Here is a 51800-nt window from a genome sequence, read left to right on the forward strand (position 1 = left end):
CCTGCTCGCCCCAGGCCTGGGCCGCGGCGGCCTTCTTCAGCCTGCTGCAGTCGTGCCTGGGACTGCACATCGACGCGGCGCGTGGCGAGGTGTCGCTGCGCACGCCCCGGCTGCCCGAATTCATCGATTGGGTCAGGCTGCGTTGCCTGTCGGTCGGTGACACCGGCCATGTCGACCTGTTGATGCAGCGCTATGCCCACAACGTCGGCGTCGAGGCGACCCACAAGAACGGCAAAGTCGAAGTGGTGGTGGTGATCTGAGGCCGCGGCTCCAAGCCGACAGTGTCGGCCTGGACGGCCGAAGAGGCGACGCCTCTGGCGGCGCCAAGGCCCGAAGGGATGAGGCGCCGGGGCAGCGTTGGTCAGTCCCAGCGGGCACGCGCATTGCTCCGGTGTAGCCGCCGGCTTCCCGGTCAACCGCTTAAAGGATCGACATGAACCAGATCAAGCATTACCTCGCCACCGCCGTCCTGGCCGCTTTTGCGCTCACGACGGGCGGGGCGGCCACGGCGGCGACCGACAGCGCCAAGGCGATGAAGGCCAGCGCCGATGCCGACTACAAGGCGGCCAAGAAAAAGACCGGGGCCGACTACAAGGCCGCCAAGGCACATTGCCGTCCGATGAAGGGCGATGCACAGAAAACCTGCAAGGCAGAAGCCAAGGCGACACATGAGAAGGCCGAAGCCGATGCCAAGGCGACGCATGAGAAGGCCGAAGCCGACGCCAAGATGATGAAGTGATGGCGGCTCGCTGTCCCCGCCCAGCGCGTTGACCTGGGATCGGGGCGGCGCGATCGCTGTGCGTTCAGGCGGGCAAGGTGCCTTGCTTGCGTGCCGCGTGCCGCTCAGCGCAGCAGCACGTAGACCGCGCCGAGCGCCACCACGGCGATGATCAGCCACCACACGGTATTCACCTTGCTGTCGCGCGCCGCGCCGACGGCTTCGCTGTCGCTGTCGTTGGGGTCGGTCATGGCGTGGTCAGTCCTCGGGTTCGTCGCACTCGGCCGGCAGGCCCAGTGCCTTGGCGAGGGCGGCGATGCGTGCGCGCTGGATGATCGCGCCGACGGCGGGGCCACGCTGGCCGCGGGCCATGGCCTGCGCAGCGATGTCGGCGGTGGCCACCGATTGCGCCGCCGCGAGTGCGCTGCACAGACGTGGCGCGGGCGTATAGGCGCTGTCCTCGAAGCCGAGCCGCCCGCGCGCGTCGCACTCGCACGCCAGCAGCACCTGCTCGAAGCGCCGCGGCTTCCTGATCGCGTCGCAGCGCTCCAGCAGGCGCAGCAGCGCGGCCGCGCCGAACTCGGCGCTGCGGTGCAGGTTGCCGTGCTCGCGCGCCACCACCTCGGCCAGCTCGCGGCAGTCGAGCGGCACACGCAGGCGCTCGCCGAGAGCGCGCAGCAGCGCCACGCTGCGCGCTTCGTGGCCCAGGTGGCGCGGCAGCACGTCGGCGGGTGTGGTGCCCTTGCCGAGGTCGTGGCCGAGGCAGGCAAAGCGCACCGCCAGCGGCGCCGCCAGCCGCGCGCTCATGTCGAGCACCATCATTAAATGCACGCCGGTGTCGATCTCGGGGTGGTAGTCGGCGCGCTGCGGCACGCCCCACAGGCGCTCGACCTCGGGCAGCAGTCGCGCCAGCGCACCCGAGGCGCGCAGCACCTCGAACATGCGCGAAGGCAGCGCCTCCATCAGCCCGCGCGCCAGCTCTTGCCAGACGCGCTCGGCCACCAGCGCGTCGACCTCGCCGGCCACCACCATGCCCTGCATGAGCGTCATGGTTTCGGGTGCCACCGTGAAGTCGGGCAAGCGTGCCGCGAAGCGCGCCAGCCGCAGCACGCGCACCGGGTCTTCGGCAAAGGCGGGCGACACATGGCGCAGCACGCGCGCGGCGATGTCGCGCTGGCCGCCGTGCGGGTCGATCAGCCGGCCGTCGACGCCGCGGGCGATGGCGTTGATGGTGAGGTCGCGACGCGCCAGGTCGTCTTCCAGGGTCACCTCGGGCGCGGCGTGAAAGGCGAAGCCGTGGTAGCCGGGCGCGGTCTTGCGCTCGGTGCGTGCGAGCGCCACTTCCTCGCGCGTCTGTGGATGCAGGAACACCGGGAAGTCACGGCCCACCGGCAGATAGCCGGCGTCGACCAGCTGTTGCGGCGTGGCGCCGACGGCGACCCAGTCGCGGTCATGTACCGCGCGCCCGAGCAGCGCATCACGCACCGCGCCGCCGACCTCGTAAAGCTCCATGCGGCGCAGTGTAGGGCGCGCGCTTCTTGCAGTTCAGCGGTTCAGCGGTGGGTACGATAGGGCTCGTCGAACGCCACGAAATCCTGCTCCGCCAGCGCGTCCTTGACCCAGGCCTGCATGGCCGGCAGGGCATGAACCGCATCGACATAGGCGGCGATGTGCGTCGCCACCGGCAGGCCGTAGGTGCGCACCCGGCTGCACACCGGCGCGAAGTAAGCATCGGCGATGGTGAAGCGGCCAAACAGCAACGGCCCGCCGTGCTCGACGAGCAGCTCGCTCCACAACGTGACGATGCGCTCGAGGTCGGCCTTCACCGCCGGCTGTTCGCGCAGCAGCCGCTCGCCGACCTCAGGCAGCGACGCTTCGATGTTCATCGGGCAATGCGTGCGCAGCGCGCTAAAGCCCGCATGCATCTCCGCGCACACGCTGCGCGCGCGGGCGCGGGCCCGGGCGCCTTCGGGCCACAGCCGCAGCGCCGGGAATTTCTCGGCCAGATATTCCGCAATCGCCAGCGTGTCCCACACGGCGAAGGTGTCAGCGCCCGAGTCGCTGTCAAGTTTGTCGATCAGCACCGGCACGCGTCCGGCCGGCGAGTGCCGCGCCAGCGCGCGCTTGAAGGCGGAATCCGGCGCGAAGCCCTCGTCGAAGCGCAACAGCACTTCATCGAACGCGATGTCGGCCTGGCGCATCAACAGCCAGGGCCGCAGCGACCATGACGAGTAGTTCTTGTTGCCGATGACGAGTTGCATGTACGGGCCTCGATGCACCGAGGGGGGAGGCAAGCTACCCGCGCCCGGCGCGGGCCCGCCAGCCGTTGAGCCGCGCCGGGCCTTGACCGGCGCTCAGGTAGCTCGGGCCGATCGCCTCCAGTGCCGTCGGCACGATGCCGAGCGCGTCCAGGCCGGGCAGCGCGCCGCTGGCCACGTTGGCAACGCGCAGCGAGTCGAGGTTGTCGGCCGACAAGAGCGGCTCGCCCGGCGCCAGGCGCATGAGCGCGGCCTGGGCACGGGCGAGGGCCGGCGAGAGCGGCACGATGGGGCGTTCGTGGCCGCTCCAGCGGCCGGCCAGGCGTGCCAGGTCGGCCAGGGTGTAGATGCTCGGGCCGGCGCACTCGAAGGTCTTGCCAATCGTGCGGTCGTCCAGCAGGCAGCGCACGATGGCCTCGGCCACGTCGTCCACCCAGACCGGCTGCATGCGGGCGTGCGCGCCGGCCAGCGGCAGCACCGGCAAGACGCGTTGCAGCCGCGCAAACAGATTGAGGAAACGGTCGCCCGCACCGAACATCACCGAAGGGCGAAGCACGCTTAACGCCAGCGGTGAGGCCTTGAGCACCGCCTCGCCACGCGCCTTGGAGCGCAGGTAATGCGAAGGCGCATTGGCACTCGCGCCGAGCGCGCTCACGTGGACCACGCGTTGCACACCGGTGCCCGCGCAGGCGCTGGCCAGGCGACGCGGCAGCGCGACGTGGACGCGCTCGAAGTCGGCGGCGCTGCCGTGCAGGATTGCCACCAGGTTGACCACCGCGTCGCGCTTGGCGAGCAGCCGGTCGAGCTGCGCATCGTCGTGGATGTCGGCTTCGATCAGCTCCACCGTCGGTAAGGTGAGCAGATGTCGCGCGCGCTGCGGCCGGCGGCTCGGCACGGCAATGCGCACGCCCGCGCCGCCGAAATGCTGCACCAGACGCTCGCACAGGACGCTGCCGACGAAGCCGGTGCCGCCCAGTATCAACACGCTCTTCATGCCGACTCTCCGGTTGCCGAACGCCTCATCGAAGCCACTTCGCGCCCCGTCCGTCGAGCGGGGGCCATGGCCCCGAGCGCTCCAGGCAGATCCCGCTCGACGGGTGGCGGCACGCTGTCGCGCGGCCCGATGGCGCTGCCCAGCCGCGCGCGCAGCGACTGCGGCTCACCGCTCATGATCGCGGCGTAGTCGGTGGCGTTGGACAGCACCTTCTTCACGTAATCGCGCGTCTCGTTGAACGGGATGTTCTCTGCCCAGGCCGCGGCGTCGAGCGCGGGGCCTTCGCGCCAGCGGCGCGGGCGGCTCGGGCCGGCGTTGTAGCCGGCGGCGGCCATGGCTTGCGAGCCCTCGAAGCTGTCGAGCACGAGCTTGAGGTAGCCGGTGCCGATCCGCAGGTTGGTTTCGCTGTCGTTGATGCGCCCCGGCTTGTAGTCCAGGCCGAGCTTCTTGGCCGTCCAGGTGGCCGTGGCCGGCATGATCTGCATCAACCCCGAAGCGCCCGCGCCCGAGCGGGCGTCGGTGATGAAGCGCGACTCCTGGCGGATGAGGCCGTAGACGTAGGCCGGGTCCAGGCCGGCCTCGCGCGAACGCGCCACCACGCTGGCGCGAAACGGCGTGGGAAAGCGCTGCGCCATGTCGACCTGCTCGCGGGTGCGCTCGCTGGTGTTGATGCAGCGGTCCCACACCTGGCGCTCGCAGGCCAGTTGCGCGGCGGCGAGCAGTGCGCGCTCGCCCATGCCGTGCAGCGAGAAGTTCCACTCGCGCACGCCCTCGGCGCGCAAGCCCAGCGCCATGAGTTGCAGCGCGCGCTCGAGCCCGGGGTGCGCGGCCGCGGCGGCGCGTTCATCAGCGGTGAGCTCGGGCGGCGCGGGCGGCAACACCAGCGGCTGGCCGAGGTCTTCGCTGGCGAGCTTGCCGTAGAAGTGCAGCGGGTTCGCGATCGATGCGAGCAGCTCGCGCGACTCTGCGATCAGCGCCGCGCCGTCCTGGCTGTCTTCGGCCAGGGCGCGCAAGGCGCGCGCCTTCCAGTACACCCAGGCCGGCTCGCGCTGCTCGACCGCGCTCATGGCATTGACGGCCTGCATCACCTGCTGCCAGCGCCCGGCGCCGTTGTTGGCGCGCAGCGCGGCGCGCAGCTTCCAGGCCAGCGTCTCGTCGGGCAGATCCAGTTCGAGCGGCGCGCGACCGCGCAGCTCGGCGCGTTGGAAGTGATCGGGCGCGGTGTCGGCGAGCTTGAGGGCGGCCTGCTTGCCCAGGCTCGCCCACACCCAGGCGGCGGCCTCGGCCGGTAGTTGCTCGCTCCAGCGCTCGCGCAGCTGGGTGGCGGTGGCGTCGGCGTCGTGGGTGCCGCTCTTGATAAGCGCCAGTGCGGTCAGCTCGGCGCCAGGGCGTTCGCGCACCGAGCCCTTGCGCGCGAGAAAGCGTTGTGGGTTCTCGCTCAGCTCGCCGACCGCGCCTGCCACGTCGTCGCCCAGCAGCGCCGCGGCCTGGCGCGCCATGCGCGTGCGGCCGGCTTCGACCGCCAGGCGCGTCTTGCGCCACACGTCGGCGTTGCCGAGCAGCTTGGCCTCGAACAGCGTGGTGGCGAGCAGCGCGCAGCCCTCGTCGGCGTCGCGTTGCGCCAGCCAGGCGGCGCGCGCCTCGGTCTTGACGTCAGCGCCGTCGAGGTGGTGCGCCAGCAGCGCATAGCAGCTCACTTCGCGGTCGTCGTTGAGCTTGAAGCGCGGGTGCTCGGCGCGAAAGTTGACCCAGTCGCGGCGGTGGCCGAGTTCGAGCAGCCAGTCGTTGCGCAGCCGGTCCTCGAGGTAGCTGGCGGGCCAGCGCGCATAGAACGCATCGAGCTCCTCCTGCCGGGCTTCGCTCAGCCGGTTGCTCAGTTCCCAGTAATCGGCCCACACGGCCAATGGGTGGTTGGCGGCGAGTGCGGCGGCGCGCGTCGAAGCCAGCTGCGCGCGGTCGCGCTTGCGCAGCGCTTCGCGCGCTTGCAGGACGGGATCGTTCATGACCTGCGCCTGCACGGGCGCCAAGGGCAGAGCGCACGCCAACGCGGCGGCGGCAAACAACAGACGGGCGAGACGTCGGGGAAGTGGAGCGACAGCGGAAAGACGGGTGGTCATGCGGTAAGGCTTTGAAGCGAGCCTTCAATTTAACGCAGCTCCCCCGGCCCGGAGCGGGGCGTGGGCATCGCGGCGTGCATTCATCGGCGGTGATGGCGATTCATCGCGGGCTCGCGTGCGCTCTCATCGCAAGGCGCTGGTGATGTGCAGCCGCCCGACCCTCGCCGTGATCTGCGCTGCGATCGTCGCCTGCGCGGCGACCCTGCTGCTGGCGCTGGCCCCGGCCATCGGCGAACTTCGTCGGTGCCCGTGCCCGGCAGCGACCGTCACGGCATGCGCGTGGTGCCATTGCCGCGGGGGTGGCGAGCGGCGTGCGCGCGCCGCGCTTCGTCGAACTGCCCAGGGTGGTGGAGCGAGGCCAGCGCCTTCGCAGCGACGCGCTGGCGGGCGGGCTCGGCAGCACTCCGCCGGGTATGGCGTGCGCGAGCAGTGAGCCGCGGGCGTCGCCGCATGCCACCCAGGCGCCCGCCATCGCCTCGGGCGCCGATGATCAGGGGCATGCATCGGCCGTCTGCACGGCCGGCGTTCGGGGGCACTGCACTCAGGCACGCGGATGCTCCGTCTTTCGGTGACCGGTGCGCCGGAAACTGCCCGGCGGTGCCTGCACTCAGGCGCGCTTGCGCTTGATCGCCGCGGGGCGCCTGGGTCCACGCTGCGCCTTCGCCCTGAGCGCGGCTTCGAGTGCCAGTCGGGCCCAAGGTTGCATGAGCGCCGGCGACTCGATCGCCTCGGCAGGCGGCGTCCAGTAGCTCAGGGTGGTCTGCTTCGCTGCGCCGCCCTGCGTGCGGGTGTAGACAAAGGGCTGGCCGCCGGCCGCTTGCCACCGCGCCAAGGTCAGCGCGTCGGTCTTGAGATACAGCTGCTCCGCAGCGACCAGGCCGATCATCAGTCCGTCGAGGTAAAGGCCGTGCCCGCCGAACAGGCGCCGCGCCTGGGCCGCACCGAGCGGCGCGAGCAACCAGACGCAGTGCGCCGCAAACGGGTCGGGCGACTCGGGCCGGGCAAGCATGCCGGCAGTGTAGGCAGGCACGAACGGCCATTGCGGCCGGCGCGACCTTTGCCCGACACTCGCTCACCCACCCTGCGACTCGACACCTCCGATGACCCCCGGCCTGCCCCTGCCGTCTTTCGAGCCACCCCGCGACAAGGCCCGGTTGCGTCGCCTGCTGCAGGCCGAGCGGCAAAGCCTGCCCGACCGCGCGGAACGCTCCGCGCAGCTGCAGCAGGTGCTGCGCGTGTGGCTGACGCAGCGCGAGGACGTGACGGTGGGCGCCTACTGGCCCATCAAGGGCGAGTTCGACCCGCTGCCCGCGCTGCACCGCTGGACCGAAGGCCGCGGCCACGGCACCGGCGAAGGGCCACCGCGGCGCATCGGCCTGCCGGTGATGATTCGCCAGACCAAACAACTGCGCTTTCTGCAGTGGTTCCCCGGCTGCGAGATGGAGCCCGACGCCTTTGACATTCCCAAGCCGCGCGGCACCGACCTGCTGCTGCCCACTTTGCTGATCGTGCCCTGCGTCGGCCATGGCCCCGGCGGCCTGCGCCTGGGCTACGGCGGCGGCTTCTACGACCGCACCTTGGCGGCCCTGAGCCCGCGGCCCTACACCGTGGGCATCGGCTACCGGCACGGCTACATCCCCTGGCTCGAAGCCGAGCCGCACGACATACCGCTCGATACCCTGCTCACCGAAGACGGGGTGGCGTGGTCGCGCGAAGCGCCCTGAAAAACCTCGAAGGAGCGACCATGGCCCGCCGCAGCAGTGACGCCTTCAAAGCCTTTCGCGCCGGCCGCAAGCTGCGCCTGAAGGACATCGACCCGGGCAGTCGGCCGTTTGCCAGCAGCAGCCGCGAGGCCGACGACGCGCGGCTCACCGCGCTGGCCATCGAGATCGACCGCCTGCAAGACCTGCTCTACGCCAACAGCGCCGCGCCCGCCGCGCCCAAGCTGTTGCTGGTGCTGCAGGGCCTGGACACCTCCGGCAAGGACGGCACCGCCCGCTCGGTGTTCACCCACTGCAGCCCGCTGGGCGTGCGCGTGGTCGCGTTCAAGGCGCCCTCGGAGCTGGAGCGCGCGCACGACTTTCTGTGGCGCGTGCATGCGGTGGCGCCGCGGGCCGGCGAAATCGTGGTGTTCAACCGCAGCCACTACGAAGACGTGCTGGTGCCCGTGGTCGAAGGCTGGATCGACGCGGCTGAGCGCGACCGGCGGCTGGCGCACATCAACGCCTTCGAGCGGCTGCTGCACGAGAACGGCACGGCGATCGTGAAGTGCTACCTGCACATCTCGCGCCAAGAGCAAAAAGAGCGTCTTCAGGCGCGCCTGGACGACCCGGCCAAGCAATGGAAATTCAACCCCGGCGACTTGGCTGTGCGCGCCAAGTGGAAGCAGTACCAGGCGGCCTACGAAGCCGCACTCACCGCGACCTCGACCGCCGAAGCATCCTGGTACGTGATCCCGGCCGACAGCAAGACCAACCGCAACCTCATGATCGCCAGCTTGGTGGCGCGCACGTTGGCGGCCATGAAGCTCGAGCCGCCGAAGCCCGATTACGACCCGCGGGCGGTGAAGATCGTCTGACGCCCGGCCGGCGAACGGCGCACGGGGCGAGCCCATGCGACACACCCAAGTGCTCATCGTCGGGGCCGGCCCCACCGGCCTGATGCTGGCCTGCCAGCTGGCGCGCCACGGCGTCGACTTTCGCATCGTCGATCCTAAGGTCGGCCCGACGCGCGAATCGCGCGCGCTCGGCGTGCAGGCGCGCACGCTGGAGCTGTTCGAGGCGATGGGCATCGCCGACGCGGCAGTGGCCGAGGGACGGCCCGTCCTGGCCGGCAACCTGTATGTCGGCCGCAAGCGCGTGCAGCGCATCCCGCTCGGTGAGCTCGGCCGCGGCATGACGCCGTTTCCGTTCCTGCTGATCCTCGAGCAGAGCCGCAACGAGGCGCTGCTCGATGCCACCCTGCGTGCCGCGGGTCACCAGGTGCAGTGGCGTTGCGGGCTCGAGGAACTGCGCAACGAGGCCGAGGGCGTTACTGCCACCCTGCGCCACGAAGACGGGCGCGAAGAGTCGCTGAGCTGCGACTGGCTGGTCGGCTGCGACGGCGCGCGCAGCCCGGTGCGCGAGAGCCTCGGTATGCCTTTCACAGGGGGCACCTACGAGAACGCCTTCTACGTGGCCGACACGCGCGTCGCCTGGGAGCTGCCGCACGGCGAACTCACGGTCTGCCTGTCGCGCGAGACCTTCGTGCTGTTCTTTCCGATGCCGGGCGAGCAACGCTACCGTGTCATCGGCACCTTGCCCGGCGACGGCGCGCAGGAGCCCAAGCTGCGCTTCGAGGACATCGAGGCCGCGGTGCGCGAGCAGATGGACATCCCCGTGCAATTCTCCGAGACGGCCTGGTTCTCGGCCTACCGTGTGCATCACCGCTGCGTGCGGCAGTTTCGCGCCGGGCGTTGCTTCCTGGCCGGCGACGCCGCGCATGTGCACAGCCCGGTCGGGGCGCAGGGTATGAACACCGGCCTGCAGGACGCCTGCAATCTCGGCTGGAAGCTCGCGCTGGTCACGCAAGGCCTGGCTCGCGCCCAATTGCTCGACAGCTACCACGCCGAACGTTGGCCGCTGGCGCAGCGGCTGCTCCAGACCACCGACACCGCGTTTCGCCTGGTCGTCAGCCGCAACGCGCTGATCCGCGGCTTTCGGCTGCATGTGTTCCCCTGGCTGGCGGCGCGCCTGATGAGCCGGCAGGCGGTGCGGCGACGACTGTTCCCCGTGCTTTCGCAGACCGGCATCCATTACCGCGCGAGCGCGCTATCGCGCACCGCCTCGCCGAGGCTGGCAGCGCGCGCCGGCGATCGCCTGCCCTATGCCGAGATAGGCGCACCGCTCGCCGCGACGCCGTGCTCGGTCTACGCTTGGCTGGCAGCGCCGGGCTTTCATCTGTTGCTGATGCAGCGTCGTGGGCGGCGCGATGCCGACGCGCTCGCGTCGCTCGCCGCGACATGGCGCGATCGTCTGGCGAGCACTTGGCCAAGCTGCTTGCATGTGCATGCCCTCACGCTGGGCAGCGGAGCGGACGCGCTGTTCCAAGCGCTCGGCGTCGGCGAGCGCGCACTGCTGCTGGTGCGACCGGACCAGTACCTCGCCTATGTGGACGATCGTTTCGACCTGGCGGCGCTGCAGGTCTACCTAGCATCGACGCTGGGCCTCATGTGCGTCGCCGCGACCAGCCAGTCGGGCTTGAACCAGCGGTCGGCCGGGCCGTCGTAGGGCAGGCGGGTCACGTCCCAGTGGCGGATGAAGGGCGCGTACACATCCCACACCGGTGGCCCGCCACCGATGAACACCACGCGCCCGGGAAAGCGCGCAATCACGTCCTCGGGCCGCTCACCCGAGCGGATGACTTCTATGGTGCGGTCGTCGTAGGCAAAGCGCGGCACCGAGGCAATGGTCTTGGGCCCGGCCACCAGCACATGGCCGCGCGTGATGTGGAAGAAACGTTGCACGTCGGCCACGTACTCCTCGCCGCGGTTGCCTTCCCAGGGTAGGTGGCCGCCCAGGCCGAGCTGGCCGCGCTGGCCGATGGCGCAAATGGAGCGAACGTCGGTCATGGTTTGTAATCCTGCCGGCCGCTAGCGCGGCGCGACGGTGGCGTAGCCGCGCTGCTGCCACTCCTTCATGCCGCCGTCGACATAGCTCACGTGGGCGTAGCCCTGTGCGCGCAGCATCTTGGCAAGGCTGCCCGAGCGGTTTTGCGTGCGGCAGATCAGCAGCACGGGCTTGTTGCTGTCCTTGGGAATCTCGCCGAGGCGGCTTTGGATCTGGCTGAGCGGCAGGCGCTGCGCCTCGGGCGCGATGCCTTGCGCGTGCTCGTCGGGCTCGCGGATGTCGATGAGGATCGCTTCGCCCTTGGCCAGTGCGTCGCGCGCCGCGTCCACGCTCACGTGCGGCGCCGCCGCCGCCGGCTCCTGGGCACCGGCGGCGGCCGCGAGCCAGCTCAGGGATAGGGCGGTGAAGAGGCTGCGTCGCACGCGATTCATTGGGGACGTCTCTTGAAGGGTTCGATAAACCTCAATGCTAGTTCACCGAGTCACTGAAATCGAGATCAGGGCCTCCGGCGATCGCCTGGCTTGGAAACGACCGCCCGCGCCATTCTTAACTTGGATCCGCACCCTGTAAAAACTGGAAGAGTGCACACACGCCCGGTTCTGCGACCCTGACTGCAAGCCGATTTGCCACAGAGCGAAACGAACAGACAGCGTTCGCTGCCAGTCGCTTGACCTTGCGCGGCTGCGTCATGCCCAGCAGCACATCCGCCCCGCGCCCAGCACCTGGGCCATCTGCGGCAGCAGATGCGCTGGTGGCTGCGCGTTCGGTGCCTCGTAGTAGGGCACCACGCGCTGCGTGATGCCTACCTCGGCGGCGAACTCAAGCTGCGTGTAGTCGGCGGCCTTGCGCTTTGCGCCAGCCGCTCACCAAAGTTCTCGATCACATCCGTCTTTCGCTTGGACATGGGTGTCTCTCCACGTGCCCATGGAGCGGCCGCTGATCGAGGCCAATCCGCAAGTCGAGGTGTTCGGCGCCTATTACCGCGAGCACGTCATGCTTGCCCGCGACCGCGACCGCGGGCCAGTGCCGGAGTCGCTCGCCGCGCTCAAGGGCAAGCCGGTGGCCGTGTCGGGACCGTCACTGGCCGGCTGGTGCTGGCTGGCGCCGAGGGCGGCATGCTGCGCGAAAGCCTGTCGACCCAGCATGCCGACGGCGTGGCCGCGGCCCGGGCGCTCGTCGCGCGACGGCTGGGTTGTCGGCTGCGCGGTCAAGCGCGGGTCCACCGACCTGGCGCAGGCCATTCAGCCGAGCCTCACTGAAATGACAACCGGCCCCGCGCTGCGCGAGATGTTCGGGCGGCATGGCGTGACTTGGCGCAGCTAGCACCGCTGCGGCTCCGTCGGCGCGGCCTGCTCCACCGCACCCGCGCCCCAGCCCGCTGGCTAGCGCAGGCGTCAAAGGGGTGTTCCACAGCGCCCGCTCTGCGCGCATGGGCGAGCGGCTCGAGTCGAGGGGCAAATGGCGCAAGAGCGAGCCGCAGCGGCCCACTCGCCAGTGCTAGTAGCTGCGCCCCTTGCGGTACTGCGCATGCGCACGTCGCGCCAGCGGCGTCACCGCCGCGAGCGCGGCCAGCGACGCCCCGGCATGCGCATGGCACACCGCGATGCCGAGCGCATCGGCGGCGTCGCGGCCCGGCTCGCCGGGCAGCGCCAGCAGCCGCGCGACCATCGCCTGCACCTGCTCCTTGCGCGCATGCCCGTGGCCGACCACGGCCTTCTTCATCTGCAGTGCGGTGTACTCGGCCACCGCGAGGCCGCCGCACACCAGGCCGGCGAGCACGGCGCCGCGTGCTTGGCCGAGCAGCAAGGTCGATTGCGGATTGACATTGACGAATACGATTTCGACCGCTGCGCACTGCGGCTCGTAGCGCGCCACGATCTCGCGCATGCCGTCAAACAGGATCTTCAGCCGCCCGGGCAAATCGCCGTTGGGCAGGGCCTCGGTCTTGACGGTGCCGCTGGCGATGTAGCGCAGTCGCGGGCCGTCGGCTTCGATGACGCCAAAACCCGTGCAGCGCAGGCCCGGGTCGATGCCGAGGATTCTCATCGCGTGCCGCTCCGCCGTCGTTCGATGCCGAGGATGCGCAGGGCCATCACCAGCTCAGTTTGAAGTACCGACGCACCGAATGGAAGAACACCGGTGCCGCGAAACACAACGGTGCGCTCAATGGAGCCCCTCGCCCAACGGGTACGTTGGTCGATCCCCCGAGGGGAGTGAGTGGCGCGGCTCCGAGCCGGCCTGCGCCGGCTTGGACGCAACGAACGCCAGCCGCGTCTCGCGGCTGGCACGGGCCGGCTCGGGAGCGGCCCGGCGCTCGGCCCGCCAGTGGAGCCCCTCGCCCAACGGGTATGTTGGTCGATCTCCCGAGGGGAAGCGGGCCGGCTCGGGAGCGGCCCGGCGCTCGGCCCACACCGTGGCAAACGTGCGCTGCCTCAAGCCGCGACCGCCTTGAGCGCCATCACCGCGGCGCGCGCCCGTTCGAGGAAGGCGCGCTTGTCTTCGCCCCCCGCCAGCGGCGCGCCGAAGGTGACCGAGCACAGGCTCGGCACCGGCACGACCTCGCCCTTGGGCACGACGCGTTGCACGTTGTCGATCCAGGCAGGGATCAGCGAGACCGCCGGGAACGGCTCGGCCAGGTGGTAGAGGCCGGACTTGAACGGCTGCGGCGCGCGCTTGTTGTTGCGCATGCCCTCGGGAAAGATCACCAGCGAGTCGCCGCCCTGCAGCGCGGCGACGACGAGCCGGTCCTGGTCGTCGCTGCGCTGCCGCGACACGTAGACCGCGTTGAACACCTCGCGCGTGAGCCAATGCTTGAAGCGCCCCGCGGTCCCGTAGTCGCGTGCGGCGATCGGCCGGGTTTGCGAGCGCAAATCGCGCGGCAGAGCGGCCCAGATCAGCACTCAATCGAGGTGGCTCTGGTGGTTGGCGAAGTAGATGCGCTGCTCGGCCTTGGGCGGGCAGCCGTACCAGTGGCCCTGGGCGCCGGTGACGAGGCGGGCGACGAATGACAACGCCAGGCCCATCGCGTCAGCGGCGAGGGACATGCGCGCTCAGTGCCTGAAGTGCCGCACGCCGGTGAGCATCATCGCGATGCCGCGCTCGTCGGCCGCGGCGATCACCTCGTCATCGCGAAGGCTGCCACCGGGTTGGATCACGCATTCGGCGCCGGCATCGGCCAGCACGTCCAGGCCGTCGCGAAACGGGAAGAAGGCGTCGCTCGCGACCACCGAGCCGACCAGGTCGAAGCCGGCGTTACCGGCCTTGATGCTGGCGATGCGTGCGCTGTCAAGGCGGCTCATCTGGCCGGCGCCGACGCCCAAGGTCATGCCGCCGCCGCAGAACACGATCGCATTGCTCTTGACGAACCTGGCGACCTTCCAGGCGAACAGCAGGTCGGCGAGCTGGACCTCGGTCGGCGCGCGCTGCGTCACCAGTTTCAGGTCGGCCGCGACGAGCACGTGGTTGTCGGCGCTCTGGATCAGCAGGCCGGAGCCGACGCGCTTGATGTCGTGCGCGTTGAGGCCACGCGAGAACGCATCGGGCGCGTCGCGTTGCACGCCGTCGAGCGCGATCTGCAGCACGCGCGTGTTGGCCTTGACGGCGAACACGGCCAGCGCCTCGTCGGTGTAGGCAGGCGCGATCAGCACCTCGATGAACTGCTTGGAGACGTGTTCGGCGGTGGCGCCGTCGACCGACGTGTTGAAGGCGATGATGCCGCCGAAGGCCGAGGTCGGGTCGGTCTTGAAGGCCTTGGCATAGGCTTCGGCAGCGCTCGCACCGATGGCCACGCCGCAGGGGTTGGCGTGCTTGACGATCACGCAGGCGGCGCCGTCGGCAGCGGCGTCGAAGCACTTCACGCACTCCCACGCCGCGTCGGCGTCGGCGATGTTGTTGTAGGAAAGTGCCTTGCCCTGCAACTGCTTTGCCGTGACCAGCGATCCGGGCGCGGGATGCAGGTCGCGGTAGAAGGCCGCCGACTGGTGCGGGTTCTCACCGTAGCGCAGGTCTTGCAGCTTCACGAAGCGACCGTTGCTCTGGGCCGGGAAGGCGGCCCGCGAGCCGTCGGGCTGCAGCGCCGAGAGGTAGTCGCTGATGGCGGCGTCATAGTTGCTGATGCGGTTGAAGGCGGCCACCGCGAGTGCAAAGCGCGTTGCCTTGCTCACCGTGCCGCCCTGTTGCAGCTCGGCGATGACGCCCGCGTACTGCGAGGCGTCGGTGAGCACGGCGACGTCGTGCCAGTTCTTGGCGGCCGAGCGCACCATCGCCGGCCCGCCGATGTCGATGTTCTCGATCGCCTCTTCCAGCGTGCAGCCAGGTTGGGCGACCGTCGCCTCGAAGGGGTAGAGATTCACCACCAGCAGGTCGATGGTGGCGATGCCGTGCGCGGCGAGCGCGGCCATGTGCGCCGGGAAGCCGCGGCGCGCCAGCAGGCCGCCGTGAATGCTGGGGTGCAGCGTCTTCACGCGGCCGTCGAGCATCTCGGGAAACCCGGTGTGCGCGGCGACTTCGGTCACCGGCAGGCCGGCTTCGGCGAGCAGCCGGGCGGTGCCGCCGGTGGACAGCAGCGCCACGCCGAGCGCATGCAGCGCGCGCGCCAGCTCGACGACGCCGGTCTTGTCGGAAACGGACAGCAGGGCAGTGGTCATCACGACTTGACGAGTTTGTGTTCGAGCAGCTTGCGCCGCAAGGTGTTGCGGTTGATGCCCAGCCATTCGGCGGCGCGCGACTGGTTGCCATCGGCCTGCTGCATCACCACGTCGAGCAGCGGTTTTTCAACCACCTGCAGCACCATCGCATAGACGGCGTGCGGCTCGGCGCCGCGCAGGTCCTTGAAGTAGGTGTCGAGACTCTCGCGGATGCAGACGTCGATGTGCTTCTTGCTCATGCTGCTTCCTGTTCCAGCACGTCGTGTGCCGGTTCCGGCAGCCACTCGTGGTCGACCGCGAGGGCGCCGAAAAAATCGCTCACCGCCGCGAGCTGCGCGTCGCATGTTTGCAGCGTGTTCATGCGCGCGCGAAACAGCGCGCCGCCGGGCAGCGCATGCACGTACCAGCCGATGTGCTTGCGCGCGGTGCGCACGCCGGTGCCGGCGTCGTCGGCACCGTAGAGGCCGTAGTGGTCGAGCAGGTGACCCAGCAGCCACGCCCGAACCTCGCTCGTGCGCGGTGGTGGCAAGGTGTTGCCGGTGGACAGATAGTGGGCGATCTCGCGAAAGATCCACGGCCGGCCCTGCGCGGCGCGGCCAATCATCACCGCGTCGCAGCCGGTCGCGGCGAACACTGCGCGCGCCTTCTGCGGCGAGTCGATGTCACCGTTGGCCACCACCGGGATTCGCACCGTCGCCTTCACCGCCGCGACGGTGTCGTATTCGGCGGCGCCGCCGTAGCCTTGCTCGCGCGTGCGGCCGTGGACGGTGAGCATCGCGACACCCGCCGCCTCGGCGCCGCGCGCCAGCACCAGCGCATTGCGATGGCCCGCACTCCAGCCGCTGCGCATCTTCAGCGTCACCGGCACGCCGCGCGGCGCGCACGCCGTGACGACGGCCTGGACGATGCGCAGCGCCAGCGGCTCGTCCTTCATGAGCGCCGAGCCGGCCCACACATTGCACACCTTCTTGGCGGGGCAGCCCATGTTGATGTCGATCACCTGGGCGCCGCGGTCGATGTTGTAGGCCGCGGCCTCGGCCATCATGAGCGGCTCGGTGCCGGCAATCTGCACCGCGATCGGTGCGGCCTCGCCGTCATGGTTGGCGCGTCGCGAAGTCTTCAGGCTTGCCCACAGATCCTTGCGCGACGTGACCATTTCGCTGACCGCGTAGCCGGCGCCGAGGCGCTTGCACAACTGGCGAAACGGTCGGTCGGTCACGCCCGCCATCGGCGCGGCGAACAGCCGGTTCGGGAGCTCGATCGAGCCGATGCGCAACGTCGTCACGGGATTGAGGCTGCTTAAAAAGAGGGCAGAGTATAACGGCGCGTTTTGGCGTGTTTTTCACCGTTCCTCGCTTGTCGCCTAAGCGTGGTGGGGCCACTGGCAGGCGAGCGGGAGCGCCGCGTGCTCGGGTGCCGCCACAATCATTTGTCATGGAAGCCTGGACCGAATCCCTGCTCGCGTTGCTGGCCCTGCCGAAGTTCGGCTTGAGCACGCTGTTCGTCGTCGCCTTCGTGTCCGCCACCTTGCTGCCGCTCGGCTCCGAGCCGGTGCTGTTCGGGCTGGTCAAGCTCAACCCCGACCTGTTCTGGGCGGCGCTGCTGGTGGCAACCGCAGGCAACACGCTCGGCGGCACGCTCAGTTGGTGGATGGGCTACGGCGTCGAGCGCGCGGTCGAGCACGTGCGCCACAAGCCGCTCGAGCACCGCGCGCTGCGCTGGCTCGAGCGCTTTGGCGCCAAGGCCTGCCTGCTGTCGTGGCTGCCGGTGGTGGGCGATCCGCTGTGCGCCGTGGCCGGCTGGCTGCGTTTGCCGTTCTGGCCGTGCGTGGGCTACATGGCGATCGGCAAGTTCGCGCGCTACCTCACGCTGACGGCGGCCTTGATGTGGGCGATGCCGGGGCAGTTGCAGCCCTGAGCGTGGCGCTGCGTAGGGCGCGGCGGTCCCAGGCGGTGCGCGCCCGCGCGAGTCGGGTTTCGATGGCGCGGCGCAAGCCGCGTGGCCACGGTGGAATCAAGCCGCCTTGCGCACGACACGCTTTGCAGCGGTCTTGGCGGCCGGGCGCTTGGCAGCGGTCCTGGTTGGCGCGGTCTTCATCATCTTGGCACCGGCAGTTGCCGCTGTCGACTTGCCCGGTTTCGCCACGCTGGCGGCGAGCGCGTCGACACGCGCGGCGAGCATGTCCATGTCCGCGCTCGACGGCACGCCGAGCTTGCCCAGCGCCTTGGCCACGCGATCCATCGAAGATGGCTTCGAGCTTGTCCCACCGCTGGCCGGCCCGGCTCTGCGCCTGCTCGGACAGTTTGGTCATCGTGCTGCTCATGCCGCTGATCTTGTCTTCGGTGGCCGCCTGATCTACGACCTCGGCGCCGATGAAGCGTCGCAGGTGCAGGTCAACATCCAAGGCACGCGCAATGCGGTGAGCTGCTGCATGCGGTCCTGCTGCGCGTGCCGCAGATCGTCATGAACGCGAGCTTTCGCAGGTTCCCCGACAGCCCCGCCGCCAAGGGTGACGGCTCACGCAAGGGCGGGGGCCGTCCGCAGCTTTTCGCCGAGGCAATGGCGCTGCGGCAGATGATGCGCGGCATTCCCCTACTGAGGCGCCGCGCTCAGTGGCGGTGCCGCCAGGGGCTCGAGTCGTGGCTGTGCATCGGCGGGCTCAGCCCTTGGCCGGGCCGCCCCAAAAGGGGCTGGACGCCCCAAGGGCCACGAAGTGGACCTCGCGAGGCCAGGGGGGCAGCATCGCAGGCGCGTGGGGTGTCATCTCAGCGCGTGTTGATCGAGGTGATGGTGTAGGCGCCGTTGATCTTCTCCGCGGTGAACGAGACCTTGTCGCCGACCTTCACGCGATCGAGCATGGCGGCGTCCTTGACCTGGAACGCCAGGTTCATTGGCGGCAGGTCGAGGCTCTTGATCTCGCCATGCTTGAGCGTGATCTTGCCGCCCGGCTTGTCGACCTTGCGGACCTCGCCTTCGATCGGTGCGGCCTGGGCAAATGCGCCCAGCGACAACGCGGTGAACATTGAAGCCATCCAGCGGTTCATCGAGAGTCCTTCATCGCTCGGCGTCGAGCGTATCGAGGGGCGTTGGAGCCGCGCGCCGTCCCGTGAGTTCCGGTGCGGCGATGCGCCCCGGCCACCCTAGAATGCCACGCGAATCACAGTTTCGCCCGGAGATCACAGCATGGCCAGTCCCGCTCCCGTCGCGCCCGACCTGAGCCATATCGCGCCGCGCGACCAGGCCGAGATCCTGGCGCAGGCGCTGCCCTACATCCGCAAGTTCCACGGCAAGACGCTGGTCATCAAGTACGGCGGCAACGCCATGACGGACCCGGCGCTGCAGCAAGACTTCGCCGAGGACATTGTGCTGCTCAAGTTGGTCGGCATGAACCCGGTGGTGGTGCATGGCGGGGGCCCGCAGATCGACGAAGCGTTGTCGCGCCTGGGCAAGAAGGGCACCTTCATCCAGGGCATGCGCGTCACCGATGAAGAGACGATGGAGGTCGTCGAGTGGGTGCTCGGCGGCGAGGTGCAGCAAGACATTGTCGGTCTCATCAACGCCGTGGGCGGCAAGGCGGTGGGCCTGACCGGCCGTGACGGCGGCATGATCCGCGCCCGCAAGCTCAAGATGATCGACAAGGACGACCCCAGCGTCGAACACGACGTGGGCCGGGTCGGCGAGATCACCTCGATCGACCCGGCGGTGGTGAAGGCGCTGCAGGACGATCAGTTCATCCCGGTCATCAGCCCGATCGGCTTTGGCGAGCACAACGAAAGCTACAACATCAATGCCGACCTGGTGGCAAGCAAACTCGCCATCGTGCTGGGCGCCGAAAAGCTCATGCTGCTCACCAACATCCCGGGCGTGCTCGACAAGGCCGGCAAGCTGCTGACCAATCTCTCGGCGCGCGAGATCGACGAGCTGTTCGCCGACGGCACCATCAGCGGCGGCATGTTGCCCAAGATCGCCGGTGCGCTCGACGCGGCCAAGAGCGGCGTGAACGCCGTCCACATCATCGACGGCCGCGTGCCGCACGCGATGCTGCTCGAGATCCTGAGCGATCAGGCCTACGGCACGATGATCCGCTCGCACTGACCGATGGGCGCGCGGCCGGCGCGCCAGCGTGTTGTCGCCAGGCCGGCGGCGGCGCCACCAAGCGGCAAGCGCGGGGGCGCGTCGACGTGGCTGTTCGACCTCGACAACACGCTGCACGACGCCTCGCATGCCGTGTTCGGCATGATCGACGCGACGATGAACGACTACATCGGCCGCGAACTCGGGCTGCCGCCCGACGAGGCGGACGCGTTGCGGCGCCTCTACTGGCGCCGCTACGGCGCCACGCTGTTGGGCTTGGAGCGCCACCACGGCATCCGCGCGGCGCACTTCCTCGAACACACGCACCGCTGGCCTGAGTTGGAGCAGCGCTTGCGCATCGACCCGCGTGACCGCGCTGCCTTGCGGGCGCTGCCCGGGCGCAAATTCGTCCTCACCAATGCACCGGCGCGCTACGCCAAGCGCGTGCTGACGGCGCTGGGCCTTGCGGACCTGTTCGAAGGGGTGGTGAGCATCGAAGGCATGCGCCTGTTCGGGCAGCTGCGTCCCAAGCCGGACGCACGCATGTTTCGCGTGGTCCTGGCGCGCTTGAAATTGCGGCCGACGCGGTGCGTGCTGGTGGAAGACACGCTGACCCACCAGCGTGCGGCTCGTGGCCTGGGCCTGCGAACGGTATGGATGCAGCGCTATCTGTGGCGCAATGCGCATGGGCCCGAAGTAGGCGCGCGCTTGCGTCGAAAACCCGTGTACGTGTGTGCAAGAATTCATTCGCTACAGAAGTTGCGAAGCCTCCCGCATGTCCGATCTGCCCCTGCCTGAACCGCTGCAAGAAGTCGTCGCCGACGCGGGCGACGCTTCGGCGCGTAAGCGGCCCAAGCCCGGCGAGCGCCGTGTGCAGATCCTGCAGACGCTCGCGGGCATGCTCGAACAGCCGGGCGCCGAGCGCATCACCACGGCGGCGCTGGCGGCCAAGCTGAGCGTCAGCGAGGCGGCGCTCTATCGGCATTTCGCCAGCAAGGCGCAGATGTTCGAGGGGCTGATCGAATTCATCGAAGGCAGCGTCTTCACCCTCATCAATCAGATCGTGGAGCGCGACACCGATGCCGCCGTGCAGGTACGCAAGATGCTGGCGGTGCTGCTGCAGTTCGGGGAAAAGAACCCCGGCATGTCGCGCGTGATGGCCGGTGACGCGCTGGTGTTCGAGAACGAGCGGCTCATCGCGCGCATGAATCAGTTCTTCGATCGCTTCGAGTCGCAGCTGCGCCAGAGCTTTCGAGCCCTGGCCGAGGCTGGTGGCTCGCAGACACCGACGGTCGACGCACAGGCGCGCGCGTCGGTCCTTACGAGCTTTGCGTTGGGTCGTCTGCAACGCTACGCGCGGTCGGGCTTCAAGCGCCTGCCCAGCGAGCACCTCGACGCCGCGCTTTCGCAACTCGTCGGCTAAGGCCGTGGCTCGGGCGCTCGAGCTGGCATTGGCCGGCGAGCGGCTGGAGTTGATGCACGAGCGGGCGGTGTTCCTCCCCGATCACGCCACGCTGTTGGTTGCCGACGCCCACATCGGCAAGGCGGTGTCGTTTCGTCGGCTCGGTGTGCCGGTGCCGCGCGGCACGACCACCGAGACGCTGGCCACGCTTTCTGCCGCGGTCGACGCAACGGGAGCCGAGCGCCTCATCTTCCTCGGCGACTTTCTGCATTCCGCGCGTGCGCGCGCCGACGCAACGCTCGATGCGTTGACACGCTGGCGCGAGCGGCACGTCGGACTTCGCTTGACGCTGGTGCGCGGCAACCATGATCTGCACGCCGGTGATCCGCCGAAGGCTCTCGGCATCGACGCCGTCTGCGAACCGCTGCGCCTCGGGGCGCTGGCGCTGTGCCACCACCCGCAGACGGTCGAAGGCGCTTATGTGCTGGCGGGGCACGCACATCCTTGCGTTGTGCTCGGCGGGCGCGCGCAAGAGACCGGCTGCGGCTGCCTTGCTTCTGGTTTACCGACGCGGCGCGGCAGGCGGTCGGCGTGCTGCCCGCGTTTGGCAGTTTCACCGGCATGCATCTGATCGACCGGCGGCGCGAGGACCGCGTGTTCGCGGTCATGCCGCAACGGGTGATCGAGCTGCCCTGAGCCGCGCCGGACGGGCCGACACCGGCGCCTACACTGGCTTGCATGAACGAGGAATTCCAGCGCCTGCTGCACCGCGCCGAGGCGCTTTTGTCGCGGCTGGACCAACTACTACCCGGACCCGGTCGCTTGCGCGTGGCGGCGCCCGACTGGCAGGCGTCGATCGCGTTTCGCTACCGTCGCCGCGGCGCTTCGGTGTTGGGCGGCGGCTGGTTGGAGCCGGTGCGTCACGTGGCGACGATCCGGCTGGCCGAGCTGAAAGAAGTCGAGCCGCAAAAGGATCGACTGCTGCGTAACATTGCGCAGTTCATCGCCGCGCGCCCGGCCAACAACGTGTTGCTCACCGGTGCGCGTGGCACCGGAAAATCGTCGCTGGTAAAGGCTTGTCTGAATGAATTCGCCGCGCAGGGACTGCGGTTGATCGAGGTCGATAAAAACGATCTGGTCGACCTGCCCGATCTTGTGGACCTCGTGGCCGAGCGACCGGAGCGCTTCATCGTCTTTTGCGACGACCTCAGCTTCGACGAAGGCGAGCCCGGCTACAAGGCGCTCAAGTCGATGCTCGATGGTTCGGTCGCGCAGGCGAGCGACAACGTGCTGATCGTGGCCACCTCGAACCGTCGCCATCTCCTGCCGGAGTACATGAAGGACAACCTGGGCTACCGCCATACCGAGGACGGCGAGGTGCATCCTGGCGAGGTGGTCGAGGAGAAGACATCGCTGTCCGAGCGTTTCGGGCTCTGGATCAGCTTCTACCCCTTCAGCCAGGACGAATACCTGGCGATCGCCCTGCAATGGTTGAGCGCGCTTGGCGTGACTGCGCCGGCCATCGAAGCGGCCCGCCCCGAGGCCTTGGTGTGGGCGTTGGAGCGCGGCTCTCGCTCCGGACGCGTTGCCTGGCAGTTCGCGCGCGACTATGCAGGACGGCACGATGTCTGAACGCGTGCCGGTGGATGTCGCCGTGGGCGTGTTGTTCGATTCGCGGGGCAGTTTCTTGCTCACGTCGCGCCCCGACGGCAAGGTCTATGCAGGCTACTGGGAGTTTCCTGGCGGCAAGCTCGAGGCCAACGAAACAGTCGAGCAGGCGCTGCGTCGCGAGCTGTACGAAGAACTCGGCATCACCATCGGTCCTGCTGTGCCCTGGAAAACCGCGTTGGTGGATTACCCGCATGCGCTCGTGCGGCTGCACTTTTGCAAGGTACATGACTGGAGCGGCGCCCTGGAAATGCGCGAAGGTCAATCAGCCGTCTGGGAGGCGCTGCCGGTCGGGGTCAGACCGGTGCTGCCCGGCGCGGTGCCGGTGCTGGGCTGGCTGGCAGAAGAGTGCGGCTGCGAAGGCGCGACGCACGGCGCCTGAGGTGAATCACCCCACGTTCAATTCGTTTCCTGCCCCCCAAAGGGGGTGCTCAGCGTCCTTGGGGCGGCCCGGCGGTCGCTAGCGAAGCGGCGGTCAAGCCTTCGGGGCGGACGAAGGTGACGACGTCGAGACGCTCGGCCATTCAGCTGGCACCTCGTCGAGTTCGGCCACATCCAGGCCTTGGCGCAGCTCCCACGACGAATCGAACCAGCCGGGATCGCCCGGCGCTTCGGCGCCGGACTCGGCTTCGCGCGCGGGGGGCGGGAAAGACTCTGACGGCGGCTTTTGCCCCGGACCGACCATACGCGCCATATCGCTGCTCCCTACCTGTTATTACCAAGATTCGCCGGAGCCATAGTTTCGGACTCGTCGCTCATCGGCGCATCCTCGAAATTAGGGGTGGCGGCTCATCCTGACCCTTCGTGGTGTCAATGAGGCGGCGGCGGCTCGGTGTCTTCAGCAGGCGGCTCCACTCCGACGCGGTAGCTCTCGCTGGCCCAGGCGCCGAAATCCCCCATCTTGCAGCGCTCGCTGCAAAACGGTCGATCAGGGTTGGCCGCAGAAAACTCGCTCGCTCCGCCGCAACCGGGGCAGCGAACGGTGCGTGAGGAGGTGCTCGCGGGCCCGCTCATGCGCACAGCGTCAGCTCGAAGCTGGCGTCCTCTCCGCTCGGGCGCAGGCGGCCATCGCTGTCGCGGCGCATGAGGCGAATCGACGCCATGAGGCGATGACCGCTGATCTCGGGGACCAACCCGAGGCTGCTGTCGAGCCTGACACGCATCAAGCTGTAGCTGCGTCCGGCCTGGAGGCTCTGTTGGTACTGGCCGCCCTGCGCAGCCACCATGTGCGCACTGCCAGACTCGCGCAACAGCGCCAACAGCAGCGTCAACGCTTCGGCCAAGGGCAGCAGCGTCGACATCCACTGTTTCAGGTCTGTCTGGCGGCGCGCCACGCTCTCGTGTTGCCAGGCGTAGTACGCCGGCAAGTCGAATTCGCACGTACCTCCCGGAATACTGATGCGACTGCGGATCGCCATTAGCCACTCGTTGCTGTTGAGTGCGTGGCCGGCCTTGCCAGCGAGTTGGTTTAGCGAGGCAAAGGCCTCGTCGATGCGACCGATCACCTGCTCAAGCGTCGACTCGGAAATTGACGGGTTGCCGCGGTAGTGCCCGAATTGGACCTTGTGACGTTCCAAATCCTTGAGCAAATCGCTCTTCAGGTCGGCTCGCGAGGCGACATCCATGATCTCGAACAGCGTTGCGATCGCGAAATGGTGGTCGATCGCCGCCTCACGGCTGCCCAGCACTGCAAGCCGCTCGAAAAGATGCTCGAGCCGCAGCATGGTGCGGATGCTTTCGTTGAATGGGTACTCGTACAGGATCAAGGCAGCTTCCCCCGCTGCAGGCGCAACGCGACCGATTGTTCCACAGGGCCGCGAGTGATCAACCCCGCGCGCTCAAGGGCTTGGAAGCCAAAGGCGCCACAGCGCTTCGAGGTTGGCCTGGAGCTCCGCCAGATCGTCGACGCGGTTGTCGATCACGGCGTCGGCGGCTGCTCGCCGAACAGCCCGCGGTGCCTGCTGGGCGATGACGCTCTGCACTTGTTCGCGTTGCCAAAGCGAACGGCGCATGACGCGCGCGATTTGAACTTCGAGGGGACAGTCGACGACGAGCACGCGGTCCACAAACATGCGCCAGCGGTGCGATTCGACCAGCAGCGGCACGTCAAACACGATGCATGGCTGCCCGGCGGCCGCTGCGGCCAACTCGTCGCAGCGGGCCCCGATGAGCGGATGCAGCACTGCCTCGAGGTCGCGCTTGACGCCAGCATTGGCGAAGGCCCGCTCGCGCATCCAGCGACGGTCGAGCGCACCGTGGGCGTCTATCGCTGCGGCACCGAAGTGGGCTCGCAATGTATCGATCGCCGCGCCGCCGCGTGCGGTCAGCGAGCGCGAGATCGCATCGGTGTCGATAAGTTGCGCCCCGCGAGCTTGCAAGATCGCGGCAATCGTGCTTTTGCCGCTGCCTATGCCACCGGTCAAGCCAATGCGCACGCTTCGGTGGGCCGGCGCCGCCATGAGGGTGCCCGGCCGGTCAGGCCCAGCCGAGCCAGCCCATCACTCGCTCGGAACCAGCAAACAGGACGACCAAGCCGGCGCCGGCAAGAAACGGCCCAAAAGGCACGTAGCGGCCTTCGCGCAGCGCGCCGGAAAGTTTCATGGCGATGCCGACCGCTGCACCGATCAGCGATGCGCCGAGCACGATCGGCAGAAGCATCTGCCAGCCCAGCCACGCACCGAGTGCGGCGAGCAGTTTGAAGTCGCCGCCGCCCATGCCTTCCTTGCCGGTCGTCAGCTTGAAGAGCCAGTAAACCGCCCACAGCGTGAGGAAGCCGGACACCGCACCCCACACGGCGCTGTCGAGTGGAATCGTCCAGCCTATTGCAGCAGCAATCAAGCCACCCCAGAGCAGCGGCAGCGTCAGGCTGTCCGGCAGCAAAGTGGTGTCCCAGTCAATGCCCGACAACGCGAGCAAGGTCCCCACGAAAGCGCACCATGCGAGCACAGGAAGGTGAGGGCCGAAGCGCCAAGCAACCAGTGCGAACAACCCGCCGGTTGCCAGTTCGATCAGCGGATAGCGCACTGAAATCGACGTCTTGCACGCCGAGCAGTGGCCACGCAGCGCGAGCCAGCTGACGAGCGGAATGTTCTCGTACCAGTGGATTTTATTTTCGCATTTCGGGCATCGCGAACCGGGTTTGGACAGGCTGATTTCCGGCAACTCAGGAGCTGTGCTGCCCAACAACTCCGACGCTTCGAGCTTCCACGCCCGCTCCATCATTTGCGGCAGTCGATGGATCACGACATTGAGGAAGCTGCCGATGCACAACCCTAGGATGGCCAGCATCCAGGGCGATAGCAGCGCGCCCAGCCAGTCAGCCGACATGGGTGCCGCGCGTCAGACCACTTGGCCGAGTTTGAAGATCGGCAAGTACATGGAAATGACGATGCCGCCGATGATGGTACCCAGCACGACGATGATGATCGGCTCGAGCAGGCTCGACAGTCCCTTCACAGCCTCGTCAACTTCGGCCTCGTAGAACTCGGCCGCCTTGGCCAGCATGTGATCAAGAGCGCCAGACTCCTCGCCGATGGCTGACATCTGCAGCACCATCACTGGAAAAATGCCGGACGATTGCATAGCCGTCGTCAGCGCCGTGCCAGTGGAGACGTCTTTCTGGATTTGCTCCGTCGCCTCGGCGAAGACGGCATTGCCGGCGGCTCCGCCGACCGAGTCAAGCGCTTCCACCAGTGGAACGCCGGCGGCGAACATCGTGGACAGCGTGCGGGTCCAACGCGCAACCGCTGACTTGTACATGAGGCTGCCGAACACCGGCACCTTCAACAAAAGACGATCCATCGTCTTCTGCATCTTCTCGGAGCGCCTCCACGACTCCAAGAAGAAATACGTGCTCCCGCCGATCACACCGAAAATCAACCACCAATATTTGACAAAAATCTTCGACACGGCCATCACAAAGAGGGTCGGCGCCGGCAGGTCCGCTCCGAAGGACGCGAACACTTCCTCGAAGGCCGGAATTACGAAGATCATGATCACAGCAACCACGACGAACGCAACGACCAGCACGGCCACGGGGTAGATCAGTGCCGATTTGATCTTGCGTTTGATTTCGAGCGTCTTCTCCTGATAAACGGCCAGGCGCTCGAGCAGCGTCTCGAGAATGCCGGCTGCTTCGCCGGCCTCGACGAGATTGCAATACAAGGCGTCGAAGTAAAGCGGATGCTTTCTGAACGCCGAGGACAGACTGGTGCCGGTTTCAATGTCGGTGCGAATGTCGGTGAGGAGTTTCGTGACGCGGGGATTGGTGCTTCCGCGCGCGACGATGTCGAACGACTGCAGCAGCGGGACGCCGGCGCGCATCATCGTCGCAATCTGGCGCGTGAAGATCGCAATGTCTCTTTGCTTGATCGAGCTGCCGCCCCGCAAACGCCGCTTCTTGACCTTGTTGACAAGGATGCCTTGGCGGCGAAGGTTGGCACTGACGACGGCTTCGCCAACGGCTCGTATCTCGCCGCGAACGACCTTGCCATTCTTGTCCTTGCCTTCCCACTCGAAGACGAATTCCTTGACGTCGCGCGCTGAAGCGGTTGCTGCTGTGGCCATGATGTCCTGCGTCTCCCCGACGGCGGTTGGCTTGCTTATTCGTTGGTAACCGAGATCACTTCTTCAAGCGTGGTCTGACCCGCCTTGACCTTGATCAATCCCGATTGACGCAGGTCCCGTACGCCTTCGAGTGCAGCCTGTCTTGCGATGTCGACCGCGTTGCCCTGCGACAGGATGATGCGCTGAATCTCTTCGCTGATCGGCATCACCTGGTAGAGGCCGACGCGGCCGCGGTAGCCATTGCCGCAGGTCGAGCAACCGACGGCTCGATAGGGCTTCCACGTGCCGTCGAGATCGCCCTCGACGAAACCTGCCTTGAGCATTGCCTCGCGAGGGTAGTCGGCCGGGGCCTTGCAGTTCTCGCAAAGGCGCCGCGCCAGACGCTGCGCCGTGATCAGGATCACGCTCGAGGCAATGTTGAACGGCGCCACACCCATGTTCAACAGGCGCGTGAGGGTGGTCGGAGCGTCGTTGGTGTGCAAGGTGCTCATCACCAGGTGGCCGGTCTGCGCTGCCTTGAGCGCAATGTCGGCAGTATCGAGGTCGCGGATTTCACCGACCATGATGATGTCGGGATCCTGTCTGAGAAAAGCTTTCAACGCGACCGAAAAATTCATTCCAGCCTTGTCATTCACGTTGACTTGGTTCACCCCCGGCAGGTTGATTTCGGCAGGATCCTCGACAGTCGAGATGTTCACCCCTGGCTGGTTAAGAATGTTCAGGCACGTGTAGAGCGACACGGTCTTGCCCGAACCCGTCGGACCGGTGACCAACACCATTCCGTAGGGGCGCTTGATGGCTGTCATCAGTCGCTCTTTCTCGATTTTCTCGTAGCCAAGTGCTTCGATTCCCAGCTTGGCACTCGACGGATCGAGGATACGAATGACGATCTTCTCGCCAAACAGCGTGGGCAATGTGCTGACGCGAAAGTCGATCGCTTTGTTGCCGAACTTGAGCTTCATGCGACCGTCTTGCGGCACGCGTTTCTCGGAGATGTCCAGCCGGGAAATGACCTTGATGCGCGAAGCGAGCTTGTCCTTGATGGCGATCGGTGGCTGCGTGATTTCGCGAAGCTCTCCATCCACGCGAAAGCGCACCCGATAGTTGTATTCGAACGGTTCGAAGTGCAGGTCGGAGGCGCGCGCGTTAATTGCATCGATCAACATTTTTTGCAAGAAACGCACGACGGGCGCATCTTCGACATCGGTCGAGATGTCTTGCGTCTCGGGGCTTTCCTCTTCCGTGACGTCGAACTCGAAATCACCGGCTACCAGGGACTCGAGTGCTTCGCCCGTGCTGGCAGACGCCGCGTCCACGAGCGTCATGAGCTTGTCGTGTTCGACAATGACCCACTCGGGCGTCAACTGTGTCGCAAACTTGATCCTCTCGGCGGCTTCTTGGTCGGTTGGGTCTGCACCAGCGATGAACAGGCGGTTGCCGCGCTTGCCGAGCACCACGACCTGGTATTGGCTGGCCAGCTTGTTGTCGATCACGTTGCGCGGCAGCCGCTGCGGGTCGACCGCGCTCAAATCGAGCAAGGGCATGGCGAGCACGCTGGAGAGCGTGTGCGCCAGCTCCGCAGGGTTGACTGCGCCAGCACTCAAGACGGCCGAAATGAAGCTGCGCTTCTGCTCTTTCGAGGCACGGACCAAATCTTCAGCCGTCTTCGTGCTGAGCTTGCCCGCATGCACCAAGACGCGCGCGACGCCGGACAACGAACTCTGCGGGGCATCGGCAAGGGTATCCACGGGCTATCGACAGGAGATGTAGGGCGACCGGACCATGATCGTCTATTCATCAGATGCTGTAAACGAACTCGGCGCCGTCGGACGATGCCATTCGCAGACCTGCCGCGCAGACACCACAGTAAGCAAAGGCAACACGAAGAATTTGGTCGGGGTGAGAGGATTCGAACCTCCGGCCTCTACGTCCCGAACGTAGCGCTCTACCAGGCTAAGCTACACCCCGATGAGGCCGGCAGGGCGCCAGCCTACTCAACCGGAAGCTACGAAGAGCGCTCCATCAGCTGAGCGCACAAGTATAGCAGCGCCTCGCGATGCTCAGAGTCAGGCAGCAGCGCCAAGCTGGTTCGGGCCTGCTGGATTTCGGCGCCAGCGGCGGCGCGAGTGGCCTCCAGTGCCCCGGTGTCCCGAACGATCTGAATGATGTCGGGCAAGCGCTCAACCTCGCCATGTTCGATGGCGGCACGCACGAGCGAGCGCTGCGCCGACGTGCCGCGGGCCATTGCGACCAGCAGCGGCAGGGTCGGCTTGCCTTCGCGCAGATCGTCTCCCACGTTCTTTCCGAGCGCCAGGGTCGCACCTTCGTAGTCGAGCAGATCGTCGATCAATTGAAACGCGGTTCCGAGGCCGCGGCCGTAGTCAGCGCATGCAGCTTCGAGGGCAGGTGGCGCTTCCGCCAACATCGCGCCGAGGCGCGCACTTGCCTCGAACAGCTTGGCTGTTTTGAAGCGGATGACGCGCAGGTAATCCTCGACGGTGAGGTCGGGGTCGTGCATGTTCATCAACTGCAGCACCTCGCCTTCGGCGATTACGTTGGTCGCGTCGGCCAGGACTTCGAGCACGCGGATTCGATTTACCGACACCATCATCTGAAAGGCGCGCGAATACAAAAAATCGCCGACCAACACACTGGCCGCATTTCCGAAGCGCGCGTTAGCAGTGCCTCGTCCGCGGCGAAGTTGCGACTCGTCGACGACATCATCATGTAGCAAGGTTGCGGTGTGGATGAACTCGACCGTGGCGGCAAGCTCGAAGCGCTCAGAGCCGCGAAAGCCCAGCGCCTGAGAAAACAGCAGCACCAACATTGGCCGTACGCGCTTGCCACCGGCGCTGATGATGTAGTGCGAGATCTGATTGATCAGGGCGACCTGCGACGCCAGGCGACGGCGGATCAGCGCATCCACCTCGACCATCTCAGCGGCCATCAGGTCAGCAGGGGATGGGGCCGACCGAGCGGCATTAGAGACATCAGTCACTGGGGCGGGATGGGTCGCTCGATCAGGCACGAGCGAGACAATTATAGGAATGGAAGCTGTGAGCCTTGCGCAAGCCGCCGGGCAATGCAGACGTCGAGGGATTCGGTGGCCTCCGTGTGTTAGAGTCTTAGGCTTCGCGAAACTCCGCGGACCGACTGGCGAGCCCACTGCGCGGCGCGCCATTATTTTGAGTCTAGCTAGGCAAGGGGCTGATATGTACGCGGTCATAAAAACCGGCGGCAAGCAATACAAGGTTGCTGCGGGCGAAAAGATCAAGGTAGAGCAGCTTGCTGCGGACGTTGGTCAAGAGATCGTGATCGACCAAGTGCTCGCCGTCGGCAACGGCGCGGACCTGAGAGTCGGCACTCCCTTGGTGGTCGGTGCGACCGTCAAGGTAACGGTGGTGGCTCAGGGCCGTCACGACAAGGTGCGCATTTTTAAGATGCGGCGCCGTAAACACTATCAAAAGCGACAGGGTCACCGCCAAAATTTTACCGAGCTGGAAATCGGCTCGATCAACGGTTGACCCGCCGGCATTCGAGCAGGAGCGACAAAAATGGCACAGAAAAAAGGTGGTGGATCCACCCGCAACGGCCGCGATTCGCAGCCCAAGATGTTGGGCGTCAAGGTGTTTGGGGGTCAGACTATCTTGGCCGGCTCGATCATCGTGCGCCAGCGCGGAACGCAGTTTCATCCGGGCAGTAACGTCGGCTTAGGCAAGGATCACACCTTGTTTGCGTTGGTCGACGGGCAGGTCAGCTTCGCGGTGAAGGGTGAGCGCAACCGCCGCACCGTGAGCGTCAGCGCTGCCTGACGGTGCATTGCCTTGCTTAGAAGCCCCGGCATGCCGGGGCTTTTTTGTTGCGATTTTTGTCCACTAAGATTCCTCATCCCATGAAGTTTGTCGACGAAGCCTACATTGACGTCGCCGCGGGTAATGGCGGTAACGGCTGCGTGAGCTTTCGTCGCGAGAAATTCATACCTTTCGGCGGACCCAACGGCGGCAACGGCGGACGCGGAGGGCACGTGTACGCCATGGCCGACCGCAACCTGAACACGCTGGTCGACTTCCGCTTCGCGCGTCGCCACGAGGCGCGGCACGGCGAGCATGGACGAGGCTCAGACCAGTACGGCGCCGCATCGGATGACATCGTGCTGCGCATGCCCGTTGGAACCATCGTCATCGACGCCGAAACTGGCGCTCCCCTGGCTGAGCTGCTCGAACCCGACCAGAAGATCTTGCTGGTCAAGGGGGGTGACGGCGGCTTTGGCAATCTCCACTACAAGACGAGTACCAACCGAGCGCCGCGTCAAAAGACGCCCGGCTGGCCCGGCGAGCAAAAAAAACTCAAACTCGAACTCCGTGTGCTTGCCGACGTCGGACTGCTCGGCATGCCCAACGCTGGCAAGTCGACGCTGATATCGGCAATCTCGAACGCGCGCCCGAAGATCGCCGACTACCCCTTCACCACGCTGCACCCCAACCTCGGTGTCGTGCGAGTGGGGCCCGAGCAGAGTTTCGTCGTGGCCGATGTGCCGGGCCTGATCGAAGGCGCCGCAGAGGGCGCCGGTCTGGGTCACCGATTCTTGCGCCACCTTCAGCGCACGCGCTTGTTGCTGCACATGGTCGATGTGGCTCCGTTCGATGATGCAGACCCGGTCGTGCAGGCCAAGGCCATTGCCGCCGAACTTAAGAAGTACGACCCGGCGCTGTTCGATAAACCTCGCTGGCTCGTCCTCAACAAGTTGGACATGGTGCCCGTCGACGAGCGGGCTGCGCGAGTGAGGGATTTTGTGAAGCGCTGCAGGTGGAAAGGGCCGGTGTTCGAGATTTCGGCTCTCACGCGCGAGGGCTGCGAGCACTTGGTCCAGGCGATCTACCAGCACGTGGCGAGTTTCCAGACCCATCACGTCGATCCTGACGTGCGTTTTGCCGAAATCGACGCGGATGAGCCCGGCTTTGCGCCGCAGGCTGGCGATCCGCGTTTCCGCTGAGGCGCGGGGCCATGGTTGAGTTGCTGCGCAACGCCCGGCGCATCGTCGTCAAGGTGGGATCGAGTCTCGTCACCGACGAGGGGCGCGGTGTCGATGCCGCTGCAATCGGCAACTGGTGCCGCCAGCTGGCGGTGTTGGCGGGTCAGGGCCGTGAAGTCATCATGGTGTCGAGCGGCGCGATTGCTGAAGGCATGAAGCGTCTTGGCTGGCGCACGCGGCCCAAGGAGATTCACGAGCTTCAAGCCGCGGCAGCGGTCGGCCAGATGGGTCTGGCGCAGATGTACGAGAGCAAGCTGTCCGAACATTCGATCGGAAGTGCGCAGGTGCTGCTCACGCATGCGGACTTGGCCGACCGCGAGCGCTACCTCAATGCACGCTCGACCTTGCTGACCTTGCTTGCACTCAAGGTCATTCCGGTCGTCAACGAAAACGACACCGTCGTCAATGACGAAATCAAGTTTGGCGACAACGACACGCTTGCGGCGCTGGTTGCCAATCTGGTCGAGGCCGACTTGCTGATCATTCTGACGGACCAGGCTGGCCTCTACGAGGCGGATCCGCGCAGGGACCCGCAAGCGCCGTTTGTCCATGAGGCTCATGCCGGCGATATGGCGCTCGAACGCATGGCGGGCGGCACGGGGTCGAGTCTGGGTCGCGGCGGCATGATCACCAAGGTATTGGCAGCCAAGCGCGCCGCCCGCAGTGGTGCCTCGACGGTGATCGCCTCGGGCCGAGAGCCCGACGTGCTGCTTCGCTTGACGGCCGGTGAGGCGATCGGCACGCTGCTGACCGCCAGCACCGCCAAGGTCGCCGCTCGCAAGCAGTGGATGGCCGACCATCTGCAACTGCGTGGTGCCGTCGTGGTCGACGCCGGCGCCGTGGCGAAGGTTCGCGACGAAGGCAAGAGTTTGTTGCCGATCGGCATGATCGAAGTGCAGGGTGAGTTCGCGCGCGGCGACGTGATCGCGGTGCGGTCGACGGAAGGTCGCGAAGTGGCTCGCGGCCTGGCCAACTACGCCAGCAGCGAGGCGCGCCTCATAGCTCGCAAGCCGTCATCGCAGATCGAAGGTTTGCTCGGCTATACCAACGAGCCTGAGATGATTCACCGCACGAACCTCGTGTTGAGCTGAATCGCGCACGTCGAACTGACAGTCCGGTGCGCCGCGTTGCGCCACTCGAATCGACGGTGCACCACAGACCAAACGGAGCGATCTCAAACGACGCCGGGGGGCAATGGTGGTGCGAGGGCGTCGCAATCGTCGAGCCGTTGCTCCCCGTCTTCTCGGCGCAGCGCGCGCATGCCCGAGCGCAGGTAACGGTTGTGGTGATTGGCGCGCGGAAGAAAGCGCGCCAGTTCAGTCAACGCCATCTGATAGACCTCGCGCTTGAACTCGATCACCACGTCGAGTGGAACCCAGTACTCGTTCCAGCGCCAGGCGTCGAATTCCGGGTGATCGCAAGCTCGCAAGTTCATGTCGTTGTCGTGGCCGGTCAGCTGGAGTAGGAACCAGATCTGCTTTTGCCCGCGATAGTGACCGCGCGCATCGCGACGGATGTAGTGGTCAGGGACCTCGTAGCGCAGCCAATCGCGCGTGCGCGCGACGATGCGTACATGCTCGGGGTGCAGCCCGACTTCTTCGTGCAGCTCACGGAACATCGCCTGCTCGGGCGTCTCGCCGTACTTGATGCCGCCCTGCGGAAACTGCCAGGAGTGCGTGCGGATGCGCTTGCCCCAGAACACTTGGTTCCGCTGGTTGAGCAGAACGATGCCGACGTTGGGCCTGAAGCCTTCACGGTCGAGCATAATGAATCCTCGAATTCAGTCTTGAATTCATTATTGCACCGGGCTTCGGCCTTGCAACCCCGCGCCTGCCCTAGGGCGCTGGCTGGTTCGGCAGGACGCGAGTCCGGTCGCGCTCTCTTCCTTGCACCTCTCACACTGCTTGCGCACGCCATGAAAGCTTCGCAGTTCTTTGTCTCGACCCTTAAAGAAGCGCCAGCCGACGCCGAGATCACCAGCCACAAGTTGATGATGCGGGCCGGCTTGATCAAGCGCCTGGGAGCTGGCATCTACAGCTACATGCCCATGGGCTTGCGCGTGATTCGCAAGGTCGAGGCCGTCATTCGCGAGGAAATGAACCGCGTCGGCGCGGTCGAGCTGTTGATGCCGGTGGTGCAGCCTGCGGAGCTGTGGCAAGAGAGCGGCCGCTTCGACAAGATGGGACCGGAGTTGCTGCGCCTAAAGGACCGTCACGAGCGCGACTACCTTCTTCAGCCGACCAGCGAAGAGGTCATCACCGACATCGCACGCCAAGAGTTGCGCAGTTATCGGCAGCTGCCAAAGAATTTTTATCACATCCAAACCAAGTTTCGCGATGAACGGCGGCCGCGATTCGGGCTCATGCGCGCGCGTGAGTTCACGATGAAGGACGCTTACTCGTTCGATCGCGACGCGCAGGCGGCTGCCAGGAGCTACGAATCGATGTATGCCGCGTACTGCAGCATCTTTGACCGCTTCGGCCTGACCTATCGTGCCGTGGCGGCCGACAGCGGCGCCATCGGCGGGGACCGCTCCCACGAGTTCCATGTCATCGCCGACACCGGCGAGGACGTCATCGCTTACAGCCCGACCAGCAACTATGCGGCCAACATCGAGCTGGCTGAATGCGTTCCATTGCTCGGAGCGCGCGCTGCACCGACGCAGTCGATGGCCAAGATTCCGACGCCGGGGCGGGCTACCTGCGAGGATGTCGCGGCGCTGCTGGGCCTGCCGCTCGCCCAGACGGTGAAATCGCTGGTGCTCGCCACCGATGCCAGGAGCGAGCGCGGCGACATTGCCGGGACGAAGCTATGGCTCTTGCTTCTGCGCGGTGACCATGAACTCAACGAAGTTAAAGTGGGCAAGCTACCGGGCTTCGAGGCGGGTTTTCGCTTCGCGACGGTGGCGGAAATCGAATCGCACTTCAACTGCAAGCCCGGTTATCTCGGCCCTGTGAGGCCGACGCGGCCGATGACGGTGATTGCGGAGCGCACGGTTGTCAACTTGAGCGATTTCGTATGCGGTGCCAATGACGCCGACTTCCACTGCACCGGTGTCAACTGGGGTCGCGACCTCCCCGAGCCGGACCTGGTGGCCGACATCCGCAATGCCGTAGCCGGCGACCCCTCGCCCGATGGCCACGGCGTGTTGGCCGTTCAACGCGGTATCGAGGTCGGCCACGTGTTCTTTCTCGGCACCAAGTACAGCGCGGCCATGAACGCCACCTACCTCGACGAGAAGGGCAAGCCGCAGTTGATGGAGATGGGCTGCTACGGCATCGGCGTGACGCGCATCCTCGGTGCGGCCATCGAGCAGCGCCATGACATGCGCGGCATCGTGTGGCCGCGCGCCATCGCACCGTTTGAAGTCGTCATCTGTCCCATCGGCCTTGATCGTTCCCCCGACGTGAGGGCCGCGGCCGAGGCATTGCATGACGAGCTGCAGGCGCTCGGCGTCGATGTAATCCTCGACGACCGCGGCGAGCGTCCCGGTGCGATGTTCGCTGACTGGGAGCTGATCGGCATTCCGCTGCGCGTCGTTGTCTCCGAGCGAGGGCTCAAGGACGGCCGGGTCGAGCTGCAAGGGCGCCAGGAAGTCGAGCCCAGCAGGCCGGCACTGCTCGACGTGGCGGCACTGGTGCGGGCTCGTCTTCAGTCTTGATGAGCAGGGGTCGTCGTCACATGCTGGTGGCCGGCCTGGCGCTGTTCGCCGGTCTTGGGCCGGGTTCGGCGCGGGCCGGCGGGCAGCTCGAGGAGCCGCTGGCTGACGCGGTGCGCACCGCACTGTCGTCCGCGGTTTCCAACGGCCGGCCACCGCGCCCCGGCTTCAACAACATCGAGGAACGGTTGGCTTACCTTCGCTGGCTCGGCGCGATGAGCCAGCGCCTGCTAAGGCGCAACGCCGAGCACCTCACGCGCGTCGAGTTCCTCGAGACGGTCTGGTACGAGAGCCGCCGCGCAGGCCTGGACAGCTCGCTCGTGCTGGGTCTGATCGAGGTCGAAAGCGGTTTTCGCAAGTTCGCCGTTTCCGTAGCGGGTGCGCGGGGCTACATGCAGGTGATGCCGTTCTGGGCGCGCAGCATCGGCGATGGCGATGCGAGCCGCCTGTTCCACTTGCAGACAAACCTGCGCTTTGGCTGCGTGATCCTGCGTCACTACCTCGACCGTGAACGCGGCGACCTGTTCCTCGCGCTGGGCCGCTACAACGGCAGCCGCGGCCGGGCCGAGTATCCGAGCGCCGTGTTCGGCGCAAGGAAGCGCTGGGACTACCAGGAAAAAGCTTGAGCGCGCGGCGCGTCGCTCAAAGGCCGGGCCAGGCCTTCGGTGAGGCGAGGTCGAAGCCGAGCAAGGCCAGCGCACGCTCGACCGTCTCGTCGACCAACTCGTCGATTGTCGCGGGCCGGTGATAGAACGCCGGCAACGGCGGAAACACGACTGCACCCATCTCCGTTGCCGCCACCATGTTGCGCAGGTGCGCCAGGTTCAGCGGCGTCTCGCGTACCAGCAGCAGCAAGCGCCGACGCTCCTTGAGCGTCACGTCGGCGGCACGCGTGAGAAGGTTGTCGCCCAGGCCGTGGGCGATCGCAGCCAGCGACTTCATCGAGCACGGTGCGATCACCATCGCCGCCGTCGCGAAGCTGCCGCTCGCGATGCAGGCGCCTACGTCGCCCGGCGCGTGGCTATGGTCGGCCAGCCGGTCGAGCGCCCGTCGGTCCAGCCCCAGTTCATGGTGCGCGTTGAGCACGCCCGCGGGGGTGACGACCAGATGCGTTTCGGCGCCGAGTTCGCGCGCGCGACGGAGCAGGCGCGTGCCGTAGATTGCGCCGGTCGCGCCGGTGATGCCGACGACGAGGCGCCGCGCCACTCAGTGTCCGCCCGGTCGGCCGAAGCGCGCCGCGCGCTCCCCAGCAGCGCGGTCAACGCGAACGGAGAGGCGTCGATTCATTGAGGGGCGCTCAACAGCGCCTGGAGTTCACCAGCCTGGTACATCTCCATCATGATGTCCGAACCCCCGACGAACTCGCCCTTCACATAGAGCTGCGGAATGGTCGGCCAGTTGGCGTAGTCCTTGATGCCCTGACGGATGCCGTTGTCTTCGAGCACGTTAACGGTCGAGAGATCGCTCACGCCGCAGGCCTTGAGGATCTGGATCGCGCGGCCGGAAAAACCGCACATCGGGAATTGGGCGCTGCCCTTCATGAACAGCACAACGCGATGGCCCTTGACGAGCTGGTCGATGCGTTGCTGAGCGTCGGCGGTGATGGTGGTGTCGGTGTCGGTCATGATGGCGCTCGCTTAAGGCGGATGCATAAAACAGCAGCGGTTATACGGCAAACGCGGGCGCCAACGATGTCGCTGCGGCAAAACCCCAACCCCCGGCACTCAAAATGAGTAAGACACGCCAAGCTGAAGCAGCGGGCTCAGGTGCAGGTCGCGCACGACCTCATTGAGGCTCTGCTGGCCCAGGCGCACCGCCGAGCGGGGCTGCAGCGCCATCACGCCGACATCGGCGCTGAATCCCCAGCCGCCGCCGGTGGCCCGAAGCGACTTCAGGCCGGTGTAGCCAACGCCGAGGTAGGGACGCGAAGTGGCGTCCTGCTCACCCTCGCTGGGCAGAGCGCTCCAGAGGCTGAAACTGCGGCGCTGCGTGCTGAATCCGGTGCCGAGTGCCGACACGTTGTCGGCCGGGGTCGACACGGCGGTGCCGCGCGGTCCGACCAGCAGGCCGCCGGTGGCACGAAAGCCGCCGCCGTAGCGCCCCGGTGCCACTGCACCCTGCTGAAGGAAGTAGTAGTCGCCAAACAAGCTCAGGCTCGGCGCATTTGCCGCGTCAGTCTGATAGGCCAGGCCCGTGCCGCGCGGCGTTGCGACGCCCAGGCGTCCCTGCCAGCGCGACCAGCCAGCTTCGTCGGCACGCAAGCCCAGGCCGGGGTCCGGCGCGGCGCTGGTCTTCGGGCACGCCAGCAGACCGAAAGCCAGTACGAGGGCGCTAAGCGCCGTTGCGCCGTGGATGCGGGGGCGCTCGGCAGCCCTGCAAGATCGTGCGCAAAGCGTGGCATGTGGCATGGCAGGCCCCTCGACAGACCGGGCCGCTGCGGCACCAAAATCGACATCGCTCACCGCCCGGGAAACCATCGTACGCGCAGTGCGCAAATTGGGGGCACGGGTTCGTGGGGGTGGCGTGGGCACGTCAGAACGCGTGATTTCCCACACGAACGGCCGGCCTGTTTCCGCCCGCGAGGCGCGCCGCTGTTGAGCAGGCTCAGGCCGACCGGCGCCCGCCGCTGCAACGTGGCCGGCCAGCCAGGTCGCGTCGGCTGGCGACGTCGGCGAAGCCGGCCGTGTGCAGCAGTCGCGTGACATCGCCTGCTTGATTGAAGCCGTGTTCGAACAGTAGCCAGCCGCCCGGCTCAAGCAAAGGCGGCGCCTGCTGGACGATGCGGCGAATCGCGTCTAGGCCGTCGGCCCCCGCGGTGAGCGCCTGTTGCGGCTCGTGTCTCAGCATCTCGAGATGCGCATCGCCCTCGGCGATATAGGGCGGATTGCTCACGATCATGAAGAAGCGGCGCTGCGTCAGAGCGCTGCCCCAGTCGCTGGGCAGCCACTCCACCGCCACGCCGAGCCGCGCGCTGTTGTCGCGTGCGACGGCCAGTGCCGACAAGCTGGCATCGATCGCCGTGACACGAGCGGCCGGTCGATGTTGCGCAATCGCCAAGGCGATCGCGCCGCTGCCGGTGCCGAAATCGGCGACCGCAGCAGCCGTTTGTAGCGGCAGCAGGTCCAGCGCCCAATCGACCAGCGTCTCGGTGTCAGGGCGCGGCACCAGCACATCGGGCGTGACGCGCAGCATCAGGCCGAAGAACTCCTTCTCGCCGAGCAGGTAGGCCAGCGGCTCGCGCGCGGCCCGCCGGGCCAGCAGCGCGGCGTAGGAAGCCTGCGAGCCGCCGTCAAGCACCGCGTCGGTGTGGGCGAGCAACCAGCTGCGCGGCTGTCGGAGCAGCCGGGCAAGCAGCGCCTGGGCATCGAGCCGGTCGACCCCGGCGACGCGCGCGGCCTGCAGTGCGGCCGCAATGTTCATCGGTCGCCGATCGCCAGCTCGGCCAGCAGTTCGGCCTCGCGCGCGGCGATCAGCGCGTTGACCACCGGCCCCAGATCGCCGTCCATGATGTTGCCCAGCTGGTAGAGCGTTAGGTTGATGCGGTGGTCGGTGAGCCGGCCCTGCGGGAAGTTGTAGGTGCGGATGCGATCGCTGCGATCGCCGCTGCCGATCAGGCCCTTGCGGACCGCCGCCTCCGAAGCCTGGCGCTCGATGCGCTCGCGGTCGCGCAAGCGAGCCGCCAGCACCGCCAAGGCCTTGGCCTTGTTGCGGTGCTGCGAACGGTCGTCCTGGCATTCAGCGACCAGGCCGGTGGGCAGGTGGGTAACGCGGACCGCGGAGTCGGTCTTGTTCACATGCTGTCCGCCGGCCCCGCTGGCGCGGTAGGTGTCGATGCGCAAGTCGGCAGGATTGAGCGTGACCTCCTCCGCTTCGTCGGGCTGCGCCAGCACGGCGACCGTGCAGGCGCTGGTGTGGATGCGCCCTTGCGTTTCGGTGGTGGGCACGCGCTGCACCCGGTGCCCACCGGATTCGTACTTCAAATGGCCGTAGACCTCGGACCCTTCGATGCGCAACACCACTTCCTTGTAGCCGCCGAGGTCGCTCCCGCTTTCGCTCATCACCTCGACGCGCCACCCCTGGCGCTCGGCATAGCGGGTGTACATGCGCAACAGATCGGCGGCGAACAGCGCCGACTCGTCGCCGCCGGTGCCGGCGCGGATCTCGAGGAAGCTGCTGCGTGCGTCGTCGGCGTCGCGTGGCAGCAGCAAGCGTTGCAACTCGGCGGTGAGTCGCTCCAGCTCGGCTCGAGCGCCCGCAATTTCCTCGGCCGCCATTTCGGTCATGTCGGGCTCGCTCAACAGTTCCTGCGCTGCCGCCACGTCGCGCTCGCGCTGCGCAAAGCGCCGCTGGCGCTCGACGATGCCGGCCACCTCCACATGCTCGCGCCCCAGCTGGCGCATCGCTGAAGCGTTGCGCAGGGTCGCGGGGTCGCCGAGCAGCGAGTCGAGCTCGGCCAGGCGCTGGACGTAGCGGTCGAGTTGGTGGCGCAGGGCGGGATTCATGGCGAAAGCGGGTCTCGGCAGGGCAGGGCGGGGCGCGCGCCGCGTCGCGCTGGCGGCGCGATCGACGGGCGGCGCTAGAGTGCGTCGCCGGGGGCGCCGCGCAACGGTGCTGCCGCGCTGCCGCGCAGAAACAGGCGTGACACGGTCGCGGCGAGCTGCTCGCGCTGCGCCGGGTCGGCGGCGTGCAGCTCGGCCAGGGTGCCGTGCAACATCTTCTGCGCAAGCCCCTTGGAGAGCATGTCCAGCACGTCTTCGACGCGGGCGCCGCGCGCGAGCAGCTTTTGCGCACGCGCCAGTTCGTTGCCGCGCCAGGCGTCGACCTGCGCCTGCAGGGCCTGGATCAGCGGCACGCTGCCGCGCTCGCCAAGCCAATGCACGAAGCTCTGCACGCCGGTTTCGATGATCGCTTCGGCCTGGGCGACGGCGGCCTGGCGCTTCTCGCCGCCGTTTTGCACGATCGCCGCGAGATCGTCGACGGTGTAGAGGTAGATGTCGTCGAGCCGCGCGACCTCGGGCTCGATGTCGCGCGGCACCGCCAGGTCGACCATGAACATCGGCCGATGCCGCCGCAGCTTCAGCGCCCGCTCGACCGCCCCCAGCCCGATGAGCGGCAGCGAGCTCGCCGTACACGACACCACCACGTCGAACTCGTGCAAGCGCGCGGGCAGGTCGGCCAGGCGGATCGCCTCGGCGCCAAAACGCGTGGCGAGCTTTTCGCCGCGCTCGAGCGTGCGGTTGGCAACCGCCATGCGGGCCGGTGCGCGCGCCGCGAAATGCGTTGCCGCCAGTTCGATCATTTCGCCGGCACCGACGAACAGCACGCGAATCTCGCGCAAATCCTCGAACAACTGCGCGGCCAGCCGCACCGCGGCCGCTGCCATGCTGATGGAATGGGCGCCGATCTCGGTGGAGGTGCGCACCTCCTTGGCCACCGCGAAGCTGCGCTGGAACAGCTGGTGCAAGGTGCTGCCCAGCGTGCCGGCGGCGTCGGCCTCGCGCACCGCCAGCTTCATCTGGCCGAGGATCTGCGGCTCGCCGAGCACCATGGAATCGAGGCCGCTGGCGACGCGAAAGGCATGGCGGGCGGCAGCGCCATCCTCGAGCACGTAGGCGTGGTCGCTCAGCGCGTCGACGCCGATGCCGCCCACCCCCGCCAGCCATTCGAGAGCCGGGCGCACCAGTTGCGGCCCGGCGGCGCAATACAGCTCGGTGCGGTTGCAGGTCGACAGGATCGCCGCCTCCGGGCCGTGCGGTCGCTCGGGCTGCACGAGGCGCTGGCGCAGCGTCTGCAAGGTTGGGGCGAGTTGTTCGAGCGACAACGCGAACCGACCGCGCAGGTCGAGCGGCGCGGTCGTGTGGTTCAGGCCCAAGGTGAACACCGACATGCAGTGATTATAAAATTGCCTTCCATTCAACGAGTTGCGCTGCCGCAAAGTGCCACGAACGGTGTCGCGACCGCCGGATCACTTGCCCCGGTTTCCTCGCAGGCGGCTCCCCATTGCACGAGACCATGTCCGCGCTCGACGCCCTGATCCATGTCGCAGCCTTCGCCCTGCCAGCCCTGCTGCTCGGCGCCGTCGCGGCGGTGCTGACCAAGCTGTTGTGGTTGCGCCCGCTGGCGACGGTGTCCGTGCTGCGGCTGGCCGGCTGGGCCAGCGCGGCCGCGCTCTTGGCGCTGGTCGCCGGGCTGCTGTTGACCGGCCACGACGGCGCCATGCTCACCTACGTCGCCATGCTGCTCGCCTGCGCCGCAGCGCTGGGCTGGGCGGGTTGGGGTCGGCGATGAGCGGCCGAGAGGCGTTGTGCGAGCGGTCACCGAGCCGCCGCCGGGCCGCCCCAAGGCGTGCGAGCACCCCCTTGGGGGGCGGGTGCCGAGAGGCGTCGTGGGGGCAGACATGACCTACGCCGTCAAGGAAGTGTTCTACACGCTGCAAGGCGAGGGCGGCCATGCCGGGCGCGCGGCGGTGTTCTGCCGTTTCGCCGGCTGCAACCTGTGGAGCGGCCGTGAGCAAGACCGCACGGACGCCGTCTGCCGTTTCTGCGACACCGAGTTCGTCGGCACCGACGGCAGTGGCGGTGGCAAGTTCGCGAGCGCCGCCGCGTTGGCCGAGCGCATCGCCGCGCACTGGCCGCAAGCGCAAGCGCAGAGCGCGCGGCGCTTCGTCGTGCTCACTGGCGGCGAGCCGCTGTTGCAGGTCGACGCGGCGCTGCTCGAGGCCTTGCACGCGCACGGCTTCGAGATCGCGGTCGAAACCAATGGGACGCTCGAGGCGCCGGCCGGCATCGACTGGTTGTGCGTGAGCCCCAAGGCCGGCGCTCCTTTGCTGCAACGCTCGGGACAGGAACTCAAGGTCGTGGTGCCGCAAGAGGGCATCGATCTGCAGGCGCTGGAGCTGCTGGATTTCGCGCAGCGCCGCGTGCAGCCGATGGACGGCCCCGCGCTGGCCGCCAATACCGACTGGGCGGTGCGCTGGTGCCTCGCACACCCGCGCTGGCAGCTCAGCCTGCAAACCCACAAGCTGCTCGGCATTCGGTGAGTTCGCCTCGGCCCATGTTCGAACTCAGCCAATCCTTTTACTTCGAGGCGGCGCACACCTTGCGGCGCCAGGTCGAACGCAACGAAGCCGACGGCAGCCGCCGCGTCCACGGCCACACCTACAGCGCCGAGGTGTGCGTGCAGGGCGAAGTCGACCCGGCAAGCGGCATGGTCGTCGACCTGGCCGTCCTGCGCGCCGCGATCGCTGCGGTGCGCGACCGGCTCGACCATCACTTCCTCGACGAAGTGCCCGGCCTGGGCGTGCCCACGCTCGAGAATTTGTGCCGCTACATCCACGCGCAAGTCGCAGCAGCCGTGCCGGACGTGGCCAGCGTGATGGTCGAGCGCAAGAGCAGCGGCGACCGCTGCGTCTACCGCCCTGCCAGCGGTGACGGCAGCGTCTACCGCACCGCCAGCGGTGACGACGACGGCGGTGACGCCTTGCGCCTGCTCAGCGGCGGCGCTGCATGAGCGCTGCGCCGATGTCGCTGGCCGAGCGCAGCCGGCGCGCGGTCTGGCACCCCTGCACGCAGATGAAGCGCCATGAGCGCGAGCCGCTGCTGGCCATCGCGCGTGCCGAGGGGCCGTGGTTGTTCGACACCGACGGCAAACGTTACCTCGACGCCGTTAGCTCCTGGTGGGTCAACCTGTTCGGCCACGGCCATCCGCACATTCGGGCGGCGCTGGCCGATCAGCTCGAGCGGCTCGACCACGTGATGCTCGCCGGCCTCACGCACGAGCCGGTGGTTGAACTCTCCGAGCGACTCGGCGCGCTCACCGACCTGGGCCATGCCTTCTATGCCAGCGACGGCGCCTCGGCCACGGAGATCGCGCTGAAGATGAGCGCACACGCCTGGCGCAATGCCGGGCGGCCCGCCAAGTGCGAGTTCGTTGGACTCGAGGGCGGCTACCACGGCGAGACGGTCGGTGCGCTGTCGGTGACCGATATCGCGCTCTTTCGCGAGGCCTACGCGCCGCTCGTGCGCCTGAGCGCGGCATTGCCGTCGCCCGACGCGCGCCGCGCCGAGCCGGGCGAGGACGCGGTGGCCTTTGCGCGGCGTTGCGCGCTGGCCCTGGAGCGCCATCTCGAGCAGCACCACGCACGCACCGCCGCGCTGATCCTCGAGCCGTTGGTGCAATGCGCGGGCGGCTTCGGCATGCACGACCCCGAGTACCTGCGCCTGGCCCGTGCGCTGTGCGACCGCTACGGCGTCCACCTCATCTGCGACGAAATCGCGGTCGGGTTCGGCCGCACCGGCACGCTGTTCGCACACGAGCAGGCCGGCATCCGGCCCGATTTCCTGTGCCTGTCCAAGGGCCTGACGGGCGGCACCTTGCCGCTGTCGGTGGTGCTCACGACCGATGCGGTTTACGGCGCCTTCTACGACGACCGCGGCGCGCGCGGCTTCCTGCATTCGCACTCCTACAGCGGCAACCCATTGGCGTGCCGCGCGGCGCTGGCGGTGCTCGACCTGTTTCGCGACGGCCAGGGCGGCGAGCCCGTGCTCGCGCGCAACCACGCCACGGCGCAGCGGCTCGACGCGCTGTGCGCGCCGCTCGCGGCGCATCCGCGCGTGGGCGCGGCGCGCCGGCTCGGCATGCTGTGGGCCTGGGACATCGACGTTGACGGCCTGCCTGGTTTTTCGGGCGCCTACCACCTTGCCGCGCGCGACGAAGGACTGCTGCTGCGCCCGATCGGCAACACGCTGTACTTCATGCCGCCCTACGTGCTCGACGACGCGGCGCTGGCGCAGCTCGCGGGCGGTGCGCTCCGCGCGCTCGAGCGGGTGTGCGGTCCGTGACGCGGGGCTGGTTCGTCACCGGCACCGACACGGCGGTCGGCAAGACGCGCGCGAGCTGCGCGCTCCTCCATGCGCTGCGTGAGCGGCATGCGCGTTGTGTCGGCATGAAGCCCGTTGCGGCCGGCGTCGACGCGCGCGGCGACAACGAAGACGTGCTGGCGCTGCGCGCGGCGAGCAACACCAAGGTGCCCGCTGCGCTCGACAACCCGGTGTTGCTCGCCGCGGCCGTTGCGCCGCACATCGCCGCCGCACGCGAGGGCTTGACCATCGAGATCGATGCCCTCGTTCGCGCCTACGCAGCCCTGAGCGCAGAGGCCGATGCGGTGGTGGTGGAGGGTGCGGGCGGCTTCCTCGTGCCGCTGTCGGGTGCCCAGACCGGTGCCGACCTCGCCGCCGCGCTGGGCCTGCCGGTCATTCTGGTGGTCGGCCTGCGCCTGGGCTGCCTGAACCACGCGCTACTCACGCGCGACGCCATCGCCGCGCGCGGCCTGCGGCTGGCGGGCTGGATCGCCAACCGGCTCGATCCGTCAATGCAGGAGCAGACCGCGAACCTCGACTACCTGCGCGCGCATCTGCCCGCGCCGTGCCTGGCCGACTGGCCTTGGCAGCCCGCGGCCGAGGCGCGCATGCTGGCGCTGACACTGGCGTTGCCAGACTGAGCCATGAGCAAGACCGATGGCTGATCCAAGCGATGTGTTCGACGCCGCAGTGGCCGCGCTCGACACGCAGTTGCTGCGCCGCCGCCGCCGCGTCGTGGCGCCGCTGGCCGGTGCCACGCTGCAGGCCGACGGGCGACCCCTGCTGGCTTTTGCGGGCAACGATTACCTGGGCCTGGCGCAACACCCGGCACTGGTTGAAGCGGCGCAGCGTGGCGCGGCGCGCTACGGCGTGGGCGCCACCGCCTCACCGGTGATCTGCGGGCATGGCCCGGCGCATGCAGCGCTCGAGGACGAGCTGGCGCGCTTTGTCGGGCTGCCGCGCGCGCTCTATTTCTACGCCGGCTACGCGGCCAACAGCGGCGCGCTGCCGGCGTTGGTGGAACGGGGCGACGCACTGATCTCCGACGCGCTCAATCACGCCTGCCTGATCGACGGCGCGCGGCTCTCGCGCGCCGACATCACTGTTTATGCGCACAACGACATGGCAGCACTGGAGCGCGCGCTGATCGCCACGCAGGGTGCGCGGCGGCGGCTGGTGGTGGCCGATGCGGTGTTCAGCATGGACGGCGACCTGGCGCCGCTGCCCGACATGCTGGCGCTGTGCGAGCGTCACGACGCGTGGTTGTATGTCGACGACGCGCATGGCTTCGGCGTGCTCGGCCAGGGGGGTCGCGGCAGCCTTTCGCACTGGGGTTTCACGCCGGGCGCGATGCCCCCGCGGCTGATCTACATGGCCACGCTCGGCAAGGCCGCCGGCGTGGCGGGCGCCTTCGTGGCCGGCGTACCGTCGCTCGTCGAATGGCTGATGCACAAGGCCCGGACTTATTTCTTCGCCACCGGCGCCCCGCCGATGATCGCCGAGGCGCTGCGCGCGAGCCTGCTGCTCATCGAGCGCGAGGACTGGCGGCGCGAACGCCTGCAGGCCCTGCGCTTGCGCCTGCGTGCGGGGCTCGCCGGCCTGCCCTGGCCGGCCCCGGCCACGCCGAGCGCGATCCAGCCGCTGATGCTGGGGGACAGCGCCAGCGCACTGGCCCTGATGGACGCGCTCGAGATGCAGGGCATCTGGGTGCCCGCCATCCGCCCGCCCACCGTGGCCGAGGGCACGGCGCGCCTGCGCATTTCGCTCTCGGCCCTGCACAGCCTGGCCGACGTCGACCGCCTCGTCGCCGCTCTGACCGCAACGATCGCCGCTGCCGGTACAAATACCGCGCCTCCCCGCATCTGAGCACCACGCCTGCGGGGGTGCAGAGACGCCGCAGGCGCGCTGCGTGCTCATACTCGAATCATCGCGGCCCGCGCTGCGATGCGACGCACACGAGGCCCGGTCATGACACTGGTCGAACGTCCGCAGACTGCCGCCGAGGAACTGGCCAATGTGCTCAGCCACGGCCTCGGTCTGCTGCTGGCGATCGCGTCGCTGCCGGTGCTGGTGGTGTTCGCCAGTCGACACGGGACGACGAGCAACGTGATCGGGGCGAGCGTGTTCTCGGCCACGATGATCCTGCTGTACTTCGCGTCGGCGCTGTTCCACGCCCTGCCACCCGGGCGCGCCAAGCGTTTTTGCAACACGCTCGATCATGTGGCGATCTATCTCTTCATCGCCGGCAGCTACACGCCGTTCGCACTCGGCGTGTTGCCGGGCAGCTGGCGCTGGACCGTGCTCGGCTTGGTATGGACGCTGGCCTTCGTCGGCGTGGTGCTCAAGGCAACGCAGCGTCTGAACAACCTGCTGCTGTCGACCGCGCTCTACGTTGCGCTCGGTTGGCTGGTGGTGATCGCCGCTGGCCCCTTGATGCGGGGGCTTTCGCCCGCGGGGCTGGCCTGGCTGATCGCTGGCGGGCTGGCCTACAGCGTGGGCGTGGTGTTCTTCCTGCTCGACTCGCGCCTGCGCTTCGGTCATTTTGTCTGGCATCTGTTCGTGCTGACTGGCAGCACCTGCCATTTCTGCTGCGCGCTCTGGCATATTCGCTGAACGCGCCCTTCACGGCTGAAACGGGCCGCCGCCGTCCCGGCTTGCAGCGTTGTCCTACAAGGCTTCTCACTACGACAAGCGCTTTGCGGGCAAGACGATGGCCGATGGGACGCCGATGAATCCACGGTCCAACGTGGCGGCCAGCAAATCCTTGCCGCTGGCTACGGTTCCCAAGGTCACCAATCTGCAGAACGGGAAGGGCGCGGTGGTGGAAATTCGCGACCGCGGTCCCTATGTCGCTGCTCGCATCGTCGACTTGTCGCCCAAGACCGCCGCCGACCTGGGCATGCGCGACAAGGGCGTGGTGCCGGTTGAAGTGCTGCCGCTGTCGGTGCCGCAACGCGACACTGGCGTTAGCGCTGCGGACTGATCAGGCGACGGTGACGGGGATGCTGTCGGGCAATGAGCCGACGCAGGTCCCGTCGGCGTTCGATCCGTCGCTTAGCGGATCGACTCGACGCCCTCATGCGTGGCCACCACCGCGCGCAACGAGTGGGGATAGGCGGTGGTGATCGCCACGTCGATCATCTGACCCACCAATCGCGCCGGCCCGGCGAAGTTAACGATGCGGTTGCATTCGGTGCGCCCCATCAGCTCGCTGGCATCCTTGCGTGAAGGCCCTTCGACCAGGATGCGCTGCGTCGTTCCCACACGACCGAGGCCGATGCGTCTTCCATTGGCTTCGATCGCCGACTGCACCTGCTGCAGTCTCGCCAGCTTGGCCTCGCGCGGCGTGTCGTCCTGCAGAGCCGCGGCCGGCGTGCCGGGCCGCGCACTGAAGATGAAGCTGAAACTGTTGTCGAAACCCACGTCTTCGATCAGCTTCATCAGCTTGGCGAAGTCGTCTTCGGTTTCACCCGGAAAGCCGACGATGAAATCGCTGGACAGGTTGAGTTGGGGCCGTACCGCCCGCAGCTTGCGGATCGTCGACTTGAATTCGAGCGAGGTGTAGCCGCGCTTCATGGCGGCGAGGATGCGGTCGCTGCCGTGCTGCACCGGCAAGTGCAGGTGGTTCACGAGCTGCGGGATCCTGGCGTAGGCGTCGATCAGCCGCTGCGAGAACTCGTTGGGATGGCTGGTGGTGTAGCGAATGCGCTCGATGCCGGGGATTTCGGCCACGTACTCGAGCAGCAGCGCAAAGTCGGCGATCTCGCCCGCGCCGCCCATGCTGCCGCGGTAGCCATTGACGTTCTGGCCCAGCAGCGTCACTTCCTTGACGCCCTGGTCGGCCAGCCCCGCCACCTCGACCAACACGTCGTCGAGCGGGCGTGAAACCTCTTCGCCGCGCGTGTAGGGCACCACGCAGTACGAGCAGTACTTGGAGCAGCCTTCCATGATCGAGACGAACGCCGTCGGGCCCTCGACCCGGGCCGGCGGCAGGTGGTCAAACTTTTCGATCTCGGGAAAGCTGATGTCGACCTGCGGGCGGTTCTGTGCGTCGCGCCGCGCCAGCATTTGCGGCAGCCGGTGCAGGGTCTGCGGCCCGAACACCAGGTCCACATAGGGCGCACGCTCGATGATCGCCGCGCCCTCCTGGCTGGCAACACAGCCCCCCACGCCGATCTTCACGCCCTTGGCCTTGAGGTGCTTGACGCGGCCGAGCTCGCTGAACACCTTTTCCTGCGCCTTCTCGCGCACCGAGCAGGTGTTGAACAAGATCAGGTCGGCCTGCTCGACGTCATGGGTCGGCTCGTAGCCTTCGGCTTGGCGCAGCACGTCGGCCATCTTGTCGGAGTCGTACTCGTTCATCTGGCAACCGAAGGTCTTGATGAAGACCTTCTTGCCACCGGTCGGCACGCCGGCGCTCATGGCTTGGTCCAGGTTTGCGCGACCGGATCGAAGGCCCAGCGCGCGGCCTCCTCGGGGGTCTCGGGCCACATGCGCCCGATCTCGTCCTTGCGCAGCAGCCACACGTCCTTCACCAGCCCGAGCGTGTCGAGCGTGTAGTTGACGACGAAGCGCTCGGCGCCGAGGGCGCCAGACAGCACGATCATGTTGTCGGGGCCGCGCAGGCGCGCGCCGGGCGCCAGTCGCGCCGGCTTGCCGTTGACGAGCACCTCGGGCGGTGCGCCCACGGCAAGCCCGCCGCGCAGCGCGTTGTACGGAAAGTTGCGCTGCACCTGGGCAGCAGCAACCAAGGGAGCGCAGAGGGCGAGCGCAATCAGGGCACAGCGAAACATGGTGTTGATCCAGGGGCTGCAGAAAGAGCGAAATTGTAGTGAGCTCAAGCCCCCACGCTCACTTCGGTCCCTGCCCCCCAAGGCGGCGTTCAGCGCCTTGGAGCGGCCCGGCGGGTTCTCAGGGCCGTTCGGCGCCGCCACTCAAAGGCGTTCGACGATCGTGACATTGGCCATGCCGCCGCCTTCGCACATAGTCTGCAGGCCAAAGCGCCCGCCGTGGCGCCGCAGCGCATGCACGAGCGTGGTCATCAGCCGGGTGCCTGAAGCGCCAAGCGGGTGACCGAGCGCGATCGCCCCGCCATGCACGTTGAGCCGCGCCGGGTCGGCGCCGCAGGCCCTGCAGCCAGGCCAGCGGGACCGAGGCAAAGGCTTCGTTGACTTCGAACAGGTCGATGTCGTCGATGCGCAGGCCGGCACGCTGCAGTGCACGCTCGGTCGCCGGGATCGGCGCCTCCGGCATGATCACCGGGTCGTGGCCGAGCACGCTCAGGTGGTGGATGCGTGCCAGCGGGGCGATGCCCAGGCGCTCCAGCCCGTGCCGGCTCGCCACCAGCACACCGGAGGCGCCGTCGCACAACTGGCTGGCATTGGCGGCGCTGATGCAGCCACCTTCCTGAAGCGGTTTCACGCCGGCAATGCCTTGCAAAGAGCCGTCCAGGCGGATGCCCTCGTCAATGCGATGCAGGTCGCAGCCCACCTCGCCGTCGTCGCCGCGGACCTTGATCGGCAGCACCTCGTCGTCGAATGCGCCCGCGCGCGTCGCCGCGGCGGCACGCTGGTGGCTGGCCCAGGCGTAGGCGTCGAGGGCACTCCTCTGCAGGCCGTACTTGCGCGCCATCGCCTCGGCGCCGCTGAACTGGCTGAACGCCACGCCGGGGTAGCGCGCCTGCATCGCCGGGCTCACCGACGAGCCGAGGCCGGCCTTGGCCGCCAGTGCATTGGGCGAAAACATCGGTACGCGCGTCATGCTCTCCACGCCGGCCGCGATCACCAGATCCATGCTGCCGGACATGACCGCTTGGGCGGCGAAGTGCAGCGCCTGCGGCTTCATGCAAGGCGCACATCAGGCCGAATGCCAGCAGCATGGCGCCGCCGCCGTAGTCGCCGACGTAGTTGAGCGGCGGCGGTGGCGGCGCGTCCGCGCTGCCGATGGCGTGCAGCGCGCCGCTCATCGCGACGTAGTTAAGGTCGTGTCCGGCGGCGTGCGCGAGCGGGCCGTGCTGGCCCCAGCCCGTCATGCGGCCGTAGACGAGGCGCGGGTTGCGCGCCAGGCACCGCGCGGGCGCCAGGCCCAAACGCTCCATCACGCCGGGCCTGAAGCCTTCGATCAGCGCGTCGGCCTGTTCGACCAGTGTGAGCAGTACCGTCGCCGCGCCCGGCTTGCGAAGATCGAGGACCAGCGAGCGCCGACCGCGGGCCGTGATGTCAAAGCGCGGCGGCAGGCCGAGCGCGCCGGTGGCACCGGGCCGGTCGATGCGGATCACCTCCGCGCCCATGTCGGCCAGCAGCATGGCGCAAAAGGGGGCCGGGCCGAGCCCGACCATTTCGATCACCTTCAAACCCGCCAACGGTCCTGCCATGGCTGCTCCTGCCCCGTATGAAAAACCGGATGCTGACACGGGAGCGCGTGCCGCGCGAGGGCGCAACGCTTGGCGTCAGGCGACGGGCGGGATCACGCGGTAGCCGGCGGCTTCGAGCAGCTCGCGCGCGAGCTGCAACTCGGTGGCGACGACCGCGCGGTCGCGCCGTGCCGCACGCTGGTCGGCCAGATGGCTTTGCAGCAGGCGGACTTCATGCTGCACGGTGTCGGGCAGCCCGCGACGACCGCCGCGGCGGTCGACCACCAGGCTGTCGAGCGCCGCACTGGCTTCTTGCGGATTCGACCAGACCGAAGCGATGAAGTTGGCAAGCCGCGGAATCTGCAGCGCCAGCTTTTGCGGACGCAGGGCCGGCGGCAGCTGCATCAACCATTTGACCGCTTCGCCCGTCAGCGCGCGGTCCGAAGCCTGCGCGGTGCGGCGCTGCTGGTGCCAGTAGCCCGGGTCGAGCCGGGCGCGCTCGGCGATGCCGGGGGGCAGTTCATCGAGCGCGAGGCGGGCTTCACCGATGTCGGTGAGTTCAAACTCGAGGCCATCGAACGACGGCGGAGCCTGAGTCGGTTTGGGATCGATCATGACGGCGGCCTCCCGAAGGTGAAACTGAATCATGGTCTAGCGGATCGGCATCCGCGACAACCGTAACGGATTGTGTGCTCGCCATTGTGCTGCGCAGTGTGCAGCTTTTCACACTCCGGCGCGATCGAGCCGGCCGCCCCGCGGGCCAGTGGGGCTGTCGTCGACGCCCTGTCCAAGCGCGGCGGGCACGCGAACTGCCGCACTTCGGACATGCCGCTTCAAGCGTGGGACACCT

General features: G+C 67.6%; 60 protein-coding genes, 1 tRNA gene and 4 pseudogenes. 28 read left to right on the forward strand and 37 right to left on the reverse strand.

The window, feature by feature from the left end; all coding sequences use genetic code 11:
* Together RMO12_RS13250 and RMO12_RS13255 are read left to right on the forward strand one after the other, a co-directional pair.
* Positions 1-260 (forward strand): annotated as a pseudogene (locus RMO12_RS13250) (amylo-alpha-1,6-glucosidase); the annotation flags it as partial.
* Between the two features lie 173 nt (positions 261-433).
* The gene (locus tag RMO12_RS13255) at positions 434-739 is read left to right on the forward strand and encodes a cell envelope biogenesis protein TolA (RefSeq protein WP_309639651.1); all 306 of its coding nucleotides are present in this window, start codon (positions 434-436) and stop codon (positions 737-739) included.
* A gap of 104 nt (positions 740-843) precedes the next feature.
* On the opposite strand, the gene RMO12_RS13260 is transcribed toward RMO12_RS13255, so the two are convergent.
* From RMO12_RS13260 to RMO12_RS13285, 6 genes are all read right to left on the reverse strand, one after another.
* Positions 844-969, reverse strand: coding sequence for a hypothetical protein (locus RMO12_RS13260; RefSeq protein ID WP_309625924.1), 126 nt, complete (start codon positions 967-969; stop codon positions 844-846).
* A gap of 7 nt (positions 970-976) precedes the next feature.
* Positions 977-2230, reverse strand: a complete 1254-nt coding sequence (locus RMO12_RS13265; RefSeq protein ID WP_309639652.1) for a multifunctional CCA addition/repair protein — start codon at positions 2228-2230, stop codon at positions 977-979.
* Between the two features lie 41 nt (positions 2231-2271).
* Positions 2272-2979, reverse strand: a complete 708-nt coding sequence (locus RMO12_RS13270) for a glutathione S-transferase family protein (protein ID WP_309639653.1) — start codon at positions 2977-2979, stop codon at positions 2272-2274.
* A gap of 34 nt (positions 2980-3013) precedes the next feature.
* Complete coding sequence (locus tag RMO12_RS13275; RefSeq protein WP_309639654.1) at positions 3014-3970, reverse strand: complex I NDUFA9 subunit family protein; 957 nt, start codon at positions 3968-3970, stop codon at positions 3014-3016.
* Entirely contained in the window at positions 3967-6087 is a 2121-nt protein-coding gene (locus tag RMO12_RS13280; RefSeq protein ID WP_405029678.1) for a transglycosylase SLT domain-containing protein, read from the reverse strand. Before RMO12_RS13280 ends, RMO12_RS13275 begins: the two co-directional genes overlap by 4 nt.
* 607 nt (positions 6088-6694) lie before the next feature.
* A complete protein-coding gene (locus tag RMO12_RS13285; RefSeq protein WP_309639656.1) occupies positions 6695-7117 on the reverse strand; it encodes a TfoX/Sxy family protein in 423 nt (140 codons plus the stop codon).
* A gap of 70 nt (positions 7118-7187) precedes the next feature.
* Between RMO12_RS13285 and RMO12_RS13290 the strand changes: the two genes are divergently transcribed.
* The 3 genes from RMO12_RS13290 to RMO12_RS13300 are packed head-to-tail and all read left to right on the forward strand — an operon-like array spanning position 7188 to position 10355.
* Entirely contained in the window at positions 7188-7811 is a 624-nt protein-coding gene (locus RMO12_RS13290) for a 5-formyltetrahydrofolate cyclo-ligase (RefSeq protein ID WP_309625161.1), read from the forward strand.
* A 20-nt stretch (positions 7812-7831) separates the two neighbouring features.
* Positions 7832-8665 (forward strand): PPK2 family polyphosphate kinase, encoded by an 834-nt coding sequence (locus RMO12_RS13295; protein ID WP_309639657.1) that lies wholly within the window; start codon positions 7832-7834, stop codon positions 8663-8665.
* A gap of 34 nt (positions 8666-8699) precedes the next feature.
* On the forward strand, positions 8700-10355 hold the full coding sequence (locus RMO12_RS13300; protein WP_309639658.1) for an FAD-dependent monooxygenase: 1656 nt from the start codon (positions 8700-8702) through the stop codon (positions 10353-10355).
* On the opposite strand, the gene RMO12_RS13305 is transcribed toward RMO12_RS13300, so the two are convergent.
* The 3 genes from RMO12_RS13305 to RMO12_RS16025 form a co-directional block, all read right to left on the reverse strand.
* Complete coding sequence (locus RMO12_RS13305; protein WP_309639659.1) at positions 10271-10696, reverse strand: hypothetical protein; 426 nt, start codon at positions 10694-10696, stop codon at positions 10271-10273. The two genes, RMO12_RS13300 and RMO12_RS13305, sit on opposite strands and share 85 nt — an antisense overlap.
* A gap of 21 nt (positions 10697-10717) precedes the next feature.
* Positions 10718-11125 carry a rhodanese-like domain-containing protein gene (locus tag RMO12_RS13310; protein WP_309639660.1) on the reverse strand — a complete coding sequence of 136 codons (408 nt, stop codon included), beginning with the start codon at positions 11123-11125 and terminating at the stop codon, positions 10718-10720.
* 255 nt (positions 11126-11380) lie between these two features.
* On the reverse strand, positions 11381-11494 hold the full coding sequence (locus RMO12_RS16025; protein WP_405029680.1) for a hypothetical protein: 114 nt from the start codon (positions 11492-11494) through the stop codon (positions 11381-11383).
* A gap of 124 nt (positions 11495-11618) precedes the next feature.
* Between RMO12_RS16025 and RMO12_RS13315 the strand changes: the two genes are divergently transcribed.
* Positions 11619-12017, forward strand: coding sequence for a hypothetical protein (locus RMO12_RS13315; protein ID WP_309639661.1), 399 nt, complete (start codon positions 11619-11621; stop codon positions 12015-12017).
* Between the two features lie 174 nt (positions 12018-12191).
* On the opposite strand, the gene ruvC is transcribed toward RMO12_RS13315, so the two are convergent.
* The 5 genes and pseudogenes from ruvC to dusB form a co-directional block, all read right to left on the reverse strand.
* The gene (gene ruvC, locus RMO12_RS13320; RefSeq protein ID WP_309639662.1) at positions 12192-12740 is read right to left on the reverse strand and encodes a crossover junction endodeoxyribonuclease RuvC; all 549 of its coding nucleotides are present in this window, start codon (positions 12738-12740) and stop codon (positions 12192-12194) included.
* 386 nt (positions 12741-13126) lie between these two features.
* Positions 13127-13738, reverse strand: a pseudogene (locus tag RMO12_RS13325) (lysophospholipid acyltransferase family protein).
* Positions 13739-13744: 6 nt separating this feature from the next.
* Positions 13745-15343 (reverse strand): bifunctional phosphoribosylaminoimidazolecarboxamide formyltransferase/IMP cyclohydrolase, encoded by a 1599-nt coding sequence (gene purH, locus RMO12_RS13330; RefSeq protein WP_309639663.1) that lies wholly within the window; start codon positions 15341-15343, stop codon positions 13745-13747.
* The gene (locus RMO12_RS13335; protein WP_309626022.1) at positions 15340-15579 is read right to left on the reverse strand and encodes a Fis family transcriptional regulator; all 240 of its coding nucleotides are present in this window, start codon (positions 15577-15579) and stop codon (positions 15340-15342) included. The genes purH and RMO12_RS13335 overlap by 4 nt, the downstream gene beginning before the upstream one ends.
* Positions 15576-16616 (reverse strand): tRNA dihydrouridine synthase DusB, encoded by a 1041-nt coding sequence (gene dusB / locus RMO12_RS13340; RefSeq protein ID WP_309626053.1) that lies wholly within the window; start codon positions 16614-16616, stop codon positions 15576-15578. The genes RMO12_RS13335 and dusB overlap by 4 nt, the downstream gene beginning before the upstream one ends.
* Positions 16617-16774: 158 nt before the next feature.
* Between dusB and RMO12_RS13345 the strand changes: the two genes are divergently transcribed.
* Complete coding sequence (locus RMO12_RS13345) at positions 16775-17257, forward strand: YqaA family protein (RefSeq protein WP_309626023.1); 483 nt, start codon at positions 16775-16777, stop codon at positions 17255-17257.
* Between the two features lie 96 nt (positions 17258-17353).
* On the opposite strand, the gene RMO12_RS13350 is transcribed toward RMO12_RS13345, so the two are convergent.
* Positions 17354-17581 (reverse strand): phasin family protein, encoded by a 228-nt coding sequence (locus tag RMO12_RS13350; protein ID WP_405029679.1) that lies wholly within the window; start codon positions 17579-17581, stop codon positions 17354-17356.
* On the opposite strand from RMO12_RS13350, the gene RMO12_RS13355 reads away from it, so the two are divergent.
* Positions 17526-17807, forward strand: a complete 282-nt coding sequence (locus RMO12_RS13355; RefSeq protein ID WP_309639665.1) for a hypothetical protein — start codon at positions 17526-17528, stop codon at positions 17805-17807. The two genes, RMO12_RS13350 and RMO12_RS13355, sit on opposite strands and share 56 nt — an antisense overlap.
* A 298-nt stretch (positions 17808-18105) precedes the next feature.
* Here RMO12_RS13355 and RMO12_RS13360 read toward each other — a convergent pair whose 3' ends face one another.
* Complete coding sequence (locus RMO12_RS13360; RefSeq protein ID WP_309626025.1) at positions 18106-18384, reverse strand: copper-binding protein; 279 nt, start codon at positions 18382-18384, stop codon at positions 18106-18108.
* Between the two features lie 139 nt (positions 18385-18523).
* On the opposite strand from RMO12_RS13360, the gene argB reads away from it, so the two are divergent.
* The 6 genes from argB to RMO12_RS13390 all read left to right on the forward strand — a co-directional run bounded on the left by argB (position 18524) and on the right by RMO12_RS13390 (position 22866).
* On the forward strand, positions 18524-19435 hold the full coding sequence (gene argB, locus RMO12_RS13365) for an acetylglutamate kinase (RefSeq protein ID WP_309626026.1): 912 nt from the start codon (positions 18524-18526) through the stop codon (positions 19433-19435).
* 3 nt (positions 19436-19438) lie between these two features.
* A complete protein-coding gene (locus RMO12_RS13370; protein WP_309626027.1) occupies positions 19439-20212 on the forward strand; it encodes a pyrimidine 5'-nucleotidase in 774 nt (257 codons plus the stop codon).
* Positions 20190-20837: a nucleoid occlusion factor SlmA gene (slmA, locus tag RMO12_RS13375; protein ID WP_309626028.1), complete on the forward strand. Its 648-nt coding sequence runs from the start codon at positions 20190-20192 to the stop codon at positions 20835-20837. Before RMO12_RS13370 ends, slmA begins: the two co-directional genes overlap by 23 nt.
* 4 nt (positions 20838-20841) lie before the next feature.
* Entirely contained in the window at positions 20842-21447 is a 606-nt protein-coding gene (pdeM, locus tag RMO12_RS13380; protein WP_309639666.1) for a ligase-associated DNA damage response endonuclease PdeM, read from the forward strand.
* A gap of 107 nt (positions 21448-21554) precedes the next feature.
* Complete coding sequence (locus RMO12_RS13385; protein WP_309626030.1) at positions 21555-22448, forward strand: ATP-binding protein; 894 nt, start codon at positions 21555-21557, stop codon at positions 22446-22448.
* Complete coding sequence (locus RMO12_RS13390; protein ID WP_309639667.1) at positions 22441-22866, forward strand: NUDIX domain-containing protein; 426 nt, start codon at positions 22441-22443, stop codon at positions 22864-22866. Before RMO12_RS13385 ends, RMO12_RS13390 begins: the two co-directional genes overlap by 8 nt.
* A gap of 93 nt (positions 22867-22959) precedes the next feature.
* On the opposite strand, the gene RMO12_RS13395 is transcribed toward RMO12_RS13390, so the two are convergent.
* The 9 genes from RMO12_RS13395 to RMO12_RS13435 form a co-directional block, all read right to left on the reverse strand.
* The gene (locus RMO12_RS13395) at positions 22960-23178 is read right to left on the reverse strand and encodes a hypothetical protein (protein WP_309639668.1); all 219 of its coding nucleotides are present in this window, start codon (positions 23176-23178) and stop codon (positions 22960-22962) included.
* Between the two features lie 116 nt (positions 23179-23294).
* Complete coding sequence (locus RMO12_RS13400) at positions 23295-23498, reverse strand: DNA gyrase inhibitor YacG (RefSeq protein ID WP_309639669.1); 204 nt, start codon at positions 23496-23498, stop codon at positions 23295-23297.
* Positions 23495-24250: a cell division protein ZapD gene (zapD, locus tag RMO12_RS13405; protein WP_309626033.1), complete on the reverse strand. Its 756-nt coding sequence runs from the start codon at positions 24248-24250 to the stop codon at positions 23495-23497. The genes RMO12_RS13400 and zapD overlap by 4 nt, the downstream gene beginning before the upstream one ends.
* Positions 24251-24322: 72 nt before the next feature.
* Positions 24323-24943: a dephospho-CoA kinase gene (gene coaE, locus RMO12_RS13410; protein ID WP_309639670.1), complete on the reverse strand. Its 621-nt coding sequence runs from the start codon at positions 24941-24943 to the stop codon at positions 24323-24325.
* A gap of 16 nt (positions 24944-24959) precedes the next feature.
* Positions 24960-25811, reverse strand: a complete 852-nt coding sequence (locus RMO12_RS13415) for an A24 family peptidase (RefSeq protein WP_309639671.1) — start codon at positions 25809-25811, stop codon at positions 24960-24962.
* 12 nt (positions 25812-25823) lie between these two features.
* Positions 25824-27050 carry a type II secretion system F family protein gene (locus tag RMO12_RS13420; RefSeq protein WP_309626036.1) on the reverse strand — a complete coding sequence of 409 codons (1227 nt, stop codon included), beginning with the start codon at positions 27048-27050 and terminating at the stop codon, positions 25824-25826.
* Between the two features lie 35 nt (positions 27051-27085).
* Positions 27086-28798: a type IV-A pilus assembly ATPase PilB gene (pilB, locus tag RMO12_RS13425; protein ID WP_309626037.1), complete on the reverse strand. Its 1713-nt coding sequence runs from the start codon at positions 28796-28798 to the stop codon at positions 27086-27088.
* A gap of 143 nt (positions 28799-28941) precedes the next feature.
* Positions 28942-29018 (reverse strand) — tRNA-Pro (locus RMO12_RS13430).
* 37 nt (positions 29019-29055) lie between these two features.
* Positions 29056-29997 carry a polyprenyl synthetase family protein gene (locus tag RMO12_RS13435; protein ID WP_309626038.1) on the reverse strand — a complete coding sequence of 314 codons (942 nt, stop codon included), beginning with the start codon at positions 29995-29997 and terminating at the stop codon, positions 29056-29058.
* Between the two features lie 265 nt (positions 29998-30262).
* Here RMO12_RS13435 and rplU point away from each other — a divergent pair, with 265 nt between their 5' ends.
* The 4 genes from rplU to proB all read left to right on the forward strand — a co-directional run bounded on the left by rplU (position 30263) and on the right by proB (position 33173).
* On the forward strand, positions 30263-30574 hold the full coding sequence (rplU, locus tag RMO12_RS13440) for a 50S ribosomal protein L21 (RefSeq protein ID WP_309626039.1): 312 nt from the start codon (positions 30263-30265) through the stop codon (positions 30572-30574).
* Between the two features lie 30 nt (positions 30575-30604).
* A complete protein-coding gene (gene rpmA, locus RMO12_RS13445; protein ID WP_309626040.1) occupies positions 30605-30862 on the forward strand; it encodes a 50S ribosomal protein L27 in 258 nt (85 codons plus the stop codon).
* 80 nt (positions 30863-30942) lie between these two features.
* Complete coding sequence (gene cgtA, locus RMO12_RS13450; protein ID WP_309626054.1) at positions 30943-32043, forward strand: Obg family GTPase CgtA; 1101 nt, start codon at positions 30943-30945, stop codon at positions 32041-32043.
* Positions 32044-32054: 11 nt separating this feature from the next.
* Positions 32055-33173, forward strand: a complete 1119-nt coding sequence (gene proB, locus RMO12_RS13455) for a glutamate 5-kinase (RefSeq protein WP_309626041.1) — start codon at positions 32055-32057, stop codon at positions 33171-33173.
* 83 nt (positions 33174-33256) lie between these two features.
* On the opposite strand, the gene RMO12_RS13460 is transcribed toward proB, so the two are convergent.
* Complete coding sequence (locus tag RMO12_RS13460; RefSeq protein ID WP_309639672.1) at positions 33257-33847, reverse strand: RNA pyrophosphohydrolase; 591 nt, start codon at positions 33845-33847, stop codon at positions 33257-33259.
* 150 nt (positions 33848-33997) lie between these two features.
* Here RMO12_RS13460 and RMO12_RS13465 point away from each other — a divergent pair, with 150 nt between their 5' ends.
* On the forward strand, positions 33998-35743 hold the full coding sequence (locus RMO12_RS13465) for a proline--tRNA ligase (RefSeq protein ID WP_309639673.1): 1746 nt from the start codon (positions 33998-34000) through the stop codon (positions 35741-35743).
* Positions 35743-36366, forward strand: coding sequence for a lytic transglycosylase domain-containing protein (locus RMO12_RS13470; RefSeq protein WP_309626044.1), 624 nt, complete (start codon positions 35743-35745; stop codon positions 36364-36366). Before RMO12_RS13465 ends, RMO12_RS13470 begins: the two co-directional genes overlap by 1 nt.
* Before the next feature lie 16 nt (positions 36367-36382).
* Here the strand turns inward: RMO12_RS13470 and RMO12_RS13475 are convergent, their stop codons facing one another.
* From RMO12_RS13475 to hemA, 6 genes are all read right to left on the reverse strand, one after another.
* Positions 36383-36946, reverse strand: a complete 564-nt coding sequence (locus RMO12_RS13475) for a UbiX family flavin prenyltransferase (protein WP_309639674.1) — start codon at positions 36944-36946, stop codon at positions 36383-36385.
* A 77-nt stretch (positions 36947-37023) separates the two neighbouring features.
* Entirely contained in the window at positions 37024-37365 is a 342-nt protein-coding gene (grxD, locus tag RMO12_RS13480) for a Grx4 family monothiol glutaredoxin (protein ID WP_309626046.1), read from the reverse strand.
* A gap of 99 nt (positions 37366-37464) precedes the next feature.
* A complete protein-coding gene (locus tag RMO12_RS13485) occupies positions 37465-38001 on the reverse strand; it encodes a hypothetical protein (protein ID WP_309639675.1) in 537 nt (178 codons plus the stop codon).
* 343 nt (positions 38002-38344) lie between these two features.
* Positions 38345-39160 carry a peptide chain release factor N(5)-glutamine methyltransferase gene (prmC, locus tag RMO12_RS13490; RefSeq protein WP_309626048.1) on the reverse strand — a complete coding sequence of 272 codons (816 nt, stop codon included), beginning with the start codon at positions 39158-39160 and terminating at the stop codon, positions 38345-38347.
* The gene (prfA, locus tag RMO12_RS13495; protein ID WP_309639676.1) at positions 39157-40242 is read right to left on the reverse strand and encodes a peptide chain release factor 1; all 1086 of its coding nucleotides are present in this window, start codon (positions 40240-40242) and stop codon (positions 39157-39159) included. Before prfA ends, prmC begins: the two co-directional genes overlap by 4 nt.
* 74 nt (positions 40243-40316) lie before the next feature.
* Positions 40317-41627: a glutamyl-tRNA reductase gene (gene hemA / locus RMO12_RS13500; protein WP_309639677.1), complete on the reverse strand. Its 1311-nt coding sequence runs from the start codon at positions 41625-41627 to the stop codon at positions 40317-40319.
* 125 nt (positions 41628-41752) lie between these two features.
* On the opposite strand from hemA, the gene RMO12_RS13505 reads away from it, so the two are divergent.
* The 8 genes from RMO12_RS13505 to RMO12_RS13540 all read left to right on the forward strand — a co-directional run bounded on the left by RMO12_RS13505 (position 41753) and on the right by RMO12_RS13540 (position 47581).
* Positions 41753-42028 carry a hypothetical protein gene (locus RMO12_RS13505; RefSeq protein WP_309626051.1) on the forward strand — a complete coding sequence of 92 codons (276 nt, stop codon included), beginning with the start codon at positions 41753-41755 and terminating at the stop codon, positions 42026-42028.
* A gap of 109 nt (positions 42029-42137) precedes the next feature.
* On the forward strand, positions 42138-42779 hold the full coding sequence (queE, locus tag RMO12_RS13510; RefSeq protein ID WP_309639678.1) for a 7-carboxy-7-deazaguanine synthase: 642 nt from the start codon (positions 42138-42140) through the stop codon (positions 42777-42779).
* Between the two features lie 14 nt (positions 42780-42793).
* Positions 42794-43249, forward strand: coding sequence for a 6-carboxytetrahydropterin synthase (locus RMO12_RS13515; protein ID WP_309639679.1), 456 nt, complete (start codon positions 42794-42796; stop codon positions 43247-43249).
* Positions 43246-44580 (forward strand): adenosylmethionine--8-amino-7-oxononanoate transaminase, encoded by a 1335-nt coding sequence (bioA, locus tag RMO12_RS13520; protein ID WP_309639680.1) that lies wholly within the window; start codon positions 43246-43248, stop codon positions 44578-44580. Before RMO12_RS13515 ends, bioA begins: the two co-directional genes overlap by 4 nt.
* Positions 44577-45239: a dethiobiotin synthase gene (bioD, locus tag RMO12_RS13525; protein ID WP_309639681.1), complete on the forward strand. Its 663-nt coding sequence runs from the start codon at positions 44577-44579 to the stop codon at positions 45237-45239. Before bioA ends, bioD begins: the two co-directional genes overlap by 4 nt.
* Positions 45240-45255: 16 nt before the next feature.
* On the forward strand, positions 45256-46464 hold the full coding sequence (bioF, locus tag RMO12_RS13530) for an 8-amino-7-oxononanoate synthase (protein WP_309639682.1): 1209 nt from the start codon (positions 45256-45258) through the stop codon (positions 46462-46464).
* Between the two features lie 102 nt (positions 46465-46566).
* Positions 46567-47211, forward strand: coding sequence for a hemolysin III family protein (locus RMO12_RS13535; RefSeq protein ID WP_309639683.1), 645 nt, complete (start codon positions 46567-46569; stop codon positions 47209-47211).
* 49 nt (positions 47212-47260) lie between these two features.
* Positions 47261-47581 (forward strand): septal ring lytic transglycosylase RlpA family protein, encoded by a 321-nt coding sequence (locus tag RMO12_RS13540; RefSeq protein ID WP_309626424.1) that lies wholly within the window; start codon positions 47261-47263, stop codon positions 47579-47581.
* A gap of 71 nt (positions 47582-47652) precedes the next feature.
* On the opposite strand, the gene miaB is transcribed toward RMO12_RS13540, so the two are convergent.
* The 5 genes and pseudogenes from miaB to RMO12_RS13565 all read right to left on the reverse strand — a co-directional run bounded on the left by miaB (position 47653) and on the right by RMO12_RS13565 (position 51565).
* Positions 47653-49020: a tRNA (N6-isopentenyl adenosine(37)-C2)-methylthiotransferase MiaB gene (gene miaB, locus RMO12_RS13545; protein ID WP_309639684.1), complete on the reverse strand. Its 1368-nt coding sequence runs from the start codon at positions 49018-49020 to the stop codon at positions 47653-47655.
* Positions 49017-49391, reverse strand: coding sequence for a hypothetical protein (locus RMO12_RS13550; RefSeq protein ID WP_309639685.1), 375 nt, complete (start codon positions 49389-49391; stop codon positions 49017-49019). Before RMO12_RS13550 ends, miaB begins: the two co-directional genes overlap by 4 nt.
* A 141-nt stretch (positions 49392-49532) precedes the next feature.
* Positions 49533-50433, reverse strand: a pseudogene (locus RMO12_RS13555) (acetyl-CoA C-acyltransferase); the annotation flags it as partial.
* Between the two features lies 1 nt (position 50434).
* Positions 50435-50971: pseudogene (locus RMO12_RS13560) on the reverse strand (CoA transferase); the annotation flags it as partial.
* Positions 50972-51046: 75 nt separating this feature from the next.
* Positions 51047-51565: a hypothetical protein gene (locus RMO12_RS13565; protein WP_309625035.1), complete on the reverse strand. Its 519-nt coding sequence runs from the start codon at positions 51563-51565 to the stop codon at positions 51047-51049.
* Positions 51566-51800 lie beyond the last annotated feature (235 nt).

This window comes from Methylibium sp. (assembly GCF_031393925.1).
Classification (GTDB): domain Bacteria; phylum Pseudomonadota; class Gammaproteobacteria; order Burkholderiales; family Burkholderiaceae_C; genus Methylibium.

Bases quoted from the DNA above. Each gene is read 5' to 3' on its own strand.
- RMO12_RS13255 (WP_309639651.1), top strand. From the start codon at position 434: ATGAACCAGATCAAGCATTACCTCGCCACCGCCGTCCTGGCCGCTTTT.
- RMO12_RS13260 (WP_309625924.1), bottom strand. From the start codon at position 969: ATGACCGACCCCAACGACAGCGACAGCGAAGCCGTCGGCGCGGCGCGC.
- RMO12_RS13265 (WP_309639652.1), bottom strand. From the start codon at position 2,230: ATGGAGCTTTACGAGGTCGGCGGCGCGGTGCGTGATGCGCTGCTCGGG.
- RMO12_RS13270 (WP_309639653.1), bottom strand. From the start codon at position 2,979: ATGCAACTCGTCATCGGCAACAAGAACTACTCGTCATGGTCGCTGCGG.
- RMO12_RS13275 (WP_309639654.1), bottom strand. From the start codon at position 3,970: ATGAAGAGCGTGTTGATACTGGGCGGCACCGGCTTCGTCGGCAGCGTC.
- RMO12_RS13280 (WP_405029678.1), bottom strand. From the start codon at position 6,087: ATGACCACCCGTCTTTCCGCTGTCGCTCCACTTCCCCGACGTCTCGCC.
- RMO12_RS13290 (WP_309625161.1), top strand. From the start codon at position 7,188: ATGACCCCCGGCCTGCCCCTGCCGTCTTTCGAGCCACCCCGCGACAAG.
- RMO12_RS13295 (WP_309639657.1), top strand. From the start codon at position 7,832: ATGGCCCGCCGCAGCAGTGACGCCTTCAAAGCCTTTCGCGCCGGCCGC.
- RMO12_RS13300 (WP_309639658.1), top strand. From the start codon at position 8,700: ATGCGACACACCCAAGTGCTCATCGTCGGGGCCGGCCCCACCGGCCTG.
- RMO12_RS13305 (WP_309639659.1), bottom strand. From the start codon at position 10,696: ATGACCGACGTTCGCTCCATTTGCGCCATCGGCCAGCGCGGCCAGCTC.
- RMO12_RS13310 (WP_309639660.1), bottom strand. From the start codon at position 11,125: ATGAATCGCGTGCGACGCAGCCTCTTCACCGCCCTATCCCTGAGCTGG.
- RMO12_RS13315 (WP_309639661.1), top strand. From the start codon at position 11,619: ATGGAGCGGCCGCTGATCGAGGCCAATCCGCAAGTCGAGGTGTTCGGC.
- ruvC (WP_309639662.1), bottom strand. From the start codon at position 12,740: ATGAGAATCCTCGGCATCGACCCGGGCCTGCGCTGCACGGGTTTTGGC.
- RMO12_RS13335 (WP_309626022.1), bottom strand. From the start codon at position 15,579: ATGAGCAAGAAGCACATCGACGTCTGCATCCGCGAGAGTCTCGACACC.
- RMO12_RS13345 (WP_309626023.1), top strand. From the start codon at position 16,775: ATGGAAGCCTGGACCGAATCCCTGCTCGCGTTGCTGGCCCTGCCGAAG.
- RMO12_RS13355 (WP_309639665.1), top strand. From the start codon at position 17,526: ATGTCCGCGCTCGACGGCACGCCGAGCTTGCCCAGCGCCTTGGCCACG.
- RMO12_RS13350 (WP_405029679.1), bottom strand. From the start codon at position 17,581: ATGGATCGCGTGGCCAAGGCGCTGGGCAAGCTCGGCGTGCCGTCGAGC.
- RMO12_RS13360 (WP_309626025.1), bottom strand. From the start codon at position 18,384: ATGAACCGCTGGATGGCTTCAATGTTCACCGCGTTGTCGCTGGGCGCA.
- argB (WP_309626026.1), top strand. From the start codon at position 18,524: ATGGCCAGTCCCGCTCCCGTCGCGCCCGACCTGAGCCATATCGCGCCG.
- RMO12_RS13370 (WP_309626027.1), top strand. From the start codon at position 19,439: ATGGGCGCGCGGCCGGCGCGCCAGCGTGTTGTCGCCAGGCCGGCGGCG.
- slmA (WP_309626028.1), top strand. From the start codon at position 20,190: ATGTCCGATCTGCCCCTGCCTGAACCGCTGCAAGAAGTCGTCGCCGAC.
- RMO12_RS13385 (WP_309626030.1), top strand. From the start codon at position 21,555: ATGAACGAGGAATTCCAGCGCCTGCTGCACCGCGCCGAGGCGCTTTTG.
- RMO12_RS13390 (WP_309639667.1), top strand. From the start codon at position 22,441: ATGTCTGAACGCGTGCCGGTGGATGTCGCCGTGGGCGTGTTGTTCGAT.
- RMO12_RS13395 (WP_309639668.1), bottom strand. From the start codon at position 23,178: ATGGCGCGTATGGTCGGTCCGGGGCAAAAGCCGCCGTCAGAGTCTTTC.
- RMO12_RS13400 (WP_309639669.1), bottom strand. From the start codon at position 23,498: ATGAGCGGGCCCGCGAGCACCTCCTCACGCACCGTTCGCTGCCCCGGT.
- coaE (WP_309639670.1), bottom strand. From the start codon at position 24,943: ATGGCGGCGCCGGCCCACCGAAGCGTGCGCATTGGCTTGACCGGTGGC.
- RMO12_RS13415 (WP_309639671.1), bottom strand. From the start codon at position 25,811: ATGTCGGCTGACTGGCTGGGCGCGCTGCTATCGCCCTGGATGCTGGCC.
- RMO12_RS13420 (WP_309626036.1), bottom strand. From the start codon at position 27,050: ATGGCCACAGCAGCAACCGCTTCAGCGCGCGACGTCAAGGAATTCGTC.
- RMO12_RS13435 (WP_309626038.1), bottom strand. From the start codon at position 29,997: ATGGCCGCTGAGATGGTCGAGGTGGATGCGCTGATCCGCCGTCGCCTG.
- rplU (WP_309626039.1), top strand. From the start codon at position 30,263: ATGTACGCGGTCATAAAAACCGGCGGCAAGCAATACAAGGTTGCTGCG.
- rpmA (WP_309626040.1), top strand. From the start codon at position 30,605: ATGGCACAGAAAAAAGGTGGTGGATCCACCCGCAACGGCCGCGATTCG.
- cgtA (WP_309626054.1), top strand. From the start codon at position 30,943: ATGAAGTTTGTCGACGAAGCCTACATTGACGTCGCCGCGGGTAATGGC.
- proB (WP_309626041.1), top strand. From the start codon at position 32,055: ATGGTTGAGTTGCTGCGCAACGCCCGGCGCATCGTCGTCAAGGTGGGA.
- RMO12_RS13460 (WP_309639672.1), bottom strand. From the start codon at position 33,847: ATGCTCGACCGTGAAGGCTTCAGGCCCAACGTCGGCATCGTTCTGCTC.
- RMO12_RS13465 (WP_309639673.1), top strand. From the start codon at position 33,998: ATGAAAGCTTCGCAGTTCTTTGTCTCGACCCTTAAAGAAGCGCCAGCC.
- RMO12_RS13470 (WP_309626044.1), top strand. From the start codon at position 35,743: ATGAGCAGGGGTCGTCGTCACATGCTGGTGGCCGGCCTGGCGCTGTTC.
- grxD (WP_309626046.1), bottom strand. From the start codon at position 37,365: ATGACCGACACCGACACCACCATCACCGCCGACGCTCAGCAACGCATC.
- prmC (WP_309626048.1), bottom strand. From the start codon at position 39,160: ATGAACATTGCGGCCGCACTGCAGGCCGCGCGCGTCGCCGGGGTCGAC.
- prfA (WP_309639676.1), bottom strand. From the start codon at position 40,242: ATGAATCCCGCCCTGCGCCACCAACTCGACCGCTACGTCCAGCGCCTG.
- hemA (WP_309639677.1), bottom strand. From the start codon at position 41,627: ATGTCGGTGTTCACCTTGGGCCTGAACCACACGACCGCGCCGCTCGAC.
- RMO12_RS13505 (WP_309626051.1), top strand. From the start codon at position 41,753: ATGTCCGCGCTCGACGCCCTGATCCATGTCGCAGCCTTCGCCCTGCCA.
- queE (WP_309639678.1), top strand. From the start codon at position 42,138: ATGACCTACGCCGTCAAGGAAGTGTTCTACACGCTGCAAGGCGAGGGC.
- RMO12_RS13515 (WP_309639679.1), top strand. From the start codon at position 42,794: ATGTTCGAACTCAGCCAATCCTTTTACTTCGAGGCGGCGCACACCTTG.
- bioA (WP_309639680.1), top strand. From the start codon at position 43,246: ATGAGCGCTGCGCCGATGTCGCTGGCCGAGCGCAGCCGGCGCGCGGTC.
- bioF (WP_309639682.1), top strand. From the start codon at position 45,256: ATGGCTGATCCAAGCGATGTGTTCGACGCCGCAGTGGCCGCGCTCGAC.
- RMO12_RS13535 (WP_309639683.1), top strand. From the start codon at position 46,567: ATGACACTGGTCGAACGTCCGCAGACTGCCGCCGAGGAACTGGCCAAT.
- miaB (WP_309639684.1), bottom strand. From the start codon at position 49,020: ATGAGCGCCGGCGTGCCGACCGGTGGCAAGAAGGTCTTCATCAAGACC.
- RMO12_RS13550 (WP_309639685.1), bottom strand. From the start codon at position 49,391: ATGTTTCGCTGTGCCCTGATTGCGCTCGCCCTCTGCGCTCCCTTGGTT.
- RMO12_RS13565 (WP_309625035.1), bottom strand. From the start codon at position 51,565: ATGATCGATCCCAAACCGACTCAGGCTCCGCCGTCGTTCGATGGCCTC.